A 42,872-nucleotide genomic window follows, 5' to 3' on the forward strand; every position below is an offset into this window, starting at 1 on the left:
CAGCACTGGGGGACGACTACCTGCAAGGCATCACCCAGGTGCACGAGCAACTGATCGCGGCAGCGCAGAAAAAGCGCAAGAAGGACCAGGCGCTGGTCGCCATCAGCCATGCGCACATGGCCGGCGGCAGCATCTCGGAAGACTCTGAACGCAGCCTGATCATCGGCAATGCCGAAGCCCTGCCGGCGCGGCTGTTCGACAAGGCCATCGGCTACGTTGCCCTTGGCCACCTGCACAAGCCGCAGAAGGTCAACCGCGAGAACCGCATCCGCTACAGCGGCGCGCCGATCCCGCTGTCGTTCGCCGAGATCAACTACCCGCACCAGGTGCTGGAAGTGGAGCTCGACGGCAGCGAACTGGTCAGCGTCGAACCACGCCTGGTCCCGCGCGCGGTGGCCTTGCAGCGGGTCGGCCCGGCCCCGCTGGGCGAACTGCTGGTACAGCTCGGCGAACTGCCAGTGATCGACCTGCTCGAAGATCCCAACCGCCAGCCATGGCTCGAAGTGCGGGTAGTGCTGGACGAGCCGCAGCCCGACCTGCGCCAGCAGATCGAGGTTGCCCTGCAGGGCAAGGCGGTGCGCCTGGTGCGCATCAGCGCCGAATACGCAGGCGCGGGCCGCCAGGAAGACGATGAACTGGCGTTCGTTGAACTGGCGCAGATGACCCCGCAGGACCTGTTCGGCCGCGCCTGGCAGCAGGCCTACGGCAACCCCGCCGACGAGCAGGCCCTGGCCGATTTTGCCGAGCTGCTGCAGGACGTCCTGCACGAAGAGGAGCAGCCATGAAGATTCTTGCCATCCGCCTGAAGAACCTCGCCTCGCTGGCCGGGCCGATCGACATCGATTTCACCGCAGAGCCCTTGGCCAGCGCCGGCCTGTTCGCCATCACCGGGCCCACCGGCGCCGGCAAGAGCACCCTGCTCGATGCCCTGTGCCTGGCCTTGTTCGGCACTGTGCCGCGGCTGAACGACATTGCCCGGGAAGCCAAGGTACCCGACGCCGACGGCGACATCCCCACCTCGGACCCGCGCAACCTGCTGCGCCGCGGCACCGGCAGCGGTTTTGCCGAGGTCGACTTCGTCGGCATCGACGGCACCCGCTACCGCGCCCGCTGGGAAGCCAACCGCGCCCGCGAGAAAGCCAATGGCAAGCTGCAGAACAGCCGCCAGAGCCTGTACGACCTGGACAGCGAACAGCTGCTTGGCAGCGGCAAGAACGAATACAAGCAGCTGATCGAAGCGCGCCTGGGGCTGAACTTCGAACAGTTCACCCGCGCGGTAATGCTGGCCCAGAGCGAGTTCGGCGCCTTCCTCAAGGCCGACGACAAAGAGCGCAGCGAGCTGCTGGAAAAGCTCACCAACACGGCGATCTACACCCGCCTCGGCCAGCGCGCCTTCAGCAAGGCGCGGGAAACCGGCGAACGCCACAACGACCTGAAGAAGCAGGCCGAGCACCTGCTGCCGATGGCAAGCGACGCCCGCGCCCTGCTCGACCAGCAACTGGAGCAGGCCCAGCAGCAGTTCAAGGCCGACCAGGCCCGCCAGCGCCAGCTGGAACAGCAGCGCGTCTGGTTCGACGAACAACGCCAGCTGCAAGCCCAGCACGGCGAAGCCCATGCAGCCTTGCAAGCCGCCGAGCACAACTGGCAACAACTGGCCGAACCACGCCTCGACCTGCAGCGCCTGGAACGCCTTGCACCGCAGCGTCACCAGTTCCATCGCCAGCAGGATCTGGCCGGGCAGTTGGCGCCGCTGGCCGTGGCGATTGCCGAACAGCAGCGCCAACAAGGCGAACTGCATAGCCGCACCAGCGAACTCGAGCAGGCACTGGAAACGGCGCGCCAGGCCCTGGCCCAGCATCAGGCCCAGCACAGCGATAACGCCCCGCGCCTGCGCCAGGCATTCGCCGCCCAGGGCGACCTGGCCCGCCTCGACAAAGAGCTGGGCGAACAACGCGCAGCCTGCCAGCAGGCTGCGCAGGAAGTCAGCGACGCTGAGCAACACCTGCAGCAGTTGCAGGAAAACCAGCTGCGCAGCCAGCAGCAACTGGCGCAGATCGATGCGGCACTGACCGACAGTGAACACCTGGGTAGCCTGGCCAACGCCTGGCAGGCCTATCTGCCGCAATTGAAGCAAGTGATGCTGATCGGCGGCCGGCTGGCCAAGGGCCGCGAGGAGCTGCCCGGCCTGCAGGCCCAGGTGAGCCAGGCCAATGCCCAGCTGCAAACCCAGCGCGACAACTTCGAGATGCTGTTCCGCGAAGCCGGGGCCGAACCCCATGCACTGGCCGAGCAGATCGACCTGCTCGGCGGCATGCTCCAGGACAACCGCAAGCAGCAGCGCGCCGTCGAGGAACTTGCCCGCCTGCATGGCCGTGAGCTGGAACTGCGCCAGGCGATCGACGCCCTGCGCGATCGCCAGCAGCAGGCCATGCAGCAGCGCCAGCAACTGATCGGCGCAGGCACCGCGGCCAAGAGCGAGCTGGAAAGCGCCGAGCAGGCCCTGACACTGACCCGCCAGTTGCTTGATCGCCAGCGCCTGGCGCGCAACACCAGCGTCGAAGAACTGCGCGCCCAGCTGCGCGATGGCGAGCCGTGCCCGGTATGCGGCAGCGCCGAGCACCCGTTCCACCAGCCAGAAGCCTTGTTGCACAGCCTGGGCCGCCACGACCAGGCCGAGGAGGAGGCAGCGCAGAAACACGTCGAACACCTCAACGCCAGGCTGGTGGAACTGCGTACCGAGTTGGGCGTGGTCAACGCCCAGCTCAAGGATTATCAACAGCAACAGCTCACGCTGGGCGAACAGCTACAGCCGTTGCTCGAGCAGGTTCAGGCCCATGCCCTGTGGCCGGCGCTCGCGCCCCAGGATGACAAGGCTCGCAGCGCCTGGCTCGACAGCCAGTTGCGCCGCCTGGGCGACGAGATCGACCGCGACGAGAAACGCCAGGGCGCCCTGCTCGCCTTGCAAAAGGACGCCGCTCGCCTCACCCAGCAGCTACAGGCTGCCAGCGAGGCCCAGCAGCAGGCCCAGCGCCACCTCGACCAGCAACACCAAGCCCTGGCTGCCGACCAGCAGCAGCTGGAGCAGGGCCTGAACGACCTGGCCAGCGTGCTGCCCCAGGACATTCTCCAGGCCCTGCGCGACGACCCGGCCCAGGCTTTCCTCGGCCTTGACCAGCAGATTGCCCTGCGCCGCCAGCAACTCGACCAGCGCAAGGACGAACAGGAAGAACAACAGGCCCGCCAGCAGCAGCTGGACAAGCTGCGCGACCAGCAACAGGCCCGGCAGCACAATCAGCAGCAACTGCTGGAGAAAATCGCCGCACTGGACGCACAGCGCCAGCAGGCCCAGGCCACCCTTGGCGAGCTGCTCGGCGAGCAGGCCAGTGCCGAAGCCTGGCAGCAACATATGGAAGCGCAGCTGGAACAGGCTCGCGCCGCCGACGCCGACACTGCCCAGCGCTTGCAGGCATTGCGTACCCAGGGCGTGCAACTGGCCGCTGAACTCAACGCCAACAGCCAGCGCCAGCAGGCCCTGGAGCACGAGCACCAGCAACTGCAGGGCGCAATCGCCCAATGGCGCAGCAGTCACCCCGAACTGGACGACGCCGGCCTCGACCGCCTGCTGGCCATCGACGACGCCCAGCTCGGTGAGCTGCGCCAACAGTTGCAGGCGGCGGAAAAAGCCATCGAGCAAGGCCGGGTGCTGTTGCAGGAGCGCGAGCAGCGCCTGCAGCAACATGCTGCCCAAGCCCAAGGCGAACTGCCGGTCGAAGCGCTGGAGCAGAGCCTCGCCGAGCTGCAACAGCAGTTGGTCGCCCAGGAGCAGCAATGCGCCGAACTGCGCGCCCAGCAGGCCGACGATCAACGCCGCCAGCAGGCACACCAGGCCCTGGCCGAGCAGATCGACCAGGCCTATCAGCAGTGGCAACGCTGGGCACGCCTGAGCGCCTTGATAGGCTCCGCCTCGGGCGATGTGTTCCGCAAGATCGCCCAAGGCTACAACCTCGACCTGCTGCTGCATCACGCCAACAGCCAGCTGCGTCAGCTGGCCCGGCGCTATCGCCTCAAGCGCGGCGGCAGTGCCCTGGGCCTGCTGGTGCTGGACACCGAGATGGGTGACGAACTGCGTTCGGTGCATTCGCTGTCGGGCGGCGAAACCTTCCTGGTCTCGCTGGCACTGGCCCTGGGCCTGGCCTCGATGGCTTCCAGTACCTTGCGCATCGAATCGCTGTTCATCGACGAGGGCTTCGGCAGCCTCGACCCCGAGTCGCTGCAACTGGCCATGGATGCCCTCGACGGCCTGCAAGCCCAGGGCCGCAAGGTGGCGGTGATCTCCCACGTACAGGAAATGCACGAGCGCATCCCGGTGCAGATCCAGGTGCGTCGCCAAGGTAACGGCCTGAGCGATGTCGAGGTGAGCGGGTGATCCTCTACTCGTTCCGCCGCTGCCCCTGGGCCATGCGTGCGCGCCTGGCCCTGCGCTATGCGCAGTGCCCGGTGGCGATTGTCGAGGTGGCGATGAAGAACAAGCCGGCCGAGCTGCTGGCACTGTCGCCCAAAGGCACGGTGCCGGTGCTCGATACCGGCGATGGGGTGCTGGAAGAGAGCCTGGATATCATGCGCTGGGCCCTTGCCCGGCATGACCCCGAGGACTGGCGTCTGCTGGCCGACCCAGCGGCGGCACAACGGGCCGATGCGCTGATCGCGCGTAACGACAGCACGTTCAAGGCCCAGGTGAACCTGTACAAATATGCCGAGCGCTACCCCGAGCATTCCCGGGAGCATTACCGGCAACAGGCCGAGGCGTGGCTGGTGGAGCTGGAAAGCCTGCTCGAAGGCAGGCCCTACCTGCTGGCCGAGCACCCGAGCCTGGCCGATGCCGCTTTGCTGCCCTTGATGCGCCAGTTTGCCGGGGTCGAACCTGAGTGGTTCGCCGAGGCGGCTTATCCGCGGGTGCGGAGCTGGTTGCAGGGCTGGCTGGAATCGGACCTGTTCAAGGCCATCATGGCCAGGTAAGGCACCTCAAAGCGCCAGGATCGGCGCCGACATCAGCAACAGCACTACCGCCGTGATACGCCACATCATGCTCTGCCCCTTGGAGAGTCAAAAATTTAGCGTCAAATTAAATCACATGGCGTTGTGCTATTACCAATGGCTTTACACACTCAATTGGAGTGCTTGCTCAGGGCGGCGTGGAAATGCGCGCTCTGTTGCAGGTATTTGTCGGTGTAGCTGTGGGTAGTGGACGGCTTGCTGCTGTGTTCGGCCTGCGCGTGTGCTGGCAGCACGACCGAGGCGGAGATGGCGGAAGCGGCGATGAGCGAGAAGAGATTGAAGTTCATGTGGGCGGACCTCGACTTCGGTGGTTTGACGTTGGCCCGTCGGGGCCTTGGGTCAAAACTTACGCCGATGGGGGCGCCTGCTGAAATTCATTGCGGCAGTAGCGAATATCACTTGGATCGATAGTAGCCTGCTCCCACCTGACCGCGCCGAACTCAAGACCTGCACTCTACCTGTGGGAGCGGCGGTTCGCCGCTGCGATTTACCCGCGAAGATGAACCTAGGTGCCTGGCACGGGCTTTGCCCGTGTTCGCGGGTAAACCCGCTCCCACAGAAATCGCGCAGCTGTTTGAATGGCGAGCAAGACAGTTGCCCCCACAAGCAAGACTTATCACTCGAGGAACTTGAGGTCCGACGGCGCCGGCTGGTCGAACTTCTGTACGGTCTGGCCCAGGGTGCCCTTGCGCGGATCGCGGTGCATGACCACGATCTGGTTGCTCTTCTGGTTGGCTACCAGCAGGAAGTCGCCACTGGGGTCGAGGGTGAACTCCCGGGGATGATCGCCCTCCACCGAGCGGCGCTGCAGCAGGGTCAGCTGGCCGTCGTTCTTGCCCACCTCATACACCACGATCTCATTGGCCGTGCCACGGTTGCTGACGTAAAGGAAACGGCCGTCCGCCGACAAGTGCAGCCCGCCGGCGGCTTTGGCGGCGGGGTCCTTGAGGTCGGTCAGCGGCAAGCGCTGGCGCTCGGTGAGCGCGCCATCCTGGGCATCGAAAACCACCACTTCGGCGCTCATTTCCAGGGTCAGGTAGGCGTGCTTGCCCTTGGCGTCGAACAGCAGATGCCGCGGCCCGCTGCCCGGCGGCAGGTCGACCGCTGGCGGGATCGCCGGGCTCAGCGGGTGTTCGGGGCTGGCGCCGTCGTAGCGGTAGATGAACACCTTGTCCGCGCCCAGGTCGCAGGCGTACAGGTGGCGACCATCGGGCGACAGCACCAGCGAATGCACATGGGCACCGGCCTGGCGCTCGGGGTTGACCTTGCTCGGCGCATGCCGCGCCTGCTGCACCACCGCTTTGAGCTTGCCGTCCTTCGCCACCGGGATCACCACCAGGCTGCCGCCGGGGTTGGGGGCGACGGCGTAGTTGGCAACAAACAGGTAGCGCTGGTCGTGGCTGAGGCTGGCGTGGGTCGGCTCGTCGCCCTGGCTGGGTACCTGGTTCAGCGGTTTGATCTCGCCCTTGCTGCTCAGCGAAAAGCTGCTGGCATGGCCTTGCGCAGTCTCGTTGACCGCGAACAGCAAGCGCTGGTCGGCGGACAGCACCAGCCATGACGGGCTGACCGCCTTGACCACTTGCTGGGGCTTGGCATCGATGTGGCCGTTGCGCTCGTCAAAACCGTAGCGGTAGATGCCCTGGCTGGGGCCATCGGTGTAGCTGCCCACCAGCAAGGTGGCGGCGTTGGCATTGATTGCAAGGGTCATGAGGCTAGCGGTCAGCAGGCTCGTCCACGTCCGATTCATCGTCTTCTTCATCCGGGGCTCTGAAAGCACTCATACAGACTAGACGATGCTCGCCCTCGGCAGAGGCCAGCTGCCAGTCGTCGCCCGCGCCAGTGGCCGCGGCGACTTGCTCGGGGGTGAAGGTCCAGCGGCGCAGCTGGCGGCCGTCCATGCACTCGATCACAAGGCCGGTTTCGTCGAAGGTGAAGTCGAAGGCGTGCAGGCCGTCGATCAGCAGCATGTCGCAGGCTGCGAGGGTGGTGGCGAGGGTAGTCATGGGGTCACCAGGGCAGAAAAGGTGGCCATTATATCCTCCGGAGCCACCGCACAGGCTGTCGGCTTGCCAGCCATCAACTGCCACGCCGAACGTGGGAGCGGGCTTGCCCCGCGATGACGTCAGCCTGGGCATCATCACCGCCTGACCGACCGCCATCGCGGGGCAAGCCCGCTCCCACATACGTCAATGGGCGAAGATCGACCCGCCCTCCTTGCCCGCCAGCTTCTCCGGCTTGATCAGGAACCGCGCCAGCGCCGGCAGCAGCCACAGTGCACCGAACATGTTCCACAGCAGCATGAAGGTCAGCATGAGGCCCATGTCGGCCTGGAACTTGATGGCCGAGAAGATCCAGGTGCACACGCCGATGGCCAGGCACAGGCCGGTGAACAGCACCGCCTTGCCGGTGGAGCGCAGCGTCTGGTAGTAGGCCTCCTGCAGTGGCAGGCCTGCGCGCAGGAAGCTTTCCAGACGGCTGTAGATGTAGATGCCGTAGTCCACGCCGATCCCCACACCCAGCGCAACCACCGGCAGCGTGGCGACCTTCACGCCAATGCCCATGAACGCCATCAGCGCGTTGCCCAGCACCGAGGTGAGCACCAGCGGCAGCACGATGCACAGGGTGGCGGCGAAGGAGCGGAAGGTGATCATGCACATCACCGCCACGCACAGGTAGACCAGGATCAGGATGGTCAGCTCGGCCGACTTGATCACTTCGTTGGTCGCTGCCTCGATACCGGCGTTACCCGCCGCCAGGAGGAACTGCAGGCCGTCCTTGTTGTGGCTGTCGGCAAAGGCCTTGGCCGCGGCGGTGACCCGCTCCAGGGTTTCGGCCTTGTGGTCGTTGAGGAACACCAGCACCGGTGCCAGCGAGCAGTCGCCGTTGTACAGGCCGTCGGCACGGGCGATGGAGTTGTTGAGGATGCCCGGGTTGCGCGACAGCGTCTCCCACTTCAGGCTGCCCTCGTTCATGCCCTTGATGACCTGTTTGGACACGGTCACCAGGGAGATGGTCGATTGCACGCCCGGGGTGTTGTCCATGGTCCACATCAACTCGTCGATGGGCGCCATGGTCGAGTGGATCGAGCAGCTCTCGGCCGGGGTCTTGACCATGATCACCAGCACGTCGGAACTGGTCGAGTAGTTGCTGATGATGAAGCGGTTGTCCTGGTTGTAGCGCGAGTCGGGGCGCAGTTCCGGGGCACCCTGGTCGAGGTCGCCGATCTTCAGGTTCTGGCTGTACCAGAGGCCGCCGGCGAAGGCCAGCAGTGCCAGCACGATGGACACCGGCGCCACCTTGGGGCTGGCGAAGTTGGCCAGCAGGCGCCAGAACGGATGCTCGCGGGTAGCGTCCTTCTTGCTGCGGGCAATGGCCTTCTGGCTGATGCCGACATAGCTGATGGCCACGGGCAGCAGGATCAGGTTGGTGAAGACGATCACCGCCACGCCGATCGAGGCGCCGATGGCCAGCTCGCGAATCACCCCGATATCGATGATCAGCAGGGTGATGAAGCCCACGGCGTCGGCCAGGATGGCGATCATCCCCGGCAGGAACAACTGGCGGAAAGTACGCCGGGCTGCGGTCAGGGCATTGTCGGCGTCACTGGACTGCAAGGCGATGCCGTTGATCTTCTGCACCCCGTGGGAGATGCCGATGGCGAAGATCAGGAACGGCACGAGCATCGAATACGGATCGAGCCCGAAGCCCACCGCATGCATAAGCCCCAACTGCCAGACCACCGCCACCAGGGTGGTGATCAGCACGGCGATGGTGCTGCGGATGCACCAGGTGAACCAGTACAGCAGCGCCCAGGTGATCACCAGCGCGATGCCGAAGAACATCGCCACCATCACCAGGCCGTCGATCAGGTCACCGACCTTCTTGGCGAAGCCGACGATGTGGATCTTGACGTTGGGGTTCTGCGCCTGGAACTTGTCGCGGATCTTTTCTTCCAGCTGATGGGAGAACTGCTGGTAGTCGAGCTTGACCTGCTTGCCCGGGTCCTGGGGGTCGGGGAAGCTCTCCAGCAACGGAATGTCGACGATGCTGGACTTGAAGTTGTTGGCCACCAGGCGCCCGACCTGGCCCGACTTGAGCACGTTGTCGCGCAGGGTGTCGAGGCTGCCCTGCGAGCCGTTGTAGGTATTGGGGATCACCTCGCCGCCGGAGAAGCCCTCTTCGGTGACTTCGCTCCAGCGCACGCTGGGGCTCCACAACGACTTGAGGCCGGCGCGGTCGACGCCGGGGATGTAGAACACCTCGTCATGGATCTGCCGCAGCGTTTCCATGTAGTCCTTGTCGAAGATGTCGCCGTTGACCGCCTCGACCGAGATGCGCACGGTGTTGCCGAGGTTGGCCAGGTCGTTGCGGTGCTCCATCATCTGCTCGATGAAGGGGTGCTGCAGCGGGATCATCTTTTCGAAACTGGTGGACGGGCGGATCTGCGTGGCCTGCCAGAACAGGAACAGGCTCACCAGCACGCAGATGGCGATGACCATGGGGCGGTTGTTGAAGATCAGGCGTTCCAGCAGGGTGGCCTTGTCCTTGTGCTGCATGTCGAAGCTCTCCCGGCTGGTCATGGGCGCACCTCCTGGGTGCCGTCGGCCGATGCCAGGTGCACACCGCCCTGCCCTACCAGCAGCAGGCCGCCGCCGGCGAGGCCGCTGACCCCGGCCAAAGCGACGCGGTCGGCGCGGTTGCGCACGCTGAAGCTCTGCCCGTCGTCGTGGCTGCGCAGCACGCTGCCGCCGTTACCGACCAGTACCACGCTGCCGTCCTCGAGAAGCGTAGCGCTTGCCAGGCCGAATTCGAGCGGGCCACGCTCGGCCCGAAGCTCGATCGGCTGCCAGCTGTCCCCGAAATCGGTGGAACGGAACAAGTTGCCGCGCAGGCCGTAGGCCAGCAGGGTGTTGGGCTGGGCGGTACCGATCACGCCGAACAACGAGCCCTCGTAGGGGCTTTCGACTTTCGACCAGCTCTGGCCGTTGTCGCTGGAGCGGAACATGCTGCCCTGCTCGCCAACGATGAACAGGCCGGCGCCTTTCACCAAGGTGATGGCGTTGAGGTGCAATTGATCGGGGTTGTCCAGGCGCTCGCCGACGTCTTGCCAGTGCTGGCCACCGTCGAGGGTTTCGAGCACCGAGCCATAGGCGCCAACGGCAAAACCCTGTTGCGGGTCGAGCATGCGCACATCGAGCAGCGGGGCTTCGCGGGAGCGGTCTTCGAACTGCTTGCTCCAGGTCGCGCCGCCGTCGCTGCTGGCGAGGATCTGCGCATCATGGCCAACGGCCCAGCCGCGCTTGTCATCGAGGAAGAACACGGCGGTGAGCAGTTGCCGGGTGGGTACCCGGGCCTGAGTCCAGGTCTTGCCCTGGTCGTCGGAGAACAGGATATGGCCGCGATCGCCGACCACCACCAGGCGCTTGCCTGCGTGGGTGGCACCGATCAACAGGCTCTGGCTGGCCTTGGCCGACTCGACCGAGTATTCCTCGGCGGCTACCGCCGCATCGACGCTGCCCGCCCATGCCGCCAGTGCCAGCGCCAGCATCGCGCTGGCCGCCAATGGCCAGGCGCCGTACCGGCCCCGTGCCGTGATCCGCTCTCTCATGACTGCCCCTTTTGTGTTCTTGTGCTGGGTCAATCTATTGCCAGGTGCCGAGAAACCCTGTTCCAGAGCCCTGGAATAGCTTCGGGCCATCCTATCGGGGTAATCCGACAGAAAACAACGAGCGGGACGTTATGTTTTGTTAACCGGCAAAAACATCGCGGGGCAAGCCCGCTCCCACGCCGATCACCGTGGGAGCGGGCTTGTCCCGCGATGGAGCGCGAAGCGCTCCTGTACTCGATATCGAATAGTGTCAAAGACGCCGCGAATTCAGGCGTTGCTGCAGATCGCGGGGCAAGCCCGCTCCCACAACGATGGATGACCATACTTTTCGTACAGAGCCTAGAGTTTCCAGTCCAGGCTGACCATCATCGTCCGTGGCTCGCCGTGATACACCCCGTTATAGAAGCCCAGGTTGTTGTAATAGTGCTCGTCGAACAGGTTCTTCACGTTCAGCGAAGCCGACAGGTGTTCGTCGAACTGATACCGCGCCATCAGCCCCACCACCGAGAAGGCCTTCTGGCTGATCTCGTCGCGCACCGTGATGATCGAACCGTTCGCCGCCCGACCCACTGGCCGGTTGGCCTGCTTGTGGGTATCGCTCTGCCAGTCCAGGGTGCCACCCACGGTCAACGCCGGCGTCAACTTGTAGGTGGTCGAGAAGCGCACCAGGTTCAGCGGCTGCTCGGGGTTCTTGCGCTGCTTGTCGGCGTTGGCCGCGTGGGTGTAGCTGTAGCCCAGGCTCATTTGCCAGTCGGGGCGCACTTCGCCGGCAATCTCGGCCTCGAAGCCTTCGACGACGTTGCCCTTGCCGCCGGATTTGTAGAACACCTCGTTGCCGTTGGGCGGTACCGAATCGTCCTGCTCGGCGACGTTGTCCTGTTTGCTGCGGTACACCGCGCTGCTGAGGTTGAGCCGGTCGTCCATCAGGCTGCCTTTGACGCCCACTTCGTAGACCTTGCCGACGATGGGTTCGAGGTACTGGCGGTTTTTGTCACGTACCGACTGCGGGTTGAAGATGTCGGTGTAGCTGGCATAGACGGTGTACTGCTCGGTAAGGTCGTACAGCACCCCGGCATACGGCGTCCACTGATCGTTCTGGGTCTGCTTGCTGGGCGTCAGTTCGGTGCCATTCTGCGCCTCGTCGTACGACCACTCGCGGCTTTCTGTCTGCCAGCTGCCATAGCGGCTGCCGAGCACAAAGTGTAGGCGGTCGGTGGGGTTGAGCCGGGTGGCGATGTAGCCGGCCTTCTGTTTGGTGGAGTCACGCGATTCATCGAGCCCGGTATCGATATCCTGGAACTTGGCGATGCTGCTCATGTACTTCCAGTCCAGGATCTTCTGGTAACCGTCGGGCAGTGGCCCTCTGATGAAGTAAGGCGACGTGTTGCGCCGCTCGGATTCACCATAACCGACCATGAAGTCGTGGCTACGGCCGAACAGCTGGTAAGGGCCTGCCAGGTTGAAGTCGATGGCGTCCATCTGCTCTTCGCCGCTGAAATGCTGATACCAGGCATTCATGCCGCTGCGGTCGGCGGCGGGGAAACCGTTGCCGCCGTAGTACACCTTGCCATCGCTGTCGGACTCGCGATGGGTATAGGCGAGCTTGAGCAGCCAGTCGTTGGCCAGGCGTTGGTCGAGGGTGGCGAACACCGTCTGGTCTTTCAACGGCCAGGACGACCAGGGCGCGGCCAGGTTGGTCGAGCGCGGCAGGTCGGCCTTGCCGCCAGTGGCGTTCCAGTACGGCACGGTGCCCCAGGAGGCCCCTTGTACGTGCTTGTTCTGGTAGTCGTAGCCCACTGCAAGCACGGTGCTGTCAGTCAGGTCGGCTTCGAGGATGCCGTAGGCCACCTCACGCTGGCTGGCATATTTGTCCATGAACGACTGGCTGTCACGGTAGGCCAGCACCGTGCGCCCGCGCAGGCGCCCTTCAAGGCCCAGCGGTCCGCCGACGTCGAGGTAGCCGTGGTAGTTGTCGTAGCTGCCGGCACTGGCACCAGTGCTGATCGCCAGCTGCGAGGTCGGGCGCTTGCGCACCATGGCGATGGTCCCGGACGGGTCGCCCGCCCCGGTGGTCAAGCCGGTGGCACCACGCACCACCTCGATACGGTCGTAGATGATGGTGTCCGAATCGGACTTGAGGCTCGAGAAGGTATTGAGCATCCCATCGATCTGGAAGTTGTTGATCGAATAGCCCCGCGAATAATAAATCGGCCGCTCGGAGTCGTTGCGCTGCACGGTGACACCGGTGACATGGGTCATGGCTTCGGAGAGCGTGTCGAGCTGGAAGTCGTCGAGCTGCTGACGGGTCAGCACCGAGACCGATTGCGGGGTTTCCTTGATCGACAGGTTCAGGCGCGTCGCTGCGCTCATGCTGCCGGTGGTGTAGGAGCCGCTGTGCTCGGTGGTGCTGCCCAGGCCCTGGGCGAGAATCTCGGTGGTGCCGAGTTCCAGCACGTTGTCGTCGGACCGCTGTTCGGTCTCTTCTGCCTGCGCAAACGGGCTGACGGCGGTGGCACACAGGCCCAGGGTAAGGGCCATGGAACGGCTGATGGGCGCGAACATCGCTGCCTGTCTCCTTGTTCGTTTCGATGAAAGTCCTTGGCTGCCGACCGGGCGGCATTCACATGAAAACGAATCGCACATGCGAATCGTTATCGATATGTCATCGAAACGTAAAAAAGGGCGGTACCTGACCGCCCTTCCCTGGCACTACCCGAGCCTTACGGCATCACGGGCGGCACGTACTGCAAGGTCGTACCCAGCGCCCACAGCAGCACCAGCACCAGCGGCACATGCACCAGCAGCTGGACGAACGAGAAGCCAATCAGGTCGCGCGCTTTCAGGCCCAGCACGCCCAGCAGCGGCAGCATGTAGAACGGGTTGATCAGGTTCGGCAGCGCCTCGGCGGCGTTGTAGATCTGCACCGCCCAGCCCAGGTGGTACTGCAGGTCGTTGGCCACCAGCATCACGTAGGGCGCCTCGATGATCCACTTGCCACCGCCGGACGGGATGAAGAAGCCCAGCACCGCCGAGTACACCCCCATCAACAACGCGTAGGTGTCATGGGTGGCGATCTGGGTGAAGAACACCGAGATGTGGTGGGCCAGAGTCGCACCGTCGACACCCTTGACCTGGGTGAGGATGGCGGCGATCGAACCGTACAGCGGGAACTGGATCAGCACCCCGGTAGTGGTCGGCACCGCGCGGGCCACGGCATCGAGGAAGCTGCGCGGGCGCCAGTGCAGCAAGGCGCCGAGCATGATGAACAGCAGGTTGTAGGTGTTCAGCCCGGAAATCGCGGTGATCGCAGGCTTGGTGGCGAACTCCTGGTACAGCCAGCCGCCGGCCAGGGCCACCAGCAGCAGGATCAGGATCGGGCTGTACTCCAGCCACTCGCCCGGGCGCGTGCGCTGCGGCGCCGGCGGTGCGCTGAAGCTGGGGTCGACGCCGCAGTCTTGCGCACTGCGCGCGCTGTTCGGCCCCGGTGCGGTGGCATAGGCGATCACCAGCGAGACGATCACCAGCGCCGCCAGCATGACCCCGGACTGCCAGAGGAAGATGGTTTCGGTGAACGGGATCACCCCGGTGATGGACAGGATCGACGGCGGCAGGCTGGCCGGGTTGGCCTGCAACTGCGCCGCCGACGACGACAGCCCCAGTGCCCATACTGCGCCGAGCCCCAGGTAGGCAGCGGCACCGGCGGCGCGATAATCCATCTTCAAGTCGGTGCGACGAGCCAGGGCGCGCACCAGCAGGCCGCCGAACACCAGCGACAGGCCCCAGTTGAGCAACGAGGCGAGCATCGAGATCAGCGCCACCCAGCAAACGGCCGAACGGCCGTTTTTCGGCAGCCGCGCCAGGCGGTCGATCAGCCGCGCGGCAGGTGGCGAGCTGGCCACCACATAACCGCCGATGACCACGAAGGCCATCTGCATGGTGAACGGGATCAGGCTCCAGAAGCCATCGCCGAAGGCCTTGGCGGTGTCGGTGGGCTTGCCGCCCATCACCAGCGCGCCCAGGCACACCAGCATCACGGCCAGGGCGGCGAACACCCAGGAGTCGGGGAACCAGCGTTCGGCCCAGTTGGAGCAGCGCAGGGCAAAGCGAGCGGAGCGGCTGTCTTGGATATCAGCGGCCACGGGGTTTTCCTTTTATTTGTTTTTTTGATTTTCAACACTGAAGCAACGCAAAAGCCCTGTGGGAGCGAAGTCGTGGGAGCGGGCTTGCCCCGCGATAGCGCCCTACCAGGCGATCGTGGCACCTGGTCTGACGCTATCGCGGGGCAAGCCCGCTCCCACGGGTCCGCACCCACAGGGCGGGTGATGCTTGATTAGAAAGTCATTTCCTTGACATCGTCCGGCACGATCAGCTTGCCGGCGGTTTTCTCGATGATCTCTTCGATGCTCACCCCTGGCGCAGTCTCGCGCAGGATGAAGGCACCGTTTTCGATTTCCAGGTAGGCCAGGTCGGTCAGCACCTTGCGGATGCAACCGGCGCCGGTCAGCGGCAGGCTGCATTGGGGCAACAGCTTGGACTCGCCATCCTTGGAGGCGTGGGTCATGGTGACGATGATGTTGTCGGCACCGGCCACCAGGTCCATGGCCCCGCCCATGCCCTTGACCAGCTTGCCGGGGATCATCCACGAGGCGATGTTGCCTTCCACGTCCACTTCAAAAGCGCCGAGCACGGTGAGGTCGACGTGGCCGCCACGGATCATGGCGAAGGATTGCGCCGAGTCGAAGATCGACGCGCCGCGGCGGGCAGTGACGGTCTGCTTGCCGGCGTTGATCATGTCGGCGTCGATGGTGGCTTCGGTGGGGAATTCGCCCATGCCCAGCAGGCCGTTTTCCGACTGCAGCATCACGTCCATGTCGGCAGGCACGTAGTTGGCCACCAGGGTGGGGATGCCGATACCGAGGTTGACGTAGTAGCCGTCTTTGAGTTCACGGGCGACGCGTTGGGCCATTTGTTCGCGGGTCAGTGCCATGGTCAGGATCTCTTTGTTGTTCTTGAGGATGGCGCTCAGGCCTTGACGGTGCGCTTTTCGATGCGCTTCTCGAAGGTGCCGACGATGACCCGGTCGACGTAGATGCCCGGGGTGTGGATCTCGCTGGGCAGCAGCACGCCGGGCTCGACGATCTCTTCGACCTCGACCACGGTGATCTTGCCGGCGGTGGCGGCCAGCGGGTTGAAGTTCTGCGCGGTGTTGCGATACACCACATTGCCGTAGTGGTCGGCTTTCCAGCCCTTGACGATGGCGAAGTCGCCGGTGATCGACTCTTCGAGGATGTACTTGCGGCCTTTGAACTCGCGGACTTCCTTGCCGTCGGCGACCGGGGTGCCGTAGCCGGTGGCGGTATAGAAGGCTGGAATGCCGGCGCCGCCTGCGCGCATCTTCTCGGCCAGGGTGCCTTGCGGGGTGAGCTCCACTTCCAGTTCGCCGCTGAGCAGCTGGCGTTCGAATTCAGCGTTCTCGCCCACGTAGGAGGCGATCATCTTGCGGATCTGCCGGTCTTCCAGCAGTACACCCAGGCCGAAGCCATCAACGCCGCAGTTGTTGGAGACCACGGTCAGGCCCTTGACGCCCAGGCGCTTGATCTGGGCAATCAGGTTTTCCGGGATGCCGCACAGGCCGAAGCCGCCGGCCAGTACCGTCATGTTGTCGGTCAGGCCTGCCAGGGCCTCTTCGTAGGTTGCTACACGCTTGTCCAGTCCGGCCATGCTCAGTCGCCTTTTGTAGTTGTTGGAACCGTGCGGTCATCTTCACTGTAGTCGACTGATTTGTTAATTTTGTTTTCGTCATCGATTGATAACTTTTGCAAAACAAAGGGCAAGCCAGCCATGAACGTCAAGCAACTGCGCGCCTTCGTCACCGTGGCCAAATACCAGAGCTTCGCCCAGGCCGGGGAGCACCTGCATGTGTCGCAACCGGCTTTGAGCCTGACCATCAAGGCGCTGGAGGACAACCTCGGCGGCGCCCTGCTCACCCGTACCACCCGCAGCGTCAGCCTCACCCCCGAGGGCGAGGTGCTGCTGCCCCTGGCCCGGCGCCTGCTGGCCGACTGGGACGACACCGAAGAGATGCTGCGCCAGCGCTTCACCCTGCAGCTGGGCAGGGTGTCGGTGGCGGCCATGCCCTCCTTCGCCGGCAACTTGCTGCCGCAGTCGCTGAAAGTGTTCCGCCAGCGCTACCCGAAAGTGAACGTCACCGTGCACGACGTGATCAACGAACAGGTGCTGGAACTGGTGCGCCACCGCCGTGTCGAGCTGGGCATCGGTTTCGAGCCCGACGGCAGCGAGGCGCTACGCTTCCACCCGCTGTACATGGACCGTTTCGTCGCCGTGGTGCCCGCCGACTCGCCCCTCGCCCGCCAGCCCCAGGTGCGCTGGCACGAGCTGTTGGCAGAAGACTTCATCGCCCTGCAACGGCCGTCGGCAGTGCGCCTGTTACTCGAACAACACCTGGTGGCCGGGCACGGCAAGCTGACGGTGGCATTCGAGAGCCACCAGCTGTCGACCATCGGCCGCATGGTCGCCAGCGGCCTGGGCGTGAGCGCCGTGCCGGCCCTGTGCATCGGCCAGATGCAAGAGCTCGGCGCCCGCTGCGTGCCGCTGGTCGAACCCACCGTAGAGCGGCGCATCGGCGTGATCGCCCTGGCCGACCACAAACTGTCACGGGCCGCCGAAGCGCTGCTCGACGTGCTGCTGACCCATACCCATCCACAGGAGGTGACATGCGTTACGTGAATCTGGCGGGAACCCGCGTGCCGACCATTGGCCAGGGCACCTGGTACATGGGCGAAGACCCAGGCAGCAAGGCGGCCGAAGTGGCGGCGCTGCAACAAGGCATCGACCTGGGCCTGAGCCTGATCGATACCGCCGAAATGTACGCCGAGGGCGGCGCCGAACAGGTGGTCGGCCAGGCCATCGCCGGGCGTCGCGACCAGGTATTCCTGGTCAGCAAGGTCTACCCGCACAACGCCAGCCGGCGCGGCTTGCCGACGGCGTGCGAACGCAGCCTCAAGCGGCTGGGTACCGAGTGCATCGACCTGTACCTGCTGCATTGGCGCGGGCAGTATCCGCTCGAGGAGACCGTCGAGGCCTTCGAGCGCTTGATCGAGCAGGGCAAGATCCGCCGCTGGGGCGTGTCCAACTTCGACCTGGATGACCTGCAGGAGCTGGACAACCCGGCCTGCGCCACCAACCAGGTGCTGTACAACCCGGCCGAGCGTGGCATCGAGTTCGACCTGCTGCCTTGGAGCCGCCAGCAGCAACTGCCGACCATGGCTTACTGCCCACTGGCCCAGGCCGGGCGACTGCTGCATCACCCGGTGCTGGTTGAAATTGCTGCGCGTCATGCTGCGACGCCGGCGCAGGTGAGCCTGGCATGGGTCACACGTGGCGAAGGGGTGATTGCGATTCCCAAGGCCGTGAACCCGGCGCATGTGCGCTTGAATGCAGCGGCGCAGGACCTGGTGCTGACCGAGGCGGACTTGCAGGCGATTGACCTGGCGTTTGCGGCGCCGACGCGCAAGCAGAGATTGGCGATGGTGTAGGCCCTATCGCGGGGCAAGCCCGCTCCCACGAGGTATGCGTGGCCCCGCGATGGCGCTCAATGAAAGTCGCGGCTGCGCACATCCAGCCCCTGCAGCAAGGGGCTGATGTCCTCCAACCGCCGGGCGATCAGATGGCGCACGCCCTGCTCCTGCTCCAGCCGCCCGCTCACCTTGAGCAACCGCGCGCCCACCAGCGCCTGTCGCTGCCGTTCGGCCAGCGCCCGCCAGACCACCACATTGACCATGCCATGCTCGTCCTCGAGGGTGACGAAGGTCACGCCGCTGGCCGTTTGCGGTCGCTGGCGCCCAACCACCAGGCCGGCCACGGCAATGCTGTCGCCATGCTCGACTTCGGCCAGTTGCGCTGAACTGCGACAGCCCAAGGCGCGCAGGCGCGGGCGCAGCAAGGCCAGCGGATGCGAGCCGAGCGTGGTGCCGAGGGTGTCGTAATCGGCCATCAGGTCCTCGGCCACGCTGGGTACGGGCAGCTCAACCGGTGCTTCTGCTGCTGCCTCGACCTGGGCGAACAGCGGTAGCTGCGCCTGCACTGCCGCCACCTGCCAGCGCGCCTGGTGCCGGTCGCGGGCCAGCGCCCGAAGCGCACCGGCATCGGCGAGCCGGGCACAGGCGCGGCTGTCGAGCCCGGCGCGCAGGCAGAGGTCCTCGACATCACGCCAGGGCCGTTGTGCCCGCGCCTGCTCCAGGCGCCGGGCATCGCCTTCGCCAAAGCCGCGGATCTGCCGCAACCCCAGGCGGATGGCCAACGCACCCTCGCCCTCCGGCTCCAGGGTGCAGTCCCACTGGCTGTGCTCGACATCCACCGGGCGTACCGCAATGCCCTGCCGACGCGCTTCCTGCAACAGCTGGTCGGGGCTGTAGAAGCCCATGGGCCAGCTATTGATCAAGGCACAGGTGAAGATCGCCGGTTCGTGGCATTTGAGCCAACTGCTGGCGTAGCACAGCAGGGCGAAACTGGCGGCGTGGGACTCGGGAAAACCATAGCTGCCGAAACCCTTGATCTGCTCGAAGATGCGCTCGGCAAAGGACAGCTCGTAACCATTGCGCAGCATGCCCTCGATCAGCCTGACCCGGTGAGGTTCAAGGCCGCCGTGGCGCTTCCACGCCGCCATGCTGCGGCGCAGCTGGTCGGCCTCGCCGGGGCTGTAGTCGGCAGCGACCATGGCCAGTTCCATCACCTGCTCCTGGAACAGCGGTACGCCCAAGGTACGGTGGAACACTTCGCGCAGTTTTTCCGAGGGGTAGCTGACCGGTTCCTGGCCCAGCCGGCGGCGCAGGTAGGGGTGGACCATATCGCCCTGGATCGGCCCCGGCCGCACGATCGCCACTTCGATCACCAGGTCGTAGAAGGTATTGGGTTTGAGCCTGGGCAACATGGCCATCTGCGCCCGCGATTCGATCTGGAACACGCCCATGGTTTCGGCACGGCTGATCATGGCGTAGGTGGCCGGGTCTTCCCCGGGGATGCTGGCCAGGGTCAGCTCACGCCCACGGTGCAGGGCGATCAGGTCGAAGCAGCGGCGCAGCGCGCTGAGCATGCCCAGCGCCAGCACATCGACCTTGAGCAGGCCGACCATGTCCAGGTCGTCCTTGTCCCACTGGATCACCGTGCGGTCTTCCATCGCCGCGTTTTCCACCGGCACCAGTTCGTGCAGCGGTTGCTGGGAAATGACGAAACCACCCGGATGCTGTGACAGGTGCCGGGGGAAGCCGATCAGCTCGCCGGCCAGTACCAGGATTCGCCGCAGCGAGGGGCTCTGTGCATCGAAGCCGGCCTCGGCCAGGCGTTCGGCATCCGGAATGCGGTCGCTCCAGCGCCCACAACACTTGGCCAGGGCGTCCACCTGGTCGGCTGGCAACCCCAGCGCCCGTGCCACATCGCGCACCGCCCCGGCGGCGTGGTAACTGCTGACCACTGCGGTGAGCGCGGCCCGGTGCCGGCCATAGCGGCGGAACACATACTGGATCACTTCTTCGCGGCGATCGTGCTCGAAGTCCACGTCGATGTCCGGCGGCTCGTTGCGCTCGCGTGACAGAAAGCGCTCGAACAGCAGGCGGTGCACCGTGGGATCGAGCTCGGTGATACCCAGCACATAGCACACCACCGAGTTGGCCGCCGAACCGCGGCCCTGGCAGAGAATGTGCTGGCTGCGTGCGAAGGCGACGATGTCGTGCACGGTGAGGAAGTAACTGTCGTAGCCCAATTCCTCGATCAGCGCGAGCTCCTTGTCCAGCAGGCCGCGTACCTTGTCGGTTACCCCGTTGGGCCAACGCCTGGGCAGGCCCTGCTCGCACAATTGGCGCAACCAGCTGGCGGGCGTATGGGCTTCAGGGACCAGCTCGCGTGGGTACTGATATTTGAGCTCCGAAAGATCGAAGCTGCAGCGCTTGGCGATAACCAGGGTTTCGGCCAGCAGGTGCGGGGGATGGAGTTCGTGCAATTGATCGAGCGGGCGCAGGTGACGCTCGCCATTGGCGAACAGCAAACGCCCCGCCTCGGCCACCGGGCAATGGGCGCGGATCGCGGTGATGCAGTCCTGCAGCGCGCGACGCCCCCGCACATGCATGTGCACATCGCCGCAGGCCACCAGCGGCACGGCCAGTTGTGCGCCCAAGGCGTACAGCTGTGCCAGGCGTGCGCCATCGTCGGCTGCGCGATGCAGATGCACGGCCAGCCACAGCCGCTCACCGAACAGTGCATGCAGTTGCTGCCCGACACTGACTGGCGCATCGGCTTCAGGCACCCACAACGCCAGCAACCCCTGATGATGGGCTGCAAGGTCCTCGGCCAGCAGCCGGTAGCTGCCCTTTGGCGCCCGGCGCCGTGCCCGGGTGATCAGCGCACACAGGTTCTGGTAACCGCCAAGGTCCTGCACCAGCAGCACCAGTTTGGGCCCTTGTTCCACCCGCACTTCACTGCCGACGATCAGCTTGAGGCCATGCTCACGGGCGGCCTGCCAGGCCCGGACGATGCCCGCCAGGGTGCACTCGTCAGTAATGGCCAGGGCCTGGTAGCCCTGCTCACGGGCACGGCGAAACAGTTCGTCGGCACTGGAGGCGCCGCGCTGGAAGCTGAAGTTCGACAGGCAATGCAGCTCTGCGTAGCCCTGGCCGTTCACGCGAACCAGCCCTGCAACCAGAGCGGCCCGGGGGCCGCGAGGTCACGGAAGGCCCAGCCGCGCAGGCCATCGCGGGTTTCGATACGGTAGTAATCACGCCGCACATCCCCCCCGTCCCACCAACCGGACTCGATGCGTTCGGCGTGCCCCAGCAGTTGCACGCCAGCCTCGGGCAGCGCTTGGGGTTCAGGCAGCAGCCAGCCGGGGCGGCTGCCCGGCGCCATGACCAACTGGCCTGGCGCGCCCTGCTCCGCGCCCTGCCAGGCACATTCAGGACGATGATCGGCTTCGGCGCGCAGGCCCTTGACGGCTTCATCGCCAAGGCGTGCCCGCAGGCGTTCGCGCAGTTGCTCCCAGGGTTGTGCCTGCTGGGCGCGTGGGTCGAACAATGCCTGGTGCTGGGGCACGAACGGCGGCAGATCGGCCGCCACCAGGCGCAGGTTGCGCACCGGCGCCGGAATGCGCAGCGGCTCCAGGCGCCCTCGCGCCAGTTCGAAGAGCATTGCGCCATCACGCTCGGCAGCCAGCAGGCCAACCTTGAGCACGGTATCCGGGCCCTCGGCGTGCTCCAGGTACAGCTCGAACCGCTGCACGCCGCAATCGCGGCCGGCGAGGAACGCCGCCAGGTCGCTGAGCAACCGGCGCAAGGGAAACAACAGGGCCTGGTGCGACTCGACATCGAAGTTCAGCTCCAGCCGTGCTTCGAAGCGCTCGGGCGGTTGGTAGAACGCCAGCCCCAGCGAGCGCTGGCCGAACAGTTGATCCAGGTGCAGTTGCACCTGGCTGCTGAAGCGCCGGGCCAGGGCATCACGGGGCAGCGCCACGACCTGGCCCAGCCGGTGCAGGCCCATGCGTGCGAAGGCCGCGCTGGCCTCAGGTGGCAGGCCGGCCCGTTCGATGGGCAGGTCGAGCAAGGCTGCCCGGGTCTGGTCGGGGCTGGTCACGGCCAGCCCATCGTGGGCATTGGCGATCATCCGCGCCGCCACCGGGTTGCTGGCCAGCACAATGCGCTGACGCAGGCCCAGCCCGGCCAGCTCTTCGCGCAGGCGTGCCTCGAACAGGGGCCAGGGCCCGAACAGTTGCAGGCTCGACCCCACCTCCAGCAGCAGCGCACGGGGATAGTGCAGGCTGACTTGAGCACTGAAGCGGTAGGCCCAGGCGGCCAGCAGCTGTTGCAACTGGTCGATGCACGCGGGCTCGACTTCGACGCAGGTGAAACCATCGGCCAGGGCGCGGGCCGTGGGCAGCGGCTGCCCGGCGCGCAACCCCAGCCTGGCGGCGGCCGGGCTGACCGCCTGCAGCACACGGCGCTGGCCAGGCCCTCCCAGCAGCACCAGAGGGGTATCAGGGTCGTCGCGTTGGCGCAGGACGCTGTCCAGCGCCAGCTGCGGGAACAGGATGCAGGCCCAGAGCATGGTGCTTCAGCCCCGGGCAATAGGGCTGGCGGGGGGCAGGCCGCCCCGGCACTTGAGCACCCGCCACTGGGGCGGGCGGGTGTCGATGGCGATCCGCAGCGCGGCGGGTGACGGGTTGAGTGCGGCCTGCTGCGGGCGGCAGGCGAACGCCAGTGCGTTACCGGTTTCCGCCGCCACCTGCAGGCGACGCAAGGCCTTGTCATCGGCGCGCCCCGGCCAGCACAGCACCGCCGCGCAACTGCCCGAGCGCAGGCATTGCTCGGCGGCCCACAGGGCATCGTCACGCTCGCTGTCGACCTGCACCAGCCAACGCAGGTCGACACCCGCTGCCTGCCAGGCCGGGGCATAGGGAATGAAGGGTGGGGCCACCAGCACGACCCGCTCACTGGCGGCGGTCAGCCGTGCCAGCGTCGGCCAGAGCAACTGCAGCTCACCCACGCCTGGGCTGGCCAGCAGCAACTCGCTCAATGCCGCCGCCGGCCAGCCGCCCTCTGGCAGCCGTGCATCGAGCGCGGCATGCCCGCTGGGCTGCAAGCCAACCGGCCGGGCCTGGGCCTGCCGGCCGCGCCACACCTGGCGCTGGTCGAGCAGCCGGTCGAGGTCGACCACCGCGCCCATCAGTCACGCCTCAGCAAGCCGCAGAACACGCCTTCGATGAAGAACTCGTGCTCGGGGCCTACGTCGATGGGTTGGTAGTGCGGGTTGCGTGGCAACAGGCGGTAGCCGTCGCGGGTGTGCTGCAGGCGCTTGATGGTGACCTCGCCATCGAGCCGGGCGACCACGATCTGGCCGTCGCGCGCCTCGCCCTGCTGGCGGATGCCGACCAGGTCGCCATCGAAGATACCGTCGTCGACCATCGAGTCGCCACGCACCTTGAGCAGGTAGTCGGGGGTACGGCGAAACAGACTAGGGTCGAGCAGCAATTGCTCGTGAATGTCGAGATCGGGACCGATGGGAGCGCCTGCGGCGACCTGGCCGAGCACCGGCAGTTCGAGAATCTCCGGCCGGCGCAGCGGCTCGGCCAGGCGGATACCGCGCGCCTGGTTGGGGGTGACGTCGATGAAGCCGCCCTGGCACAGGGCGGTGATGTGTTTGCGCGCCACGCTGCGCGAGGCAAAACCGAAGCGCTCGGCGATATCGGCCAGCGAGGGCGGCTGGCCATGTTCGGTGATGCGCTCACGAATGAAATCGAGAATGGCGCGGCGTTTGGGGGTCAGATTGTCCATGGAGCACATTTGTACTCTTTTTGTGAAACACTGAACAGCCCCCTTCGTCGTCGGCTTTGGCTATGATGCTGCTGAATTGATTCTTCAACGCCAGGATGCCCGATGCTTACCGCCTTGCTGTTCGACCTCGATGGGACGCTCACCGACACCGATACCCTGCACCTGCAGGCCTTCCGCCAGCTCCTGCACGATTACGATGGCCGCGAACTGACCCAGGAGCAGTTCGACCTGCAGGTCAGCGGCCGCTCCAACGGTTTGCTGTTCGCCGACCTGTTCCCTCAGGCCGATGCGGCCCAGCGCCAGGCCCTGGCCGAGCGCAAGGAGGCGCTGTTCCGCGAACTGTCACCGAGCCTCGAACCCCTGCCCGGCCTGCTGCGCCTGCTCGACCATGCCCGGCAACATGCGGTGGGCGTGTGCGTAGTGACCAATGCGCCGCGGCTGAACGCCGAGCACATGCTCGGGGCCATGGGGCTGGATGGACGTTTCGAACATGTGCTGGTGGCCGATGAGCTGGCCAGGCCAAAGCCGGACCCGCTGCCCTACCTGACCGGGCTGCAGCGTTTGCAGGCTGAAGCCGGGCAGGCGCTGGCTTTTGAGGATTCGTTGCCGGGGGTCAAGGCGGCCAGCGATGCCGGTATTTATACGGTGGGTTTGGCTACCACGCAGACGGCCGAGCGCCTGCATGGGGCTGGGTCGCAGCTGGTGATCGACGACTTCAATGACCCGCGGTTGTGGGCCTTGATTGAGCGGATGCAGGGAGAGGGTTGAGATTGGATGTGGGCTGACAGGTGTCCGCCTGGATATCTCCAGCGCCCTTGAGATCGAGCGCCGCCCGCGCGGCGCATCGCGGGACAAGCCCGCTCCCACATTTGTTTCGGGCCAATTATGCCTGTGAGGGTACCGCTGCCCGCTTTGGTGCATGTCTCAAGTTGGGCGAGGCGCCAGCAGTGCCCACCTTGATACCGCGTCGTACCAACAAGGCGGGCCAGGTGATGGCACAGGACATATTGGCCCGAAACAGATGTGGGAGCGGGCTTGTCCCGCGATGCGCCGCGCGGGCGGCGCTCGATCTGATAGGCGCTGGAGATGTCCAGGCAGGCACCTGTCAGCCCACACACTTTCTCAAGCTATAAACAACCCACCCCACCACTCGTCGCCCCCACCCGCTCCCCGTCGATTCCCCGAACGCCCATTCGACCACTCAATGAATCCCCTCAGCGCGGAGCGCGCCTCATGAACACGCTCGACAACAATCACCCGGTGGTCACCCGCAGCCAATGGCTCGCCGCCCGCCGGCAACTGTGGCTGCATGAAAAAGCCCTCACCCACCAACGCGATGAACTCGCCGCCGCCCGCCGTGCCCTGCCCTGGGTACAGGTCGAAGAAAACTACCGTTTCCACGGCCCCGACGGCGAACTGGCCCTGGCCGACCTGTTCGCCGGGCGCAGCCAGCTGCTGGTCTACCACTTCATGTTCGCCGAGGGCTGGAACGAAGGCTGCCCGGGCTGCTCCTTTCTCGCCGACCATTTCGACGGCGCCAACCTGCACCTGGCCCATCACGACGTGTCGCTGGTGGCGGTATCACGCGCACCCTTTGGCGAATTCCAGGCGTTCCGCCAGCGCATGGGCTGGCGCTTTCCCTGGTATTCCTCCCACGACAGCCGTTTCAACCAGGACTTTGGCGTGAGCGTGGCCACCGATGGCAGCGCCGAGTACAACTACGCGCCCTACTCCGGCAACGAGGCGGAGCTTCCGGGCTTGAGCGCGTTCATTCGCGACCGCGACGGCAGCGTCTATCACACCTACTCCACCTACGCCCGCGGGCTGGACATCCTGGTCAATACCTACAACTTCCTCGACCTGGCCCCACTGGGGCGCAACGAGGGCGGGACGATGGACTGGGTGCGCCACCACGACCGCTACGAAGGCGCCCCTGGCAAGCCGCACTGCTGCGGGGAATGACGGGTTCGATTCATTCGCCCTGGTCGATCACCAGCGGCTCGCCAATGGCATAGAAGTGCCCGCCCGCCACGTAATGCAGGCTGCGCCAGTCGGGGTCGGCATGCTCGTAGGCCCAGTGCCCGTCGCGGAACACCCGGTCATCGGCCCAGGCCGCGACCACTTCGCCGATGAACAGGTCGTAGGTTTGCTGGTTGTGCGGCTCGTCGATCACCCGGCACATCAGCCAGGCCGAGCAGCCGTTGACCAGCGGCGCCTCGAACCCGGCGACGCGGGCCAGCTCGACACCGATACGCGCCAGCTTGTCGGGCTGGTCGAACAGGCTCTGGTTGCCCACCTGGTGGGTGAGCCGTGCCTGGGCGGCGTTGGGCACCTGCAGCACGAACCAGCCACTGCCCTCCACCAACTGGCGGGTACGGGCGCTCTTGTCGAGCACCACGGTCACCTTGGGCGGGTCGAAGTCCAAAGCACAGGCCCAGGCGGCAGCCATCACATTGTCGACCCCGGCATGGCTGGCCGAAACCAGCACGGTGGGGCCGTGGTTGAGCAGGCGATAGGCCTTGGTCAGGTCGACGGGCTGGAAGTGGCTGTGCATGGCAAACCTCGGCGCTACGCAGGGGGACAGGTCGGCCATTGTGCCGCAGCGGGCATAGCGGCGACAGCGCTGATCCTGATCAAGGCAAGGCGCGGGGCACTCGCATAATTTATGACTCTTCCTACAATTCAGTCGGAAGCAGCCCGCTTTCCGTCTTACGCCTGCAAAAACATGATCGGACCTGGATGTCGTCATGCCCGCCCTGCGCGGCCAGCCCACCCGACGAGGCCTCACCATGCCCGAGCACACCCGCCACACCGAAGCCCTGCAACACACCCTGCGCCAGCTGCTGGCCCATGAGGTCAGCAACCCCGATGACAACCCGCACCTGTCCGGCGTGCGCTTTTTTTGCGCCACCGACGAGCACACCCGCCAACTGATCGAGCGCGTCGAGCTGCTGGCCAGCGAAGCCTTCTTCGACGAACAGGGTCGCGCCATCCCGGCGCACATGCAGGCTGCGGCCGTCGATGGCATCAGCATCCGGCAGAAACGCAAGGCGCCGCAGGACGAGACGGTGATCCGCATCGCCCTGCCCGACAAAGGCTATATCACCATCAGTACCGCCCGCCTTTGACGCGTTGAGCAAGGGCCGCCCGTTCGGCCCTCTTGCAGCTTGCCGCGCGAAGCCCGAAGCTTTGACACCCCTGCGCTTCGGACACAGCCCCCGATGGAACTGCACATCCGCCTCGAAGGCCGCAAAGGCCTTGCCGACCAGCTCTACCAGCAATTGCGCGCCGGCATCGACAGCGGCCACCTGGCTGCCGGCACCCAGCTGCCGCCAACGCGCCTGCTGGCCGAGCAACTGGGCGTATCACGCAAGACCGTGGCCGAAGCCTACTCGCGCCTGACCTACGACAACCTGCTCAGCGGCGTGGTCGGCCGCGGCACCTTCATCACCCCTCGCCAACCCGTACAAGCCGACGCCGCCGACGCCATCCCGCTGGCCGCTGCCGACGCCCTGGAGCGCTGGCGCCTGCGCGCCACGGTGCTGGGACGCCGTGCGCTGGATGCCCCCTCGCGCTATGACTTCATCGGTGGCGCCTCAAGCAAGGCGCAGTTCCCCTACGACCAGTGGCGCAGCTGCCTGCAATACGCCCTGCGGCGCAGCCAGCGGCACACCGAACGGCAGTTCTCGCCGCAGGGCTTGCCTGAGTTGCGCGAAGCCATCGCCCACCACATCGCGTTCGCCCGGGGCGTGCACTGCAGCGCCGCCGATGTGCTGGTGTGCAATGGTGCCCAGCAGGCCCTGGACCTGATCGCCCGGGTGCTGGTCGAGCCGGGCTGCAAGGTGGCCATGGAGGACCCCGGCTACCCACCGGCGCGGCAGCTGTTCCTGGCCCTCGGCGCACAGGTGCAGTCGGTGCCCGTGGACGATGAGGGGCTGTGCGTGGAACAGATCGAGGCCGGTACCCGGCTGATCTACGTCACCCCCTCGCACCAGTTCCCGCTGGGCATGCCCATGGGCGCACGGCGGCGCCAGGCGTTGCTGGCCCGGGCCGCCGCGCTGGGTGCACTGATCATCGAGGACGACTACGACTGCGAGTTCCGCTACCAGGGGCCGGCCGCCGAGGCCCTGCAGCGCCTGGACCGCCATGGGCTGGTGGCCTATGTCGGCACGTTCTCCAAGACCTTGCTGCCCGAGTTGCGCCTGGGCTATGCGGTGCTGCCACCGGCGGTGCTGCAGGCCGCCTGCGTGGCCAAGCACCTGACCGACTGGCACAGCCCGAGCCTGCAGCAATGGGCCCTGGCGCGCTTCATTGGCGAAGGCCACCTGAGCAAGCACATCCGGCGCTGCCACGAGGTCTACAGCGCCCGCCGCGAACGGATCCTGGCGCGCCTTGGCGGCGACCTGGCGACCTGGTTCGAGGCCGTGCCGGCCAGTGCCGGCTTCCACCTGAGCGCCTTGGCCAAGCCGGGGGTCGATATGGAGCTGCTGATCAACCTGGCGCGCAAGGTCGAGGTGGGGCTGTATTCGTTGGCGCCGTTCTTCAGCGAGGCCCCGGTACGCCCGGGGTTGCTGCTGGGCTTCGGCGCCATCGAACTGCTGGATATCGACCCGGCGCTGGACCGGGTCCGCGATACCCTGCAGCGTCTCAGCTGAGCGCTGCGGCGCCTGCCTGCCCTGGCCGGGCGATGGCCCGGGCATAGCCACCCGGGGCGAAGCACGCGGTGACCAGCAGCATGGCCAGCACGGTGCAGGTCAGCAGGGTCCAGGACGCCTGGAAGTCGCCGCTGACGTCGCGCAGCCAGCCGGTGATGTAGGGCACGATGCCGGTGACGATGAACCCCACGCCCTGGACGAAGGCTGCCAGGCTGCCGGCTTCGGCCGGCGTGCGCAGGTGTTCGAGGGTCAGCGTCAGGCTGAGGCTGAAGCACGCGCCCAGGCCCAGGCCGATCATCGCCACCCACAGGCCCATGGCGCTGGCCGGCGCCAGCAGCAGGCCGAGGAAGCCGCCCAGCTGGATCAGCAGCGCCAACCACAAGCCAGGCCGACGATCCGCCAGGCGGCGCAGCAGCAGCGGCAAGCCGAGGGCGCCGGTCACCTGGAAGATGGTCATCAACCCCACCAGCTCACCACCGCCCTGGGCCGTGCCGCCATGCTCCAGGTGATAGGCCGGCAGCCAGGCCACCATGCTGGTGTAGCCACCATTGATCAGGCCGAAGTACAGCGCCAGCATCCAGGCGCGGCGATTGCCGAACCAGTGCCCGCCCCCCGTGCCGGCCAGCCTGGGGGTGGCCTGGCGTGGTCGCAGGGCAACCCAGGCGACCACGGCCAGCAGCGCGGGCAAGGCCCAGACGCCCAGCCCCGCCTGCCAATGGCCAAAGTGCGCGGTGATCGAGGGGCCCAGCACCGCCGCCAGGCCGCCACCGGTCATCAGGGCCGCCGAATACAAGCCCATGGTCGCCGCCAGCCGCGTGGGGAACCAGCGGTTGACCAGCCCCGGCATCATGCCCTGCACCAGCGCCACACCCAGCCCGGCGACCACCGCACTGGCGATCAATGCCCAGGCGCTGTCCAGTTGCAGTCGCCACAGGCAGGCCAGGGCAATCGCCGCCAACCCGGCGAGCATGCCGCCATGCTCGCTCAGCCAGCGCCGCAGCCATGGCTGCAACAGCGGCACCAGCCCCATGCACAGCACCGGCAGCGCCGTCAGCAATGCCGCCTGCTGGTAGCCCAGGCCGGTACTCTGACGCATGGGCTCGAGCAGTGGCCCGATGCTGGTGAGGATCGGCCGCAGGTTGAGTGCCAGCAACACCACCAGCAACAGGTTCAGCGCGCCCCTCATGCCTGGCTGGCCTGCTGCCATTGGGCATACAGGCCCGCTTCGCCAGCGGGCTTGAGCGGGCGCAACGGCAAGCTTTGCTGCTGCGGCGGGCGGGCCATCTGCGCGTACACCGCGGCGGTGGACAGCCCGTAGGGCTCGCCCTCGTCGTTGCCATAGGCGAACCAGGCACGTTCCACACCGCACAGATGCATGGCCGCCAGGCACATCGGGCACGGGTGGCCACTGGCGTAGATCTCGGCACCGTCCAGGCGTGCCCGGCCCAAAGCCTGGGCGGCTTGGCGGATGGCCTGCATCTCGGCGTGGCTGGTCGGGTCCTGGGTGCTGTGGATCTCGTTGACGGCGCGGGCGATCACCTGGCCCTGGTACACCAGCACGGCACCGAACGGGCGGCCACCGGCCTGGATATTGGCGCGGGCCAGGTCGAGGGCCTCGCGCATGAAGTGTTCTCGGGACATGAATCGGTACTCCGCAATTGACCCGGCCATTATCCCGGCTTGGCCGCAGCGGTAGAAATGAAGAGATTGGATGCACCTCAGTGGCCAGGCGAATGGCGGATTGGCCTCCTGGCAAAGCGTGGGATTGGCTATTCGGCGCGCTGCCGGGCGGCGTTAAGGTGGCTACACGCCTCAACACCTTCCCGGAGAACCACCATGCACGAACGTATCGAATGGGCCAAAGCTGCCCCAGAAGCCTACAAAGCCATGGTCGGCCTCGAGCAGGCCCTGATCCAATCGGGGCTGGAGCATTCGCTGCTCGAACTGATCCGCCTGCGCGCCTCGCAGATCAACGGCTGCGCCTACTGCGTCAACCTGCACGCCAACGATGCGCGCAAGGCCGGCGAGACCGAAGCCCGCCTGCAGACCTTGAGCGTATGGCGTGAAACCCGTTATTTCACCCCGCGCGAGCGAGCCGCCCTGGCCTGGGTCGAGAGCCTGACCCGCCTGCCCGAGCATGGCGCGCCACAGGGTGAATACGAGGCGCTGCAGGAGCACTTCGAGCCCAAGGAAGTCGCCAACCTGACCCTGGCCATCGCCACCATCAATGCCTGGAACCGCTTTGGCGTGGGCTTTGCGATGGTGCCGGCCTGAGACTTAGCCGTACTCCCTTGTGCCGCAATAGGGCCGCGCAGCGGCCCCAGCGGGCTCGAATCAAACACAAATTCATGACATCTCAGCAGAGATGGCTCTAGACCACTCTAAGCCTGGCCCGGTAACTACCCGGGCTCTGCCCGGTCCACTTCTTGAACGCCCGGTGAAACGCGCTGGGCTCCTGGAAGCCGGTCTGTTCGGCAATCTCGGCAATGCTCAGGCAACCCTCGCGCAACAGCTCGAAGGCCATCGCCCGGCGCACTTCGTCCTTGATCTGCTGGTATGAACGCCCTTCGCGCTCCAACTGGCGGCGGAAGCTGCTGGCACTGACCTGTTGCCCCTCGGCCATGGCGTTGAGGGTTGGCCACTGCCCATAGTGGCGGGCGCGCAAGTGGCGGTACACCTCCGCCACCAGGCCGTTCTGATTGCGAAAGCGGATCACCAGCCCTTGGGGCGCACTGCGCAGGAACGTCTTCAGGGCAGGCAGATCCTGCATCACCGGCAAGCGCAACCAGGCGCTGTCGAACTCCACCTCGGTGCGGCCACTGCCCAGGCGCAGGTCCGGCCCCCACAGCAAGGCGTCGTCCTCCTGGGCCGGGCGCGTCAACGCAAGCTCGGTTCGGTCGATGGCGATGCGCCGCCCGGCCAGCCAGCACAGCAGGCCGACCACCAGCACCAGGTAGGTTTCCTCTGCGTACACCCGGGTCAGCGGGTCTTCGATGCTCGACTGCACGCTGATCACCGCACGCGCACCGCGCACCGTGACAGTGCCGCGCAGGTCACGCAAAAACAGCGCAAAACTACTCAGGCACTGGCGCAAGGCCTTGTCCAGGTTGGGCTCCTGGATCAACCCACGGCAGATCAGGGCGAAGCTGCCCAGCGGCATGCCGTGGCTGTCGAGATGAAAGAACTCATCGTTGAGCTCGTCGATCAACGCCAGCCATAACTGGGCGAAGGCCTTGGCCGACACCCGCGCCTGGGGCTGCGCCAACAACCCAGGCTCGATACCTACCGCGCGCAGGTGGGCATCGCGCGCCTGCGGGCGCTCTCGCAAGGCGTGCAGCATGGCGTTGAGAAAGTACACCGCGACCGTATCGCTATCGCGCATGGCTGAAGTTCGCTGTCTATGCTGAGTGGCAAAAAATGCCAGGTTGACTGAACAGATCCGGCATAGGCCGCCTTGAGGCCTTTGCCTAGACTCGATCCACCCTGAGGCGGCGCCATTCTCGCAGAGCCGGCCCCCGCCCCGCCATGTCTTTGCAAACGGAGCCTTTATGAGCAGCACAGAAATCTACGTTGTCAGCGCGGTGCGTTCGGCCATCGGCAGTTTTGGCGGTTCGCTCAAGGACCTGCCGCTGGCCGACCTGGCCACCCAGGTAACCCGCGCCGCCATCGAGCGCTCGGGTGTGAGCGCCGAGCAGATCGGCCACGTGGTGATGGGCACCGTGATCCCCACCGAACCCCGCGACGCCTACCTGAGCCGCCTGGCCTCGATGAATGCCGGCGTGCCCAAGGAAACCCCCGCCTTCAACGTCAACCGCCTGTGCGGCTCGGGCCTGCAGGCCATCGTCTCGGCCGCTCAGGGCCTGTTGCTGGGTGAAAGCGACATCGCCCTGGCCGTCGGCGCCGAATCCATGAGCCGCGGCCCGTACCTGCTGCCACAAGCCCGTTGGGGCGCGCGCATGGGTGACTTGCAGGGTATCGACTACATGGTCGGCATCCTCCAGGACCCATTCGAGCACTTCCACATGGGCATTACCGCCGAGAACGTCGCGGCGGCCCACGGCATCACCCGCGAAATGCAGGACGAAGTGGCCCTGACCAGCCAGCGCCGCGCCGCCCGCGCCATTGCCGAAGGCCGCTTCGACAGCCAGATCGTGCCGATCGAGATCAAGACCCGCAAAGGCAGCGTGCAGTTCAGCGTCGATGAGAACGTGCGTGGCGAAGCCAGTGCCGAGCAACTGGCCGGCATGAAGCCTGCATTCAAGAAAGACGGCAGCGTCACCGCCGGCAATGCCAGCAGCATCAACGACGGCGCCGCCGCCCTGGTGCTGGCCACCGGTGAGGCCGTGCAACGCCTGGGCCTGAAGCCGCTGGCACGCCTGGTGGCCTACGCCCATGCCGGCGTAGAGCCCGAGTTGATGGGCCTGGGCCCGATCCCGGCGACCAAGAAAGTGCTGGAAAAGGCCGGCCTGAACGTCGCCGACCTGGATGTGATCGAGTCCAACGAAGCCTTCGCTTCCCAGGCCTGCGCCGTATCCCGCGCCCTGGGCTTCGACCCGGAAAAGGTCAACCCCAACGGTTCGGGCATTTCCCTGGGCCACCCAGTGGGCGCCACCGGCGCGATCATCGCCACCAAGGCGATCCATGAACTGCAGCGTGTGCAGGGCCGCTACGCCTTGGCCACCATGTGCATCGGCGGCGGCCAGGGCATCGCCGTTGTCTTCGAACGCGTATAAGGAGCCGGCAACATGACTATCGAACAGATCGCCGTGATCGGCGCCGGCACCATGGGCAACGGCATCGCGCAGGTGTGCGCGGTGGCCGGCTACCAGGTGCTGCTGGTGGACGTGTCCGACGCCGCGCTGGAGCGTGGCGTGGCCACCCTGGGCAAGAACCTCGAGCGCCAGGTCAACAAGGGCACCCTGGATGCAGGCACCGCAGCGGCGGCGAAAACCCGCATCCGCACCAGCACCGACTACGCCCAGCTGGCCAGCGCGCAGCTGGTGATCGAGGCCGCCACCGAGAACCTGCAGCTCAAGCAACGCATCCTGCAGCAGGTGGCGGTCAACGTCGGCAATGACTGCCTGATCGCCACCAACACCTCGTCACTGTCGGTCACCCAACTGGCCGCCAGCATCGAGCACCCCGAGCGCTTCATCGGCGTGCACTTCTTCAACCCGGTGCCGATGATGGCCCTGGTCGAGATCATCCGTGGCCTGCAGACCAGCGACAGCACCTACGCCCAGGCGCTGCTGGTCACCGAAAAGCTCGGCAAGACCCCGATCACCGCCGGCAACCGGCCAGGCTTCGTGGTCAACCGCATCCTGGTGCCGATGATCAACGAGGCCATCTTCGTGCGCCAGGAAGGCCTGGCCAGTGCCGAGGACATCGACACCGGCATGCGCCTGGGCTGCAACCAGCCGATCGGCCCGCTGGCCCTGGCCGACCTGGTGGGCCTGGACACCCTGCTGGCGATCATGGAGGCCTTCCATGAGGGCTTCAACGACAGCAAGTACCGCCCTGCCCCGCTGCTCAAGGAAATGGTTGCCGCCGGCTATCTGGGCCGCAAGAGCGGTCGCGGCTTCTTCACCTACTAAGGAGCAGGCCATGCCCCCGGTCAACGCGGCAATGCGCTGTGCCAACTTCGAAGAGCGGCGTGACAGGGCCATGGCGCTGTTCGCCGAAAAGGGCTTCGGCCAGGTCAGCATGCGTGAGCTGGCGGCGCACGTGGGGCTGACCGCAGGCTCGTTGTACCACCACTTCCCCAGCAAGCAGGACCTGCTCTACGACCTGATCGAGGAGCTCTACGAAGAGCTCCAGGCCACCCTCGACCAGGGCCGCAGGGCCTTGGCCAAGGGCAAGCCGGTGCTGGCCTGCCTGATTGCCGCGCACTGGCAGCTGCATGGCGAACGTCCGTTGCAGTTCCGCCTGGCCGAGCGCGACTTCTGTTGCCTCAGCGAGGCACAGCAGGCGCGCCTGCTGCTGTTGCGCGAGCGCTATGAAGCCGGCCTGCTGCGCCTGATCGCCCCGCAAGCACGGCTCGAAGGCGCCGCCCTGGCCGCCACCGGGCATGTATTGGCGACCCTGCTCAACCAGCTGCCAGGCTGGTTGCGCGAACGCGACCTGGGCGAAGCGCAGGGCCTGGCGCTGATGGAGAGCCTGGTACTGGGCGGCATCGAGCGTACCCTCGGCTAGCCTGCGGTCGCCGCCTCACCCGCAGATTCCCGCGCGGCATAGCGCTGCGCCAGGACCGCGCAGACCATCAGCTGGATCTGGTGGAACAGCATCAATGGCAGGATCATCGCCCCGATGCCACTGCCCACGAACAAAACCTGGGCCATCGGCACGCCGGTGGCCAGGCTTTTCTTGGAGCCCGCGAACAGGATGGTGATGCGGTCTTCCACACTGAACCCCAGCACCCGCCCAAGCACGCGGGTGCCCAACAGCACCACCGCCAGCAGGATCCCGCACACGGCGAACAGCCCGGCCAGGTGTTGTGGCGACACGGTGTGCCACAGGCCGGTGACCACCGCTTCGCTGAACGCGGTGTAGACCACCAGCAGGATCGAGCCCTGGTCGACCAGCTTCAGCCAGCGCGCATTACGCTTGACCCAGTCACCGATCCAGCGCCGAGCAATCTGCCCGGCCACGAACGGCACCAACAGTTGCAAGGTGATCTTCAGAACGGCGTCCAGCCCCGAACCGGTATCGCCGGACGCACCAAGCAGCATCATGACCAGCAGCGGCGTCAGGAAGATGCCCAGCAGGCTCGATGCCGCGGCGCTGCAGATCGCCGCCGGCACGTTGCCACGGGCCAGCGAAGTGAAGGCGATGGCCGACTGCACCGTGGCCGGCAAGGCGCACAGGTACAGCACACCCAGGTACAGCTCATTGCCCACCAGCGGCACGAACAGCGGCTTGAACGCCATGCCCAGCAGCGGGAACAGCACGAACGTGCAGGAGAACACCAGCAGGTGCAGGCGCCAGTGACCGGCACCGGCGATGATCGCCTCCCGCGAAAGCTTGGCGCCATGCAGGAAGAACAACAGACCGATGGCCAGGTTGGTCAACCAGCCGAACATCAGCGCGCCCTCGCCGGAACAGGGCAGCACGGTGGCAATCAGCACCACCCCGAGCAAGGCCAGGGTGAAATTGTCGAACAGCATGCGCAGATACTTCATCACAGGTTCCGTCTTGTCATTGTGCAAGGCCAGACGATAAGGTTTCGGGCCTTGCGCCGCTAACGCTGGAACCCCTGCCAGTGTCGCGCAACGGACACCACCTCCCCGCCCCTGACAAGGACAGCCCTTTTCGATGATCCGCACCCACCGCGCACTGCTTACCGCCGCCCTGGCTCTCGTGGCACCACCGCTGCTGGCCGATGACCTGCAAAGCCAGGTCGATGGCATCATCCAGCCGCTGATGCGCGAGCAAGGCATCGCCGGCATGGCCGTGGCGGTCTACGCCAATGGCCAGTCGCATTACTTCAGCTATGGCTGGGCCAACAAGCACGACAAACAGCCCGTGACCCGCGACACCCTGTTCGAGATCGGCTCGCTGAGCAAGACCTTCACCGCCACCCTCGCCGCCCTGGCCAGCGCCGAAGGCAAGCTTGACCTCAACGCCCCCGCCAGCCGCTACCAGCCGGCCCTGGCCAATGCTCCGATCGGCAGCGCCAGCGTACTGGAGCTGGGCGCCTACAGCGGCGATTGCCTGCCGCTGCAGTTCCCGGACGAGGTGCAAACGCCCGAGCAGACCCTGGCCTGGTTGAAAAACTGGAAGCGCGTTGCCGAGCACGGCACCCAGCGCTGCTATTCGAACCCGAGCCTGGGCCTGTTCGGTGACCTCGCCGCCCGTTCGCAGCAGCGCCCTTTCGCCGAACTGATGACCCAGGGCCTGCTGCCACGCCTGGGCCTCAAGCACACCTATCTTGAGGTGCCGGCCAAGGAGCGCGGGCTCTACGCCCAGGGCTACGATGCTGCCAACAAGCCCGTGCGGGTGAATCCGGGCCCTTATGCCGACGAGGCCTACGGCATCAAGACCAGCGCCAGCGACCTGCTGCGTTACGTGCAGTTGCAGGTGCAGCCCGCCGAGCTGGACCCGGCCCTGCGCAAGGCCATCGCCATCACCCAGGGCGGCTACTTCCAGGTCGGCGCGATGACCCAGGGCCTGGGCTGGGAGCGCTACCCCTATCCGGTCACGCTCGACACCCTGCTGGCCGGCAACGGCGCGAAGATGATCCGCGAACCCCAGGCCACCCGTGCCTTGAGCCCATCAGCGCCTGCGGAACCTGCAGCCTGGTACAACAAGACCGGCGCTACCGGGGGCTTCGGTGCCTATGCTGCCTTCGTGCCCGCCAAGCAGATGGGCATCGTCCTGCTCGCCAACCGCAACTACCCCAACGAGGAACGCGTGCGCGCCGCGCAACGCATCCTGTCCAGCCTGGAGCAATGAGCATGTTGAAGATCCTTGGCAAAGCTTCGTCGATCAACGTTCGCAAGGTGCTGTGGACCTGCGCCGAACTCAACCTGCCGTACCAGCGCGAAGACTGGGGCAGCGGCTTCCAGGCCACCGACACGCCCGCGTTCCTGGCCCTGAACCCCAACGCCATGGTGCCCGTGATCGTCGATGGCGATTTCGTGCTGTGGGAGTCCAACAGCATCCTGCGCTACCTGGTCAACCAGTACGACGGCGGCCACCTGTACCCGTCGGCGCCACGCGCCCGGGCCGCCGTGGACCAGTGGCTGGACTGGCAGGCCACCGACCTCAACGACGCCTGGCGCTACCCGTTCATGTCGCTGGTGCGCCAGTCGCCAGCCCACCAGGACCCGGCACAGCTGGCCGCCAGCAGCGCGTTGTGGAACGCCCGGATGGGCCTGCTCGAGCAACGCCTGCAGGTCACCGGCGCCTACATCGCCGGTAGCGATTTCAGCCTGGCCGACGTGGTCATCGGCCTGTCGCTCAACCGCTGGCGCCGCACCCCGCTGGAGCACCCGCCGCTGCCGGCGCTGGAGGCCTACCATGCCCGGCTGCGGCAACGCCCGGGCTTCCTTGAACACGGCGATAACGGCTTGGTCTGACAGCAAATGCAGGATTGTCGGACAACATGTAGTGACTAAAAATATTCACTACAAACCTATTGACGCCCTTCCCGGGCCTTGGGCATGATGAGGCCGTCTCCCTGATCGGGAGCGGTGGCAAGGGTGTTCCAGACGGCTTGCGCGGTAACGCAGGCCGTCCGTGGAGAGGGAAACTGCCCAGAAGGCAGCGTGAGAAAGCCCCTGTTGCGATGCTGCTGTAGCAGCTTTGGTTAGTGCGCTACATGTTGTGGCGCCGAATGTGAACTTCACAACGAACTTCACCCAACGAATAGGGTAATGGGGGCTTTATGATGAACTTGAACAACAATCCAACCATCGACCAATTGGCCCAGCTGTTCGCCGCGCGCAAGGACAGCCTCGACGACCATCTGCTGTGGGTCAGCCAGTCCGGCGAAGTTCGCCTGGACCGCCTGCCGCCGAACACGGTCGAAAACGAATTCGAATCGCACATGCCCAGCATGCGCGCCCGCTTCAAGGTCTACCGCCGTGGCCAGGGCTACGTCGGCAAGAAGGCCGCCGCCGACACCGGTTTCGTCGGCCGCGTGCTGCAGACCCTGCAACAAGAATGGCCCGGCGCCCGCGAGCGCCAGGCAGTCAAGGTGATCGACACGCTGAACTGACACACCCCGTCGTCCACCACAGCTTGAGCCCGGCCCCGCAAGGCCGGGCTTTTTCATGCCTGCTAGAATGGCCGCTTCTGTGCAGCGGAGCATCTGATGAATACCCCAACCTACGGCACCGACGATGCCTCCTATCAGGCCGCCGGCGGCATCGATGGCCTGCGCCGGCTGGTCGACGATTTCTATCGGTTGATGGATGAGCGGCCGGATGCCGCGCCCCTGCGGCGCATGCACCCGCACGACCTGTCTGCGTCGCGCGACAAGCTGGCGTGCTTTCTCAGTGGCTGGCTGGGCGGGCCGCGCCTGTACAGCGAGCGCTACGGCTCGATCGCCATTCCGTCGTTCCACGCGCAATGGCCAATCGACGAAAGCCACAGCGCACAGTGGCTGGACTGCATGGCCAGGGCCATTGCCCTGCAACCCTGGCCCGTGGACTTTGCCGAATACCTGTTGCGCCAGCTACGGGTGCCCGCCGAACGTATCGTCCAGGCCAGCCGCAATCGCCACCCTCAGGCCTGAAGCCGGCGCGGCGCCGGCACGGGCAGCGGCAAGGCACCCGTAGCCAGGGCGCGGGCCCGATCCACACCCCACACCAGCGCGCGGGTCATGGTTTCGCCGGGGCGCGCCGGGTAGTACTCCTCCACCAGCGCCCTGCCACCCTGGGCATACACCCCAAGGAACATCTGCGTGGCGCCCAGGCGCGACAAACGCACCTGCACCTCGATGCAGGTGCCGTCGCTCAGCGCCTCGTCGTGGCTGCGGCTGTGCAACTGTGGGTCGGCCCACTGCCAGTAGGTTTCTTCCCTGATACGCATTGAATCGGTACTCCCTGAGTGAATCGCGCAAGCAAACCACAGCGGCCGGCCTGCGACGAGCCCGACCCTGCGTTGCCATGCGCAGGATCAATGAATGCAAAAAAAACCCCGCCGTTGGGCGGGGTGTTCGCTGCGCAGGTTCACTTTTTAGGCGGTAGCCGCGGGGTGAAGCGCCCCTTCTTGGCACGCTGCAGGTGCGCCGGTTGCAGCTGCTCCGACTCGTCCAGGGTCATGTTGGCGAAACCCAGCTGGAACGCCGCCTGGCCGCAACGCACCTGGTTGTTGATCGGAAATGAATCGTTCAAGTCTTCGAAGTAGGATTCGCTCATGCCCGTGACTCCCTCCAATGCTGACCGCGCCGACAAACAGCGTGTTTGCCCAAGTGAAGCGGCGGCCTGATGAAGTGAGACTAGCCGGTCATTTGCAGACCAGTCGGACAAAATCCCCTTGCCCGACCAATGGCACATTGCTATTTCAGGCGCACCGCCGTGCCGGTGGCGAACACCACGACCATGCCGCCCTGCACCGACGGCATGCTGATCTCGAAGTCCACGCCCAGCACTGCATCGGCCTGCAACTGCCGTGCCCGCGCCTGCAACTCCTCGGTGGCCTGCTCGCGGGCCAGCTTCAGTGCGCCTTCCAGGGTCTGCGAACGACCGCCGAAGACGTCGCGAAAGCGTGCGAAGAAATCACGCACGAAGTTGATCCCCTGCACCGATTCGGCGCTGACCACGCCGAGGTACTCGGCAACCGGACGGCCTTCGAGTTGGCTGGTGGTAGAGATGATCATGGGCTGCTCCGTTGACATGGCAAAAGAGGCCGAGTCTAACAGAGGGTGTGCGGCATCGCCGGCAAGCCGGCTCCTCACCTGGCTCGCACGGGCTCTGTAGGCGGCCTTGTGCCGCGAAAGGGCTGCGCAGCAGCCCCGCGATTTATATGTGAATGCAGAAATCTGGGGCCGCTTTGCGGCCCTTCCGCGGCACAAGGCCGCTCCTACAACGGGCGTGAACTACGCGCTGGCCGCCTTCAAGCGCTGCCCCAGCCGTGGCCCGAACACATTGATCAGCAACCCCAGCATCACCAGCAGGCCACCCCAGACCTGCATCTGGCTCAAGCGCTCGCCTAGCAGCAACGCCGAGGAACTCAGGCCGATCACCGGCACCAGCAGCGAGAACGGCGCCACCTTGCCCGCCGGGTGGCGCGACAGCAGCGTGCTCCACAGGCTGTAGCCGACCATGGTGGCGACGAACGCCAGGTAGGCCAGGGCCAACACCGAGCTCCAACTGATGTTGAGCAGTGCATGGGCGATCAGCTCCGGCCCTTCCAGCCACCACGACAGCGCCAGAAACGGCAGCGGCGGGATCAGCCCGCCCCAGATCACCAGCGCCACCAGGTCGACCTTGCCGAAGCGCCGGGTGATGATGTTGCCCATGCCCCACATGGCGCCGCCGCACAGGGTCAGCAGCAAGGCGATCAGCGGCACGTGGCTGCTGTGCTCGCTGCCGATCACCGCCAGCCCCCCGGCCGCCACCAGCAGCCCGAGCACACTGGCCAGGCGCAGCCGCTCACCGAGGAACAGCGCGGCGAAACCGAGGGTAAAGAACGCCTGCGATTGCAGCACCAGCGACGCCAGCCCCGGCGGCATGCCGCTGTACATGGCCTGGAACAGGAAGGCGAACTGCCCCAGGGAGATGGTCGCACCGTAGGCGATCAGCCAGCGCCACGGCAAATTCGGGCGCCGCACCAGCAACACCGCCGGAAACGCCACCAGCAGAAAGCGCAAGGCACCCAGCAGCATCGGCGGCAGGCCGTCGAGGCCGACTTTGATGACCACGAAATTGACGCCCCAGGCGATGATCACCACCAGGGCGATCAGCAGGTCCTTGAGTGGCATGGCACGCTTTCCTTCTGCAGGCTTGTTCTAGACATATTTCGTTACAGCATAAGGCGGTTGCAGGCCCAGGGACCAGCACAGTTGTGTACCGACCTTGCGTAACAGTGCGCTGTATCGGCTCCATGACAGTAGGAAAAATCGGCCGCAAGCTTCACTTGACCGGACTTGTATAGACATGCTCAGATCAAGCCTCGGCCATCCGCCCTGCGTCCTGCCGATAGCCGCCGCCCTTCACAAAAACAACGAAGCGGAGCACTCCCCGATGTCCAGCAAACCTGTGATCGAGCGGCGCTCGATCGACTACATCCCCGAAACCGAACGCCATGGACGCGTCTACAGCCAGTTCACCCTGTGGCTGGGTGCCAACCTGCAGATTACCGCGATCGTCACCGGCGCCCTGGCCGTGGTGCTCGGCGGCGATGTGTTCTGGTCGCTGATCGGCCTGTTCATCGGCCAACTGATCGGCGGCGCGGTGATGGCCCTGCATGCCGCCCAGGGCCCGCGCCTGGGGCTGCCGCAGATGATCTCCAGCCGCGTACAGTTCGGGGTCTACGGCGCAGCCATCCCCATGGTGCTGGTGTGCCTGATGTACATGGGCTTCACCGCCACCGGCACGGTGCTGTCCGGCCAGGCCATCGGCCAATTGCTCAGCGTCAGCGACAGCACCGGCATCCTGCTGTTCGCCGGGGTGATCGTGCTGGCGACCCTGGCCGGCTACCGGGTGATTCACTGGATCGGCCGCGTGGCCAGCGTGCTGGGGATCATCGCCTTCGTCTATCTGTTCAGCCGCATCCTGATGCTGGCCGACATCAGCGAGCTGCTCGCCAACCGCCATTTCAGCTGGGCGACCTTCCTGCTCGCAGTCTCCCTGGCGGCGTCCTGGCAGATCGCCTTCGGCCCCTATGTGGCCGACTATTCGCGCTACTTGCCCAGCAACACCTCGCCCATCAAGACGTTCCTCGCCGCAGGCCTGGGTTCGGTGATCGGCGCCCAGGCGTCGATGGTCCTGGGGGTGTTCGCTGTCGCCATCGCCGGCGGGCAGTTCTCCGGGCGTGAAGTGGCCTACATCGTCGGCCTGGGCGGCGCCGGCACCACGGCGGCGCTGCTGTACTTCTGCATCGCGTTCGGCAAGGTGACCATCTCTACGCTCAACAGCTACGGCAGCTTCATGTGCATCGCCACGATCATCAGCGGTTTTCGTGGCCACCTGTCGATCAGCCGCGCCCAACGGCTGGTGTTCGTGCTGGCTATCGTTGGGGCCGCCACGCTAGTCGCCCTGCTCGGCCAGCACTCGTTCCTCACGGCGTTCAAGTCGTTCATCCTGTTCCTGCTGACCTTCTTCGTGCCCTGGAGCGCGGTGAACCTGGTGGATTACTACTTCATCACCAAGGAGCGCTACGACATCCCGGCACTGGCCGACCCCAATGGCCGCTATGGCCGCTGGAACTGGCCGGGGATCGGCGTGTACACCTTCGGCGTGCTGGTGCAGATGCCGTTTATCGACACCAAGCTGTATACCGGGCCCATGATCGCGCATTTGGGCGGCGTGGATGTGTCCTGGCTGATCGGGCTGGTGGTGCCGAGTGTGCTGTATTACTGCGTTGCCCGGCGGCGGGCCAGCGAGGTGCCGTCGCACATCATCGTGCCTGAGGCACATTGATTTGGCGGGAAGCTTGGTGAGGGCCACCAAGGGCTCGCCGATGTTTTTGCAGCGCCTATGAGATCGAGCGCCGCGCGGGCGGCGCTCGATCTCCTCGGAGATGGAAATCCCCCAGAAGGAAGACGAGGGAAGC

40 protein-coding genes (1 of these 40 cut by a window edge) are annotated in these 42,872 nt (G+C 65.8%); 18 read left to right on the forward strand and 22 right to left on the reverse strand.

Annotated elements, in window-relative coordinates; all coding sequences use genetic code 11:
- The 3 genes in view from ACO6VM_RS03590 to ACO6VM_RS03600 are tightly spaced (each overlapping or abutting the next) and all read left to right on the forward strand, a layout consistent with a single transcriptional unit that may run on beyond the window.
- Positions 1–785, forward strand: partial view of an exonuclease SbcCD subunit D C-terminal domain-containing protein gene (locus ACO6VM_RS03590; RefSeq protein WP_401056806.1) — the 3' portion only. It extends 454 nt beyond the left edge of the window; only the last 785 of its 1,239 coding nucleotides appear in the window; its start codon lies beyond the left edge, outside the window; it ends in the stop codon at positions 783–785.
- Entirely contained in the window at positions 782–4,426 is a 3,645-nt protein-coding gene (locus ACO6VM_RS03595; RefSeq protein ID WP_422402771.1) for an AAA family ATPase, read from the forward strand. Before ACO6VM_RS03590 ends, ACO6VM_RS03595 begins: the two co-directional genes overlap by 4 nt.
- Positions 4,423–5,016 carry a glutathione S-transferase gene (locus tag ACO6VM_RS03600; RefSeq protein WP_401056804.1) on the forward strand — a complete coding sequence of 198 codons (594 nt, stop codon included), beginning with the start codon at positions 4,423–4,425 and terminating at the stop codon, positions 5,014–5,016. The genes ACO6VM_RS03595 and ACO6VM_RS03600 overlap by 4 nt, the downstream gene beginning before the upstream one ends.
- A gap of 149 nt (positions 5,017–5,165) precedes the next feature.
- On the opposite strand, the gene ACO6VM_RS03605 is transcribed toward ACO6VM_RS03600, so the two are convergent.
- The 9 genes from ACO6VM_RS03605 to ACO6VM_RS03645 form a co-directional block, all read right to left on the reverse strand.
- Positions 5,166–5,342: a hypothetical protein gene (locus ACO6VM_RS03605; RefSeq protein WP_167409860.1), complete on the reverse strand. Its 177-nt coding sequence runs from the start codon at positions 5,340–5,342 to the stop codon at positions 5,166–5,168.
- A 329-nt stretch (positions 5,343–5,671) separates the two neighbouring features.
- A complete protein-coding gene (locus tag ACO6VM_RS03610; protein WP_401056803.1) occupies positions 5,672–6,802 on the reverse strand; it encodes a lactonase family protein in 1,131 nt (376 codons plus the stop codon).
- Positions 6,768–7,058 (reverse strand): DUF5629 family protein, encoded by a 291-nt coding sequence (locus ACO6VM_RS03615; protein WP_401056802.1) that lies wholly within the window; start codon positions 7,056–7,058, stop codon positions 6,768–6,770. The genes ACO6VM_RS03610 and ACO6VM_RS03615 overlap by 35 nt, the downstream gene beginning before the upstream one ends.
- 183 nt (positions 7,059–7,241) lie before the next feature.
- Positions 7,242–9,635 (reverse strand): efflux RND transporter permease subunit, encoded by a 2,394-nt coding sequence (locus ACO6VM_RS03620; protein ID WP_125857933.1) that lies wholly within the window; start codon positions 9,633–9,635, stop codon positions 7,242–7,244.
- The gene (locus tag ACO6VM_RS03625; RefSeq protein WP_422402772.1) at positions 9,632–10,663 is read right to left on the reverse strand and encodes a WD40/YVTN/BNR-like repeat-containing protein; all 1,032 of its coding nucleotides are present in this window, start codon (positions 10,661–10,663) and stop codon (positions 9,632–9,634) included. The genes ACO6VM_RS03620 and ACO6VM_RS03625 overlap by 4 nt, the downstream gene beginning before the upstream one ends.
- A 339-nt stretch (positions 10,664–11,002) precedes the next feature.
- Entirely contained in the window at positions 11,003–13,225 is a 2,223-nt protein-coding gene (locus tag ACO6VM_RS03630; protein WP_422402773.1) for a TonB-dependent siderophore receptor, read from the reverse strand.
- A 158-nt stretch (positions 13,226–13,383) separates the two neighbouring features.
- Complete coding sequence (locus ACO6VM_RS03635) at positions 13,384–14,802, reverse strand: short-chain fatty acid transporter (protein ID WP_125463894.1); 1,419 nt, start codon at positions 14,800–14,802, stop codon at positions 13,384–13,386.
- Between the two features lie 191 nt (positions 14,803–14,993).
- On the reverse strand, positions 14,994–15,650 hold the full coding sequence (locus ACO6VM_RS03640) for a CoA transferase subunit B (protein WP_401057412.1): 657 nt from the start codon (positions 15,648–15,650) through the stop codon (positions 14,994–14,996).
- A gap of 35 nt (positions 15,651–15,685) precedes the next feature.
- A complete protein-coding gene (locus ACO6VM_RS03645; protein ID WP_125463892.1) occupies positions 15,686–16,384 on the reverse strand; it encodes a CoA transferase subunit A in 699 nt (232 codons plus the stop codon).
- A 120-nt stretch (positions 16,385–16,504) separates the two neighbouring features.
- Between ACO6VM_RS03645 and ACO6VM_RS03650 the strand changes: the two genes are divergently transcribed.
- Complete coding sequence (locus ACO6VM_RS03650) at positions 16,505–17,410, forward strand: LysR family transcriptional regulator (RefSeq protein ID WP_401057413.1); 906 nt, start codon at positions 16,505–16,507, stop codon at positions 17,408–17,410.
- Positions 17,398–18,219 carry an aldo/keto reductase gene (locus ACO6VM_RS03655; protein WP_401057414.1) on the forward strand — a complete coding sequence of 274 codons (822 nt, stop codon included), beginning with the start codon at positions 17,398–17,400 and terminating at the stop codon, positions 18,217–18,219. Before ACO6VM_RS03650 ends, ACO6VM_RS03655 begins: the two co-directional genes overlap by 13 nt.
- Positions 18,220–18,275: 56 nt before the next feature.
- Here the strand turns inward: ACO6VM_RS03655 and ACO6VM_RS03660 are convergent, their stop codons facing one another.
- From ACO6VM_RS03660 to lexA, 4 genes are read right to left on the reverse strand one after another with little or no spacing between them, the layout of a single operon-like run.
- Positions 18,276–21,377: an error-prone DNA polymerase gene (locus ACO6VM_RS03660; RefSeq protein WP_401057447.1), complete on the reverse strand. Its 3,102-nt coding sequence runs from the start codon at positions 21,375–21,377 to the stop codon at positions 18,276–18,278.
- Complete coding sequence (locus ACO6VM_RS03665) at positions 21,353–22,771, reverse strand: Y-family DNA polymerase (protein ID WP_422402774.1); 1,419 nt, start codon at positions 22,769–22,771, stop codon at positions 21,353–21,355. Before ACO6VM_RS03665 ends, ACO6VM_RS03660 begins: the two co-directional genes overlap by 25 nt.
- A 6-nt stretch (positions 22,772–22,777) precedes the next feature.
- Positions 22,778–23,389, reverse strand: a complete 612-nt coding sequence (gene imuA, locus ACO6VM_RS03670; RefSeq protein ID WP_401057416.1) for a translesion DNA synthesis-associated protein ImuA — start codon at positions 23,387–23,389, stop codon at positions 22,778–22,780.
- Positions 23,389–24,006, reverse strand: a complete 618-nt coding sequence (gene lexA, locus ACO6VM_RS03675) for a transcriptional repressor LexA (protein ID WP_189654545.1) — start codon at positions 24,004–24,006, stop codon at positions 23,389–23,391. Before lexA ends, imuA begins: the two co-directional genes overlap by 1 nt.
- A 93-nt stretch (positions 24,007–24,099) precedes the next feature.
- On the opposite strand from lexA, the gene ACO6VM_RS03680 reads away from it, so the two are divergent.
- Positions 24,100–24,765 carry an HAD family hydrolase gene (locus ACO6VM_RS03680; protein WP_401057417.1) on the forward strand — a complete coding sequence of 222 codons (666 nt, stop codon included), beginning with the start codon at positions 24,100–24,102 and terminating at the stop codon, positions 24,763–24,765.
- Positions 24,766–25,230: 465 nt separating this feature from the next.
- Entirely contained in the window at positions 25,231–25,959 is a 729-nt protein-coding gene (locus tag ACO6VM_RS03685; protein WP_401057418.1) for a DUF899 domain-containing protein, read from the forward strand.
- Positions 25,960–25,969: 10 nt separating this feature from the next.
- Here ACO6VM_RS03685 and ACO6VM_RS03690 read toward each other — a convergent pair whose 3' ends face one another.
- Positions 25,970–26,551, reverse strand: coding sequence for a flavin reductase family protein (locus tag ACO6VM_RS03690; protein WP_125858449.1), 582 nt, complete (start codon positions 26,549–26,551; stop codon positions 25,970–25,972).
- Between the two features lie 235 nt (positions 26,552–26,786).
- Here ACO6VM_RS03690 and ACO6VM_RS03695 point away from each other — a divergent pair, with 235 nt between their 5' ends.
- Together ACO6VM_RS03695 and ACO6VM_RS03700 are read left to right on the forward strand one after the other, a co-directional pair.
- On the forward strand, positions 26,787–27,125 hold the full coding sequence (locus tag ACO6VM_RS03695; RefSeq protein WP_401057448.1) for a hypothetical protein: 339 nt from the start codon (positions 26,787–26,789) through the stop codon (positions 27,123–27,125).
- 93 nt (positions 27,126–27,218) lie between these two features.
- Positions 27,219–28,652, forward strand: coding sequence for a PLP-dependent aminotransferase family protein (locus tag ACO6VM_RS03700; protein WP_422402775.1), 1,434 nt, complete (start codon positions 27,219–27,221; stop codon positions 28,650–28,652).
- Here the strand turns inward: ACO6VM_RS03700 and ACO6VM_RS03705 are convergent.
- Positions 28,645–29,838 (reverse strand): cyanate transporter, encoded by a 1,194-nt coding sequence (locus tag ACO6VM_RS03705; RefSeq protein WP_422402776.1) that lies wholly within the window; start codon positions 29,836–29,838, stop codon positions 28,645–28,647. The genes ACO6VM_RS03700 and ACO6VM_RS03705 overlap by 8 nt on opposite strands.
- On the reverse strand, positions 29,835–30,293 hold the full coding sequence (locus ACO6VM_RS03710; RefSeq protein ID WP_125463881.1) for a nucleoside deaminase: 459 nt from the start codon (positions 30,291–30,293) through the stop codon (positions 29,835–29,837). The genes ACO6VM_RS03705 and ACO6VM_RS03710 overlap by 4 nt, the downstream gene beginning before the upstream one ends.
- Before the next feature lie 195 nt (positions 30,294–30,488).
- On the opposite strand from ACO6VM_RS03710, the gene ACO6VM_RS03715 reads away from it, so the two are divergent.
- Positions 30,489–30,926: a carboxymuconolactone decarboxylase family protein gene (locus tag ACO6VM_RS03715; protein WP_125463880.1), complete on the forward strand. Its 438-nt coding sequence runs from the start codon at positions 30,489–30,491 to the stop codon at positions 30,924–30,926.
- Positions 30,927–31,023: 97 nt separating this feature from the next.
- Here the strand turns inward: ACO6VM_RS03715 and ACO6VM_RS03720 are convergent, their stop codons facing one another.
- Positions 31,024–32,034 carry an AraC family transcriptional regulator ligand-binding domain-containing protein gene (locus ACO6VM_RS03720; protein WP_422402777.1) on the reverse strand — a complete coding sequence of 337 codons (1,011 nt, stop codon included), beginning with the start codon at positions 32,032–32,034 and terminating at the stop codon, positions 31,024–31,026.
- Positions 32,035–32,200: 166 nt separating this feature from the next.
- On the opposite strand from ACO6VM_RS03720, the gene ACO6VM_RS03725 reads away from it, so the two are divergent.
- From ACO6VM_RS03725 to ACO6VM_RS03735, 3 genes are read left to right on the forward strand one after another with little or no spacing between them, the layout of a single operon-like run.
- On the forward strand, positions 32,201–33,385 hold the full coding sequence (locus tag ACO6VM_RS03725; RefSeq protein ID WP_422402778.1) for an acetyl-CoA C-acyltransferase family protein: 1,185 nt from the start codon (positions 32,201–32,203) through the stop codon (positions 33,383–33,385).
- A gap of 12 nt (positions 33,386–33,397) precedes the next feature.
- A complete protein-coding gene (locus ACO6VM_RS03730; protein WP_125858443.1) occupies positions 33,398–34,246 on the forward strand; it encodes a 3-hydroxybutyryl-CoA dehydrogenase in 849 nt (282 codons plus the stop codon).
- A gap of 10 nt (positions 34,247–34,256) precedes the next feature.
- The gene (locus ACO6VM_RS03735; protein ID WP_110995767.1) at positions 34,257–34,844 is read left to right on the forward strand and encodes a TetR/AcrR family transcriptional regulator; all 588 of its coding nucleotides are present in this window, start codon (positions 34,257–34,259) and stop codon (positions 34,842–34,844) included.
- Here the strand turns inward: ACO6VM_RS03735 and ACO6VM_RS03740 are convergent.
- Positions 34,841–35,830 (reverse strand): bile acid:sodium symporter family protein, encoded by a 990-nt coding sequence (locus tag ACO6VM_RS03740; RefSeq protein ID WP_390968784.1) that lies wholly within the window; start codon positions 35,828–35,830, stop codon positions 34,841–34,843. The two genes, ACO6VM_RS03735 and ACO6VM_RS03740, sit on opposite strands and share 4 nt — an antisense overlap.
- A 133-nt stretch (positions 35,831–35,963) precedes the next feature.
- On the opposite strand from ACO6VM_RS03740, the gene ampC reads away from it, so the two are divergent.
- From ampC to ACO6VM_RS03760, 4 genes are all read left to right on the forward strand, one after another.
- Positions 35,964–37,103 carry a class C beta-lactamase gene (ampC, locus tag ACO6VM_RS03745; RefSeq protein WP_422402779.1) on the forward strand — a complete coding sequence of 380 codons (1,140 nt, stop codon included), beginning with the start codon at positions 35,964–35,966 and terminating at the stop codon, positions 37,101–37,103.
- Between the two features lie 2 nt (positions 37,104–37,105).
- Positions 37,106–37,729, forward strand: coding sequence for a glutathione S-transferase family protein (locus ACO6VM_RS03750; protein WP_401057426.1), 624 nt, complete (start codon positions 37,106–37,108; stop codon positions 37,727–37,729).
- Between the two features lie 308 nt (positions 37,730–38,037).
- The gene (locus ACO6VM_RS03755; RefSeq protein WP_347149966.1) at positions 38,038–38,370 is read left to right on the forward strand and encodes a hypothetical protein; all 333 of its coding nucleotides are present in this window, start codon (positions 38,038–38,040) and stop codon (positions 38,368–38,370) included.
- Positions 38,371–38,466: 96 nt separating this feature from the next.
- A complete protein-coding gene (locus ACO6VM_RS03760; protein ID WP_422402780.1) occupies positions 38,467–38,889 on the forward strand; it encodes a group II truncated hemoglobin in 423 nt (140 codons plus the stop codon).
- On the opposite strand, the gene ACO6VM_RS03765 is transcribed toward ACO6VM_RS03760, so the two are convergent.
- The 4 genes from ACO6VM_RS03765 to ACO6VM_RS03780 all read right to left on the reverse strand — a co-directional run bounded on the left by ACO6VM_RS03765 (position 38,880) and on the right by ACO6VM_RS03780 (position 41,079).
- The gene (locus tag ACO6VM_RS03765) at positions 38,880–39,185 is read right to left on the reverse strand and encodes a hypothetical protein (protein WP_347149968.1); all 306 of its coding nucleotides are present in this window, start codon (positions 39,183–39,185) and stop codon (positions 38,880–38,882) included. The two genes, ACO6VM_RS03760 and ACO6VM_RS03765, sit on opposite strands and share 10 nt — an antisense overlap.
- 140 nt (positions 39,186–39,325) lie before the next feature.
- A complete protein-coding gene (locus ACO6VM_RS03770; RefSeq protein ID WP_422402781.1) occupies positions 39,326–39,514 on the reverse strand; it encodes a hypothetical protein in 189 nt (62 codons plus the stop codon).
- 140 nt (positions 39,515–39,654) lie between these two features.
- Positions 39,655–39,975 (reverse strand): YbjQ family protein, encoded by a 321-nt coding sequence (locus ACO6VM_RS03775; RefSeq protein WP_110995759.1) that lies wholly within the window; start codon positions 39,973–39,975, stop codon positions 39,655–39,657.
- A 219-nt stretch (positions 39,976–40,194) separates the two neighbouring features.
- Positions 40,195–41,079 (reverse strand): EamA family transporter, encoded by an 885-nt coding sequence (locus ACO6VM_RS03780; RefSeq protein WP_390968776.1) that lies wholly within the window; start codon positions 41,077–41,079, stop codon positions 40,195–40,197.
- Positions 41,080–41,341: 262 nt separating this feature from the next.
- Here ACO6VM_RS03780 and ACO6VM_RS03785 point away from each other — a divergent pair, with 262 nt between their 5' ends.
- A complete protein-coding gene (locus ACO6VM_RS03785) occupies positions 41,342–42,739 on the forward strand; it encodes a purine-cytosine permease family protein (protein WP_422402782.1) in 1,398 nt (465 codons plus the stop codon).
- Positions 42,740–42,872 lie beyond the last annotated feature (133 nt).

The sequence above is a fragment of the Pseudomonas sp. GZD-209 genome (genome assembly GCF_049310485.1).
In the GTDB taxonomy this organism is placed as follows: Bacteria; Pseudomonadota; Gammaproteobacteria; order Pseudomonadales; family Pseudomonadaceae; genus Aquipseudomonas; species Aquipseudomonas sichuanensis.

Excerpts from the sequence above, each read along its gene's own strand:
- ACO6VM_RS03765 (WP_347149968.1), bottom strand. The coding sequence starts at position 39,185 with ATGCGTATCAGGGAAGAAACCTACTGGCAGTGGGCCGACCCACAGTTG.
- ACO6VM_RS03780 (WP_390968776.1), bottom strand. The coding sequence starts at position 41,079 with ATGCCACTCAAGGACCTGCTGATCGCCCTGGTGGTGATCATCGCCTGG.
- ACO6VM_RS03610 (WP_401056803.1), bottom strand. The coding sequence starts at position 6,802 with ATGAATCGGACGTGGACGAGCCTGCTGACCGCTAGCCTCATGACCCTT.
- ACO6VM_RS03770 (WP_422402781.1), bottom strand. The coding sequence starts at position 39,514 with ATGAGCGAATCCTACTTCGAAGACTTGAACGATTCATTTCCGATCAAC.
- ACO6VM_RS03750 (WP_401057426.1), top strand. The coding sequence starts at position 37,106 with ATGTTGAAGATCCTTGGCAAAGCTTCGTCGATCAACGTTCGCAAGGTG.
- ACO6VM_RS03775 (WP_110995759.1), bottom strand. The coding sequence starts at position 39,975 with ATGATCATCTCTACCACCAGCCAACTCGAAGGCCGTCCGGTTGCCGAG.
- lexA (WP_189654545.1), bottom strand. The coding sequence starts at position 24,006 with ATGTGCTCCATGGACAATCTGACCCCCAAACGCCGCGCCATTCTCGAT.
- ACO6VM_RS03700 (WP_422402775.1), top strand. The coding sequence starts at position 27,219 with ATGGAACTGCACATCCGCCTCGAAGGCCGCAAAGGCCTTGCCGACCAG.
- ACO6VM_RS03730 (WP_125858443.1), top strand. The coding sequence starts at position 33,398 with ATGACTATCGAACAGATCGCCGTGATCGGCGCCGGCACCATGGGCAAC.
- ACO6VM_RS03760 (WP_422402780.1), top strand. The coding sequence starts at position 38,467 with ATGAATACCCCAACCTACGGCACCGACGATGCCTCCTATCAGGCCGCC.
- ACO6VM_RS03705 (WP_422402776.1), bottom strand. The coding sequence starts at position 29,838 with ATGAGGGGCGCGCTGAACCTGTTGCTGGTGGTGTTGCTGGCACTCAAC.
- ACO6VM_RS03665 (WP_422402774.1), bottom strand. The coding sequence starts at position 22,771 with ATGCTCTGGGCCTGCATCCTGTTCCCGCAGCTGGCGCTGGACAGCGTC.
- ACO6VM_RS03645 (WP_125463892.1), bottom strand. The coding sequence starts at position 16,384 with ATGGCCGGACTGGACAAGCGTGTAGCAACCTACGAAGAGGCCCTGGCA.
- ACO6VM_RS03710 (WP_125463881.1), bottom strand. The coding sequence starts at position 30,293 with ATGTCCCGAGAACACTTCATGCGCGAGGCCCTCGACCTGGCCCGCGCC.
- ACO6VM_RS03640 (WP_401057412.1), bottom strand. The coding sequence starts at position 15,650 with ATGGCACTGACCCGCGAACAAATGGCCCAACGCGTCGCCCGTGAACTC.
- ACO6VM_RS03680 (WP_401057417.1), top strand. The coding sequence starts at position 24,100 with ATGCTTACCGCCTTGCTGTTCGACCTCGATGGGACGCTCACCGACACC.
- ACO6VM_RS03725 (WP_422402778.1), top strand. The coding sequence starts at position 32,201 with ATGAGCAGCACAGAAATCTACGTTGTCAGCGCGGTGCGTTCGGCCATC.
- ACO6VM_RS03735 (WP_110995767.1), top strand. The coding sequence starts at position 34,257 with ATGCCCCCGGTCAACGCGGCAATGCGCTGTGCCAACTTCGAAGAGCGG.
- ACO6VM_RS03685 (WP_401057418.1), top strand. The coding sequence starts at position 25,231 with ATGAACACGCTCGACAACAATCACCCGGTGGTCACCCGCAGCCAATGG.
- ACO6VM_RS03740 (WP_390968784.1), bottom strand. The coding sequence starts at position 35,830 with ATGAAGTATCTGCGCATGCTGTTCGACAATTTCACCCTGGCCTTGCTC.
- ACO6VM_RS03720 (WP_422402777.1), bottom strand. The coding sequence starts at position 32,034 with ATGCGCGATAGCGATACGGTCGCGGTGTACTTTCTCAACGCCATGCTG.
- ACO6VM_RS03595 (WP_422402771.1), top strand. The coding sequence starts at position 782 with ATGAAGATTCTTGCCATCCGCCTGAAGAACCTCGCCTCGCTGGCCGGG.
- ACO6VM_RS03650 (WP_401057413.1), top strand. The coding sequence starts at position 16,505 with ATGAACGTCAAGCAACTGCGCGCCTTCGTCACCGTGGCCAAATACCAG.
- ACO6VM_RS03620 (WP_125857933.1), bottom strand. The coding sequence starts at position 9,635 with ATGACCAGCCGGGAGAGCTTCGACATGCAGCACAAGGACAAGGCCACC.
- ACO6VM_RS03715 (WP_125463880.1), top strand. The coding sequence starts at position 30,489 with ATGCACGAACGTATCGAATGGGCCAAAGCTGCCCCAGAAGCCTACAAA.
- imuA (WP_401057416.1), bottom strand. The coding sequence starts at position 23,389 with ATGGGCGCGGTGGTCGACCTCGACCGGCTGCTCGACCAGCGCCAGGTG.
- ACO6VM_RS03655 (WP_401057414.1), top strand. The coding sequence starts at position 17,398 with ATGCGTTACGTGAATCTGGCGGGAACCCGCGTGCCGACCATTGGCCAG.
- ACO6VM_RS03625 (WP_422402772.1), bottom strand. The coding sequence starts at position 10,663 with ATGAGAGAGCGGATCACGGCACGGGGCCGGTACGGCGCCTGGCCATTG.
- ampC (WP_422402779.1), top strand. The coding sequence starts at position 35,964 with ATGATCCGCACCCACCGCGCACTGCTTACCGCCGCCCTGGCTCTCGTG.
- ACO6VM_RS03690 (WP_125858449.1), bottom strand. The coding sequence starts at position 26,551 with ATGCACAGCCACTTCCAGCCCGTCGACCTGACCAAGGCCTATCGCCTG.
- ACO6VM_RS03695 (WP_401057448.1), top strand. The coding sequence starts at position 26,787 with ATGCCCGAGCACACCCGCCACACCGAAGCCCTGCAACACACCCTGCGC.
- ACO6VM_RS03785 (WP_422402782.1), top strand. The coding sequence starts at position 41,342 with ATGTCCAGCAAACCTGTGATCGAGCGGCGCTCGATCGACTACATCCCC.
- ACO6VM_RS03630 (WP_422402773.1), bottom strand. The coding sequence starts at position 13,225 with ATGTTCGCGCCCATCAGCCGTTCCATGGCCCTTACCCTGGGCCTGTGT.
- ACO6VM_RS03605 (WP_167409860.1), bottom strand. The coding sequence starts at position 5,342 with ATGAACTTCAATCTCTTCTCGCTCATCGCCGCTTCCGCCATCTCCGCC.
- ACO6VM_RS03755 (WP_347149966.1), top strand. The coding sequence starts at position 38,038 with ATGATGAACTTGAACAACAATCCAACCATCGACCAATTGGCCCAGCTG.
- ACO6VM_RS03615 (WP_401056802.1), bottom strand. The coding sequence starts at position 7,058 with ATGACTACCCTCGCCACCACCCTCGCAGCCTGCGACATGCTGCTGATC.